Origin of the sequence: Methylobacterium sp. 13MFTsu3.1M2 (assembly GCF_900112625.1) — a bacterium.
Classification (GTDB): domain Bacteria; phylum Pseudomonadota; class Alphaproteobacteria; order Rhizobiales; family Beijerinckiaceae; genus Methylobacterium.
On record NZ_FOMM01000011.1, the window covers coordinates 1 to 56,940 of the forward strand.

Genomic DNA, 56,940 nt, shown 5'->3' on the forward strand with positions numbered 1-56,940 from the left:
GGCTTCTTGCCGACGATGATCGGGTCGCCGACCTTCAGGTGCTGCAGCTTCGAGGTCAGCGGGCCGTCCTGGACCTTGATCGAGAAGAACTCCAGCTCCTCCTCGTAGTTGGCCGAGACCACCGAGTAGGCGCGCAAGAGCGGCCGGCCCTCGACCTCCAGCCCGATCATGGTGAACTCGCCGTTGCGGAACCGGAACGCCGGATCCCGCGTCGTGCGGAACGAGAACAGGTTGTCGGTCCAGTGGTGGACCGACAGAACGCGCTCCTCGTAGAACTTGCTCATCGACGGATCAGTCCTCGAATCCTCTGACGCTCGGCACACGGCCCCGACGATTCGGGGCCCGTGGTGCGGGGGATCCCCGCCGCCCCGCTCGGGCGGGGGTGGATCCTCGGCAGGGAACCCGCCCGGATCCGGTTGCAAACACACGCGCGCCGCTTCTTTCGCAGTTGCAGCACGTCCGTCAAGGCGTGCCGGGATCACACTGGCGAAAGAAGTGAACGGCCTGGAATCGTTCGAAGATTTAGCGTCTTCGCGGACGCTCCGCAGCGCCGTTCCGGACATGGGAGGGTTGCCGCAGAGCCGGCCCCGCGCCGCCCTCAGACGGGGGCGGCGGGCCGGAGCGGCGCGAGCCCGGCCTCGATCTCGGCCCGGCGCGGCTCCAGGAACGGCGGCAGGGCCAGGCGCTCGCCCAGGGTCTCCAGGGGCTCGTCCGCGGTGAAACCCGGCCCGTCGGTGGCGATCTCGAACAGGATGCCGTTGGGCTCGCGGAAATAGAGGCTGCGGAAGTAGTAGCGGTCCACAGGCCCGCTGCTCGGCACCCGCGCCGCCCGGAGCCTGTCGGCCCAGGCCTCGTAATCCCCGTCCGGGATGCGGAAGGCGACGTGGTGGACCGCGCCCGCGCCCTGGCGGGCCGGCGCGGACCGGTCGGCCAGGAGCTGGAGCTCGGCGGCCGGGCCGCCGGGTCCCATCGCGTAGACCTCCACCGGGCCGTCGCCCGTCTCGAAGGCGCGGTCCCGGCGCAGGCCGAGCACCTCGGTCAGCACGGCGGCGGTGCGGGCCGGGTCCGGCACCGACAGCCGGATCGGGCCGAGGCCGCGGATCTGGTAGGCGCCCGGCACGGGCGAGCCGTCCCAGGGATGCTCCGGCCCGGTCCCGCCATCGTCCACCAGGGCGAGACGCTGGCCCTCCGGATCCTCGAAATCGAGGGTGAGGCGCCCGTCGCGCGCGGCGGGCTCGGCCTCGACGATCCCGGCCTCGCGCAGGCGCGCGTGCCACCACGCGACCGCGCCCTCGCCCGGGACGCGCAGGTGCGTGCGGGTGATGCTGCCGGAGCCCCGCCGCTCCCGGGGCGCCGGCCAGTCGAAGAAGGTGATGTCGGTGCCGGGGCTCGCCAGCCCGTCGGCGTAGAAGAGGTGGTAGGCCGAGACGTCGTCCTGGTTCACCGTCTTCTTCACGAGCCGCAGGCCGAGCGTGCCCGTGTAGAAGGCGACGTTCTCCGCCGCGCGCGCGGTCACCGCGGTGAGGTGGTGGATGCCGGTGAGCTGCATGTCGGTCCTGGGGTTCGCCGCGTCGCGCCTCAGGTGGGGGGCGGCGGCGGCTTCGCGAGCGGCTCGCGGATCGGGCGGCCGGCACCCGTTCCTCCGGGGCCGCGCCGCGGTCGGCCCGCAGCGATCGCCGCCCGAGAGGCGCCGCGCCCCGGACCGGCGGCGCGGCCGCTACGCGGCGATCGGTACCCGGGCGCGGCGGATTTCGCCGAACCGCGGTCCCGAGACCCGCTTCTCAGAGCCCCACGGGCCGGCCGGCGGCGACCACCAGCATCTTGCCGTCCGCGAAGGTGCGGGCGGCGGCCCGGCGGATATCCGCCTGGGTCACGGCCGAGACCATCGCGTTGCGCCGGGCGATGTAGTCCATGCCCAGCTCCTCGAAGGCGATCTGCACCAGCTGGTGGGCGATCTTGGTCGAGGTGTCGAAGCCGAGGGCGTAGGAGCCGGTCAGGTAATCCTTGGCCTTCTGCAGCTCGTCGTCGTCCGGGCCGTCCGTGATCAGCCGGCCGATCTCGTCGCCGATCACCGACAGGGCCTCGCCGACGCGCTCGTTCTTGGTGGCGGTGTAGCCCCAGGTCATCGCGGCCGACCGGTGGCTGACCAGCGAGGTCCCCACCGAGTAGGCCAGCCCGCGCTTCTCGCGCACCTCCTGGAACAGGCGGGACGTGAAGGCGCCGCCGCCGAGGATGTGGTTCAGCACGTAGGCCGGGATGAAGTCCGGGTCGCGCCACGGCACGCCGGCCATGCCGAACCGGATCACCGACTGGGGCACGTCGAGGTCGACGACGATGCGCTTGCCGAGATCGTGCACTTCGGTGCGCGGCACCGCCTTCAGCGCCCCGGCCTCCGGCAGGGTTCCGAAGGCGCGGTTCAGGCCCTCGGCGAGCTGCTCGGCGCCGATGGCGCCGACCGCCGCCACCTTCACCCGGCCGCGGCCGATGATGCGGGCGTGCATCGCCAGCAGGTCGTCCCGGGTGATCGCCGTCACGCTCTCCACGGTGCCGGAGGACGGGCGGGCATAGGGATGGCCGGCGAACGCCTCCTTGAAGAAGCGGCGGGAGGCCAGCACGCCCGGATCGTTCTGCTGGTAGCGCAGGCCGGCGATGATCTGGGCGCGGACGCGCTCGATCGCGTCGGGGTCGAGGCGGGGCTTGGCCAGCGCCAGGGCGAGGAGCGCGATGCCCTCGTCGGCGTGCTTGACCAGCATCTTCAGCGAGCCGCCGACCGCGTCGGCCCCCGCGTGGAACGACAGCTCGATTGCCCGGGCGGCGAGCCGCTCCTGGAACAGGTCGGAGGTCAGGTCGCCGGCGCCCTCGTCGAGGAGCCGCGCCAGCATCTGCGCGCAGCCGGCCTTGCCGGCCGGGTCCTGGGCGGCGCCGCCCTCGAAGGTGAAGGCCAGGGCGATCATCGGCACCACCGGCGACTCGACGTGCCACGCCTCGATGCCGGCGGCGGTCGTCACCGGCAGCGCCGTGGTGGGCGAGCTGACGGTTTGGGCGGTGGTCTCGACCAGAGTCTCGGCCAAGCTCATGGGAACCTCGTGTCTCTATCTCGGGCGACGGCGGAGCGGGCCAGGGCTCCCGTTCGGCAGAGCGCCCCGCCCGGACCCGTCACGGGCCCGGCGGGACGCACCCGGGGTTACTCGGCGGCCATCGCGACCGGGGCGTCGGGATCCTGCGCCTTGGTCAGGTAGCCGGTGACCGAGCGGGCCGGCGTCAGCCAGCGCTCGGCGGCGCCCTTGAGACGCGCCTGCGTCACCCCCTCGATGTCGGTCGGCCAGCGGCGGACCTCCTCGATGGTCTCGCCGATCGCCAGCGCCGAGCCGTAGATGCGTGCCAGCGACGACTGGCTGTCAGAGGAGTAGACGGTCTCGGCCACGAGGCGGGTCTTGGCGCGCTCGATCGCCTCGGCGTCCAGGGCCTCCGCGGGGGCGCGGCGCAGCACCCTGTCGACGGCCTCCTCCAGCTTCTCCAGGGGCACGCCCTCGGCGGGCACCGCGTAGACGGAGAAGCGGGTGTCGTCGATCGCCGAGCCCATGTACCAGGCGCCGGCATTCACCGCGAGGCCGGTCTCCATGACCAGCTTGCGGTAGAGGTAGGAGGTCGAGCCGCCGCCCAGCACCTCGGCCAGCAGCTCGAGGTCGTGGCAGCCGCCGTCCCGGGCGGTGATGCAGGAGGGGGTCAGGTAGAGGCGCTGCAGGGTCGGCTGCTCGACCTTCGGGTCGGCGACGGCGACGCGGCGCAGGGCCTTCGGCTCCGGCTCCCGCGCCCGCAGGCGCTCGGGCCGGGCGCCCTGGGGCGTCACGCGGCCGTAGGTGGTCTCGGCGAGGCGCCGGACCTCGTCGGGCGTGACGTCGCCGGCCACCACCAGGATGGCGTTCTCGGGGGTGTAGAAGCGCTTGTAGTAGGCCAGCGCGTGCTCGCGGTTCAGGCCCTCGATCTCGTGCATCCAGCCGATGATCGGGATGCCGTAGGGATGGTGCACGAACAGGCCGGCCGCCATCGCCTCGGAGAGCTGGGCGGAGGGGTCGGTCTCGACCCGCATGCGCCGCTCCTCCAGCACGACGTCGCGCTCGGGGGCGACGACGGCGTCGTCGAGGACGAGGCCGCTCATGCGGTCCGCCTCGAATTCCATCATGGTGCCGAGGTGATCCCGGGCGACCCGCTGGAAGTAGGCGGTGTAGTCGTAGCTGGTGAAGGCGTTCTCCTGGCCGCCCAGGCCCGACACCGCCTTGGAGAAGGCCCCGACCGGGTGCTTCTCGGTGCCCTTGAACATCAGGTGCTCGAGGAAGTGGGCGATGCCCGACTGGCCGAGCGGATCATCGGCCGAACCGTTGCGGTACCAGATCATGTGGGTGGCGACGGGGGCCCGGTGGTCGGGGACGACCACCACGTCGAGGCCGTTGTCGAGGGTGAAGGCCGTCACTTCCGGTCCGCCCGCCTCGGAACGCCCGAACGGCGCGGCCTCGCCCCGGCCGGCGCTGCCGCCGTAGGGCGAGCCCGGACGCAGCGGGAAGAGGGTGGGCGTCGCCTTCCTGAACAGGTGCATTCCGCTTTCCTTCTGCCGGCCCCGGATCGAAGCGTCCCGCGTCGGGATGCGCGCGCGGATCGGGGCCGTCCTGGTCACCGGGGCGCAAGAACCGCACCGGGACGATCATCTCATGTTGCCACGCCGCGGCGCCGTTGCAACGGCGACACGGCGCCCCCGTCACTGCTGCGCGCGCTGACGGAGATACGCGCGGGGATCCGACTCCTCGCGCTCGCGGCTGGCGTTGTTGATCGGGTCGCTCGACGGCGGCCGGGCCAGCTGCTTGGGCGACTGCCGGTACCCGGTCGGCGGGTCCGTGAGCGTGTCGCGGCTCGGCTCGATGTCGGAGGGCTCGGCGTTGGCGCTCTTGCCCTTGAGCAGCTCGAAGGGGCTGAGCAGGCTGTCGTCGCGGTTGTTGTCGCCGGGCTTGCGCTCGGCGGTGGTCGTCAGGCCCGCGCCGGCACGGCGGCCGCCGCGCATCTCCTCCACGGAGAGCGTCGCGTTGTTGTCGTCGTAGCGGCCCTGGGCCTGGGAGCCCTTGGGATTGCGCCGCTCCACGGCGGCGCGCTCGCGCTCCACGATCTCGGGATCCTTCGGCCAGGCGGTGCTGGTGGAGCGCGCCCGCGGCTGCGGCAGGGCCTTGCCGTCGATCTTGGGCGGCATCACCAGCGGCGGCCGCTCGTGATAGTCGATCGGATCCTGGCGCTTCTCCAGGAGGCCGATGCCCGACAGGGCGTCGCGCATGAACTCGCCGCGCTCCTGCGCGTGCGCGGCACCGACGACGCAGAGCGGAGCCAGGGCCACCGCGGCGGAGAGGAGGGGACGAAGCCTGCGATGCCCGGTCATGCTGCCTCACGGGTTCCGGACGGAGCGTCCGGCTCTGGGAAGGCCGCGGCGCGGCCCGATCCGACGGGTCCCGGCCTGAGACCGGTTTCCGGCGATCGTATGGCGCCTTGACTGCGTCGCGCCAGGAGGGGGACGCGGGAGGACCTGTGTGTTGCAGGGATCACAGGCGCGGCGCCGGGTCGCCCTGCGGCGGGGACGCCCGGCCCCTGCGGCCGTCCGGGGACAGGCTGTCGAGGATCAGGCCGATCACGCCGGCCACGATCGCCGCGTCGGCGACGTTGAACACGTACCAGGACCAGCCGCCGGCATGCAGGTGGACGAAGTCGAAGACGGCGCCGTAGGCGGCCCGGTCGATGGCGTTGCCGAGCGCCCCCCCGACGATCAGCCCGAGGGCGATCCCGAGGAGCCGCGACGTGGCCCGGCGCATCCAGATCCCGAGGCCGAGGGCGGCGGCCAGCGATAGGGCCACGAGGAGCCAGCGGCCGATCCCGCCCTCCTGCTGGAACAGCCCGTAGGAGACGCCCCGGTTCCAGACCACGACGAAGTCGGCGAAGGGCGCCAGCCGCCAGGGCTGCGTCAGCACGAGGTCGGTGCCGAAATAGAGGCCGAGCTTGCTGGCCTGATCGAGGACCAGGGTGAGGACGAGGGCCAGGAGACCGGCGCGGAACGGCGTCACGGGCGGCGCACTCGGCCCGGGCCGGCGTCCCCCTCTCCCCGCGGGCGGGGAGAGGGAGTGGCGCCGCCGACGACGCGGAACGCCCTCACGCCGCGCTCGCCTCCGGATGCGCCGCGTCCCACTCGCGCAGGGCCTGGGCGTCGCGGGGCGTCACGTCCGGGTAGTCCGGGTCGCTGCCCACCTCCGGGCTGACCCGCCAGGAGCGGGCACATTTGCGACCCGCGGCCGGGCTCGGCACCACCGCCACGTCGCGCACCTCGTCGAGGCGGAAGGCCTCGGCCGGGCCCTCGCCCGCCACAACGGCGATGTCCGAGGTGATGCAGGTATCGGCGAAGTCGCAGCCCTCGAGCGCCGCGAGCAGGTCCGGATCGGCCACGTAGACCGTCGGCGCCGCCTCCAGGCTCGCGCCGATGCGCTTGGCCGCGCGCTCGATCTCCAGGGCGCCGGTGACCACCCGCCGCACCCGCCGGATTTTTTGCCAGCGCTCCGCGAGGGTAGGGTCGAGCCATGCGGACGGGGTCTCCGGCAGGGTCTGGAGATGCACCGAGCCGTCCTCGGACGGGTAGCGGTCGAGCCACGCCTCCTCGGCGGTGAAGGCGAGCACCGGGGCGAGCCAGATCGTCACCCGGCGGAAGGCCTCGTCGATCACCTGCAGCGCCGCCCGCCGGCGGACCGAGGAGATCGGATCGCAGTACAGGGCGTCCTTGCGCACGTCGAAGTAGAAGGACGACAGGTCGCCGGTCATGAAGCCATTGAGCAGCGCCACCACCCGCTTGGTGTCGAACGCCGCGTAGGCCTCACGGATCTCGCCGTCGAGCTCGGCCAGCCGGTGCAGGATCAACCGCTCCAGCTCCGGCATGTCCTTGTACGCCACGTCGTCGCCCGGGACCCGGTGCGCCAGGGAGCCCAGCATCCAGCGCAGGGAATTCCTGAGCTTCCGGTAGGTCTCCGCGAAGGTCTTGATGATCTCCGGCCCGATGCGCAGGTCGTCGGTGTAGTCGGAGGCCGCGACCCAGAGGCGCAGGATGTCGGCGCCCGAATCCTTGATGACGCTCTGGGGCGCGACGACGTTGCCCTTCGACTTCGACATCTTCAGGCCCTTGCCGTCGAGCACGAAGCCGTGGGTCAGGACGATGTCGTAGGGCGCCCGGCCGCGGGTGCCGGCGGATTCGAGCAGCGAGGACTGGAACCAGCCGCGGTGCTGGTCGGAGCCCTCCAGGTACATGACCCGGTCCTGGCCGCCGTCGCGGACGCGCTTCACCCCGGCCAGCCCCGGGAAGGCCTCCGGATCGTCGAGCACGAAGGCGTGGGTCGATCCGGAATCGAACCAGACGTCGAGGACGTCGGTGACCTTCTCGTAGGCGGCCGGGTCGTGGTCGGGCGCCAGGAAGCGCTGCGCGGCATCGTCCCGGAACCACGCGTCGGCGCCCTCCGCGGCGAAGGCGTCGCGGATGCGGGCGTTGACGGCATCGTCCTTGAGGATCTCGGCGGTCTCCCGGTGGACGAAGACGGTGATCGGAACGCCCCAGGCGCGCTGGCGCGAGACCACCCAGTCCGGCCGGTTGGCGACCATGCCGGTGATGCGGTTCTTGCCCTGGGTCGGCACCCACTGGGTGTCGTCGATACCCTGGAGCGCCACCTCGCGCAGCGTCCGGTTGCCCAGCGAATCCACCGGCCGGTCCATGGCGATGAACCATTGCGGCGTGTTGCGGAAGATCACCGGCTTCTTGGACCGCCAGGAATGCGGGTACTGGTGGCGCAGCACCCCGCGGGCGATCAGCGCCCCGGCCTCCGTCAGCGCGGCGATGACCGCCTTGTTGGCGTCGCCCTTCTCGCCCTTGGCGGTGAGCACGCGGGTGCCGGTGAAGCCCGGAGCGGCCTCCGTGAGCACGCTGTCGGCGTCGACCGTGTAGGGGATGGTCGCGTCGATGCCGCGCTCGCGCAGCAGCCGGCCGCTCGCCATCCAGAGCTCGAAATCCTCGCGGCCGTGGCTCGGCGCCGTGTGGACGAAGCCCGTGCCGGACTCGTCGGTGACGTGGTCGCCGTCGAGCATCGGCACGGCGAAGCCGTAGCCGAGCTTGGCCAGCGGGTGGTCCAGGGTCAGGCCGGCGAGCGTCGACGGGCTTACGTCGGCGACGCGCGCGAACGCCTCGACCCGGGCGGCCTTGAACACCGTGGCGGCGAGGCTGTCGGCGAGCAGGTAGGTCTGGCCGGGCACCGCCCAGTTGTCGGCCGGCGCCTCCGTCACCCGGTACAGGCCGTAGGCAATTTTTTTGGAGAACGCGACGGCGCGGTTGCCCGGGATCGTCCAGGGCGTGGTCGTCCAGATCACCACCCGGGCCGCCGCGAGGTCGCCCTCGGCGCCGGAGCGGATCGGGAAGGCGACGAACACCGTGTCGCTGACGTGCTCCTCGTACTCGACCTCGGCTTCGGCCAGCGCGGTCTTCTCGACCACCGACCACATCACCGGCTTGGAGCCGCGATAGAGCTGGCCGCTCATCGAGAACTTCATCAGCTCGTCGGCGATCACGGCCTCGGCGGGGAACGCCATGGTGGCGTAGGGATGGTCCCAGTCGCCGGTGACGCCGAGCCGCTTGAACTCCTCGCGCTGCACGTCGAGCCACTGGGCCGCGAAGGTCCGGCATTCCTGCCGGAACTCGATCACCGGCACGTCGTCCTTGTTGCGGCCCTTGGCGCGGTACTGCTCCTCGATCTTCCACTCGATCGGCAGGCCGTGGCAGTCCCAGCCCGGGACGTAGTTGGCGTCGAAGCCGAGCGCGGTCTGCGAGCGGACCACCACGTCCTTGAGGATCTTGTTGAGCGCCGTGCCGATGTGGATGTTGCCGTTGGCGTAGGGCGGGCCGTCGTGGAGCACGAATTTCGGCCGGCCCTGGCCGCGGGCGCGCAGCTTGCCGTAGAGGTCCATCCGCTTCCAGCGCTCGATGAAGAGCGGCTCGCGCACCGGCAGGCCGGCGCGCATCGGGAACTCGGTCTGCGGCAGGAACAGGGTCTTGGAATAGTCGCGGGCGGGCGCGGTCTCGGGGGCGGTCATCGGATCTCGCATCGGCGGTCGGGCCGGCAGCGTCGGGCCGGCGGAATTGGGTCGGGCGGCAGGAGGATCCCGGACCTCCGCGCGGCCGCGCTGGAGCGGGCCCTCAGGCGGAGGCCGGGCCGGTAATTCGGATCGGGCGGCCGGGGCCGCGCAGGGCGCGCGAAGCGTGCATGACGGGTTCTCTACCAGCCGCCCCGGCCGGAGGCCAGCGGCAGCGCGGATCACGCGCCCGTGACCGCGGATGGGACCAATCGGCGTCTGAACCGTTGACCGACACACCCTCCGCCCGCCGCGGCGGCGCGGAGCCGATTCGGACAGACATCCGGGAGTAGCCCCATGAAGAAGCTTCTGATCGCGACCCTCGCCCTCGCGCCGCTGGCCTACGCGGGCGCCGCGGAGGCCCAGGGCACGGCGCGCGGCGCCCAGCGCGGCGTCGAGGACGGCACGGCCGCGGCCGGCCCCGTGGGCGGGGTCGTCGGCGGCGCGGTCGGCGCGGCGACCGGCACGGTCGGCGGCGTGCTCGGCACCGATCCCGACCCGGCCCGCCGGGCGCGCGAGAACCGCCGCGAGGAGCGGATGGAGCGCCAGGAGCGCCTCGGCCGCTGACAGGTTCCGGCCGGTCGCCTCAGGCGGCCGGTCGCGCCTCCCGGCGGATCGTCTCCTGCGCCAGGAGGTACAACCCTGAGCCGACGACGATCATGGCGCCCGCGACCGTCCAGCGGCTCGGGACGTCGCCGAACAGCAGGAAACCCAGCGTCACCGACCACAGCAGCTGCGTGTAGATGAACGGCGCCAGCACGTTGGCCGGGGCCCGGGCATGGGCCATCACCAGCAGCCAGTGGCCCAGCGTCCCGAACAGCGCGACCCCGAACAGCAGCGCCCAGTGGGTCAGGCTCGCCGGGCTCGTCCAGATCCACGGCAGGAGCGGGGCCATCAGCGCGAGTCCCGCGAGGCCCGTGTAGAACATGGTCGTGGCGGTCGAGTCGTAGGCCGCGAGCTTGCGCGTGATGATCGCGTAGAAGGCGTAGACCACGACGTTGGCGACGCAGAGCAGCGCGGCCGGATGCATCCCGCCGACACCGGGCCGCACGATCACCAGCACGCCCAGGAAGCCGACGCCGATCGCCGCCAGCCGCGCCCGCGACGACCACTCGCCGAGCAGCGGCCCGGCGAGCAGCGCCACGGTGAGCGGCGCGGCGAACTGGATCGAGATCGTCTCGGCGAGCTGCAGGTAGCGCAGGGCCAGGAAGTTGAGCGCCGTGGAGGCGAAGAGCAGCAGGGAGCGCGCGATCTGCAGCGGCAGGCGCCGGCTCTTCACGACGCCCGGCGTGCGTACCGGGTTGATGAACAGCGAGATCATGGCGACGCTCGCCGCGTAGCGCATGAAGGTGGTGACCAGGGGATCGACGCCGGCCCGGGCCAGGGTCTTGCCGCAGGCGTCGAGGCTCGCGAAGAAGGCGACGGCCCCGCACATCAGGGCGATGCCGACGATCCGCCGGCGGCCGGCGAGGTCGGCCTCCGGTGCGGCGCGCGGCGCGGCGCTGTCGTCGGGGACGGAGGTCGCGACCTGCGTGCTCATGCCTGACCAATCTCGGTAGAGGCTGAAACCCCTGCCACGCCCGGCGCCGCGCGGGTATTCGCCGGCGCGCAGGGGAACCATGCAGCCGGCACGGTCGCCCGCGCCGGCGGCGGCTCAGCGCTTCGCCGCGACCTTCTCGGCAACGGGGGCCTTCTCGGCGGAGGCCGTCTTGGTCGCGGCCTTGGCGAGCTTCGGCTTGGGCGGCGTCGCGCCGGCGATCAGGGCGGCGAGGTGCGACTGGTCGAGCCCCGCGGCGGCGCGCGCGGGCGCAGCGGGAACAGGCGCCGCCGCGGCGACCGGCGCGGGCGCCAGCGCGGCGGCCCGTTCGACCCGGCGCGGCTCGATGGAGCCGGTCGCGGTGGGCTCGGCGAGGCTCGCCGTCGCGACCGCGGGGGCGGCGGACTCGCGCTGGACCCGGAGGGTCCAGTGCGCGGCGGTGGAGAGCGCGGCGATGCCGAGGATCGCCTTGATGCCGCTGGTGAGCAGGGCTCGCATGGTCGTCAGGCCCGAGAGAACGCGGTTACGCGGAACCGGATCCCCGGCCCGGACGCATCATCGCGCGGGAGCGTGAACGAAGCCGCAACGGACCCGGACGACGCTGTCCCGGAACGGGGCAGGGACCCGCGCCCGCGACCCGTCTCGCGGGCGGAATCGGGTGGGAAATCATGTGGGCCATGCGCCGGACCCGCGGTTCCTGTTCCCCGCGCTCCCGACACTCCTGCAGCGACTCGGCCCACTGAGCCTCACAGGAACGGCCCAGAGAACTGGTCCGGACCGTCCCGTCACTGCCGACCCCGCCGCCATGCAGGCCCGAGCGGGCTCGCGAAACCTTCAGGCGCATCGGCCGCTGGGGACAGCCCGTGTAGAGGGTGACAGCCGAGCCGGCAACAGAGGCGGGGCCGTTTCCGGGACCCCGCGGCGATCAGTGCTCCGCCGCGGCCGCGGCGAAGCGCGTCAGCGCGGCGATCTCGTCCGCGCCATCCTCCGCGGCGAGGCGCCGGTAGAGCGCGGCGTAGCCGGAGAAGACCTGCCGCCCGGCCGCGTCGGGCCCGAGGAACCCGGCGATCTCCTCCATCTCGGGCGCCCAGCGATAGGCCTTCGGCACCATGTCGGGCAGCCCCCTGGCGAACCGGGCCAGCAGCGCCGGCTCGTTCTCGGCGAGCTCGGCCAGCAGCGCTTCCCCGGCGCCGGCGCGCTCGGCGGCGCCGATCACGAGCGCGGCGAGCGCCGTCAGGCCCTTGTTGAGGCCGGCATAGCTCATCTTGAGGCTGGAGGCGGCGCCGACCGCGCCGGGGCAGACGCGCAGGTCGAGGCCGAGGTCGCGCAGGACCAGGGCCGGGGCCGTCTCGGGACCCGAGACGTAGACGCGCGGCCCCTTGGCGCCGGGCTTCGGCGGCAGGCCCAGGATCGCGCCGTCGAGGAACGGCGCGCCGGTGGCCGCGACGATCCCGGCGACGCGCCCGACCGTCTTCGGGCTGACGGCGTTGGCGTCGATGTAGACCGGCTTGCGCGGGGCCGCCGCCAGGGCGGGCGCGAGCCGGCGGGCCAGCGCCTCCGCGTCGGCGGGCGGCACGATGGAGAGCAGGAGATCGGCGGCGGCGAGCTCGCCGTCCCCGGCATGCGCCATGCCGGCGGCCGCGGCCCGGGCGCGGCTCGCCGCCCCGCGCCCGTCCAGGGAGGTCAGTACCCGGGCGCCGTGCCCGGCGAGCCGGGCCCCGACGGCGCTGCCCATGGCGCCCGGGGCGATCACCGCGATCGTGGGCACGGGACCCTCCGGGACCTGGGGACCGCTACCGCAGCGAGCCGCAGAAGCGCTGGATGCGCCGGCAGGCCTCCTCCAGCACCGCGTTCGACGTCGCGTAGGAGATGCGCAGGTTCGGGCCCAGGCCGAAGGCCGAGCCGTGGACCGCCGCCACGCCCTCGGCCTGGAGCAGCTCCATGACGAAGTCCTCGTCGGTCTCGATGGTCTTGCCGGCCTCGGTCCGCTTGCCGATCAGCGCCGCGCAGGACGGGTAGACGTAGAACGCGCCCTCCGGCGTCGGGCAGGTCAGCCCGTTGGTCTGGTTGAGCATCGACACGACGAGGTCGCGCCGGCCCTGGAAGGCTGCCCGGAACGTGGCGAGGTGGTCCTGCGGCCCGTCGAGGGCGGCCACCGCCGCCCACTGCGCGATCGTGCTGGCGCCGGAGGTCTGCTGGCCCTGGACGAAGTCCATCGCCTTGATGAGCGCTTCCGGCCCGGCCGCGTAGCCGATGCGCCAGCCGGTCATGGCGTAGCCCTTCGAGACGCCGTTCATCGTCAGCGTCCGCTCGATCAGCTGCGGCTCGACCTGGGCCGGCGTGACGAACGCGAAGTCGCCGTAGGTGAGGTGCTCGTAGATGTCGTCGGTGAGGATGTGCACGTCCGGGTAGCGGAGCAGCACGTCGGTGAGCGCCTTCATCTCGGCGCGGGAATAGGCGGCGCCCGACGGGTTCGACGGCGAGTTGAGGACGATCCACTTGGTCTTCGGGGTCAGCACCCGGTCGAGCTCCTCGGCCTGGAGCTTGAAGCCGTTGGCCATGTCGGTGTCGGCGAAGACCGGCGTGCCGCCGCACAGCCCGACCATCTCCGGGTAGGACACCCAGTAGGGGCGGGGGATCACCACCTCGTCGCCGGGGTTCAGCGTGGCGAGGAACGCGTTGTACAGCACCTGCTTGCCGCCGGTGCCCACGATGGTCTGCGAGACCTTGTAGTCGAGCCCGTTCTCGCGCTTGAACTTGCGCACGATCGCCTCGCGCAGGGGCACGATCCCGGAGACCGGCGGGTAGCGGGTCTCGTTCCGGTGGATCGCCGCGATGGCGGCCTGCTTGATGTGCTCGGGCGTGTCGAAGTCGGGCTCACCCACCGACAGGCTGATGACGTCGACGCCGGAGGCCTTCAGGTCCCGGGCCTTCTGGGTCATCACGATGGTCGCGGACGGCTTCACCCGCGAGAGGACGTCGGCGAGGAGAGCCATGGCGTGCGATGCTCCGGATTTTTGCGGTCAGGCGCCGCTTCCCCGCGGCGCGGCGGACCCTAGGCCCGGGACGCTGAGCCGGCAAGCGTGAGACGCCGCGGCGGCGCGCGGGAGCGACGTTTCTGCTATGATCCTCGGAATCGGGACGGAACGAGAGGCCCTGCCGATGGGCGAGACGATCAGCATCACCCTGGCACCGGACACGCTCCGCGCCGTGCGGGAGAGCGTCGAGGCCGGTGAGTACGCTTCGGTGGACGCGCTGCTCGACGAGGCCGTGCACGCCCTGCAGCGCCAGCGACGCGAGGATGCCGAGCGTCTCGATGACATCCGCGCCCGCATCCAGCGTTCCCTGGACGATCCGCGGCCGGATCTGAGCATCGAAGAGGTTCAAGAGGATCTCGACAGGATGTTCGCTGAAGCGCGGCACGCCACCCGCCGTGCGTAGACTGCCTGTTGCGTTTCGCCCTCAAGCGCAGGCCGATCTGGCCGGCATCTTCCGAACGGTCTTGCAGCGGAGTCAGAACGTCGCGACGGCGCAGCGCTTCACGCAGCGGATCAAGGATCGGTGCGACCGAATCGGCCACGCACCGCATGCGGGCCGACCCCGTGACGATCTCTTGGAAGGCTTGCGAACGGTGGCGTTCGAGAGATCGGCTGTGATCGCCTATCGCGTGGAACGTGGATCCGTGAGGATCCTCAATATCTTCTATGGCGGCCGCGATTTCGAGGCGGTCTATCCAGGCGATACCACGGAAGAAGCTCAGGAGCCCCCGTCCTGACGAACTGCCCTCGCACCGGCCGGCCCAGACCCCCATCTCACCCGGCATGACCCCGCTCTCCGTCCTCGACCTCTCCTTCGTCAGCGCCGACTCGACCCCGGCGCGGGCGCTGCACGACACGCTGGCCCTCGCCCGCCACGTCGATAACCTCGGCTACCGGCGCTACTGGCTCGCCGAGCACCACGCGCTCCCCAACGTGGCGAGCCCGGCACCCGAGATCATGATCGGCCAGATCGCCGCCGCGACCCGCAACCTCCGGGTCGGCTCGGGCGGCATCATGCTGCCGAACCACGCGCCGCTGATGGTGGCCGAGCGCTTCCGGGTGCTGGAGGCCCTGTTCCCGGGCCGGATCGACCTCGGTCTGGGGCGCGCGCCCGGCACCGACGGCCTCACCGCGCGGGCGCTGCGCCGCCGGGAAGCGCCGGGGGAGGGCGGGGACGACTTCCTCGACCGCCTGCAGGAGCTGCTGTTCTGGGACGGCGGCTTCCCGGAGGGGCACCCGTTCGCGCGGATCGAGGCGAGCCCCGCGGGGGTGCCGCTGCCGCCGATCTTCCTGCTCGGCTCCTCCGACTACAGCGCCCGCCTCGCCGGCGAGATCGGCTGCGGCTTCGGCTTCGCGCAGCACTTCTCCGGGATGCCCGCGGAGCCGCCGATGCTGGACTACCGGACCCGGTTCCGGCCGACGCGGCTCGGCGCGAAGCCCCACGCGATCCTGGCGGTGGCGGCGATCTGCGCCGCCACGGACGCGGAGGCCGAGCGCCTCGCCTCCAGCGCGCGGCTCGCGACGCTGCGTCGGGAGCGCGGCGAGTACCGGCCTCTGCCGAGCCTCGCCGAGGCGCTGGACTACCCGTATTCCGACGGCGAGCGGGTGCAGATCGAGCGCGGCCGCGACCGCCTGCACGTGGGCGGCCCCGAGACCCTGCGGGCCCGGCTCGCCGAGATGGTCCGGCGCACGCAAGCCGACGAGCTGATGATCGTCTCGGCGATCCCCGACCAGGCGGCGCGCCACGACTCCTACGCGCTGCTGGCGCGGGCCTGGGGACTCGGCGTCGCCTCACAGGCGGCCTGAGCCGTCACCCGGCGCCCGCCCGGGTCCTGGCGGCGGCGGCGCCGGCCGTGCAGGCTCCCGCCCGGATCACGCCCGCGACCAGACGGGCCGACCGGAGGAGAGCCAGCATGGGCAACCGACGCGAATTCCTGACCGCCACGGCCGCGGGCCTCGCCGCCGCCGCCGCGGCGCCGGCCCGGGCCGCCGAGGAGCGCACGGCGGCTCCGAAATCCACGCCGACGGGGGCGCCGCCCTTCGGCATGCCCCGCGACATGGTCCTCCTCAACATGCGCCGCGGCGACGGCTACGCCCTGGGCGTGAAGACCAAGGACGGCGTTCTCGACGTCGAGGCCGCCGGCCGGGCGCTCGGGATGCCGGTCCCCGCAGACATGGACGACCTTCTCCAGAACGGGCGCGGCCCGGCCCTGCGCGCCCTGATCGACGCGGTCGAGGCCGCGCCCGACGGGCGCTTCGTGCTGGCGGAAGCCGGCGTCGCCTACGCGCCGGTGGTCACGCGGCCCGAGAAGATCATCATGATGGGCTTCAACTACCGCCACCACGCGGAGGAGACCGGCACGCCGATCCCCAAGGACCCGCCGCTGTTCAACAAGTACAACAACGCCCTGAACCACCACGGCGGCACGATCGCGCTGCCGACTCAGGCGGCGCGGGAATTCGACTACGAGACCGAGCTGGTGATGGTGTTCGGCCGCGAGTGCCGGAACGTGTCCGAGGCGGACGCCCTCGATTATCTCGCCGGCTACTGCACGGGCAACGATTTCAGCGCCCGGGACCTCCAGACGCTGACCTCGCAGTTCATGATCGGCAAGACCTCGGACGGGTTCGCGCCGCTCGGCCCCTACCTGGTGACCGCCGACCGGGTGAAGGACCCGAACAACCTCAAGCTCAAGACGCTGGTCAACGGCCGGGTGCGCCAGGACTGGAGCACCGACGACATGATCTTCAACTGCCGCCAGCTGATCAGCTTCGCGTCGAAGGTGATGACCCTGAAGCCGGGGGACATCTTCTACACCGGGACCCCGCAGGGGGTGATCTTCGGCGAGAAGATCCCGCGCAAGGACCGCGCGTGGCTGAAACCCGGCGACGAGGTCGTATCCGAGCTGGAAGGGCTCGGTGAGCTGCGCTTCAGGCTGGTCTGATCCGTCGTCCGATCGGCGCGTCCCGCACCGTCATCACGAGCGCAGCGAAGTGACCCAGGGTAGCGCGACGGCGGGAGTCGTCGCGCCGGCTGGATTGCTTCGCTCCGCTCGCAAGGACGGCCCTGTCGCGGCCATCACCTGAGACGGCCAGGGTGCTGGGACCGTCCTCAGCGCCCGAACAGGCGACCGAGACGGGCGAGGAAGCCGCCCCCGTCCGCGGGCTTCGCACCGGGCGTCGCCGCCTGCGCGGCCTCCGCCCTCGGCGCCAGGACCAGCCCGAGGGCCGCCGTGTCGGTGGTCTCGCGGTCGATCAGGATCAGGCTGCCGGTCTCGCGGTTCTCCGCGTACGGGTCCACCGCCACCGGCCGGTCGAAGCGCAGGCTCACGTCGGCGATGTCGTTCGCCGACAGGCGCTCGGCCGGGCCGGGCTGGCCGGTCTCCGGATCGATCCGCGAGGCGATCCGCTCCACTGTCGCGGTGACCGTGGCGGTGCCGATCTTGGCGAGCAGGCTCGCGCCCGGGCTGAGATCGGTCTCGGCCGCCCAGAACAGGCGCGCGTCGAGGGTCTCGGTGACCCGCATCGGCGCGTCGGTGGCCACGATCACCTGCCCGCGGGAGGCGTCGATCTGGTCGGCCAGCACCAGGGTCACCGACTCGTCCTCGCCGGCCTCGGGCAGGTCGCCGTCGGCGGTGTAGATCCGCGCCACCGTGGAGGTCCGGCCGGAGGGCTGCACCGTCACCGAATCGCCCGGCCGCACCCGGCCGCTGGCGATCCGGCCGCTGTAGCCGCGGAACTCGGAATTGGGCCGGTTGACCCACTGCACCGCCATCCGGAACGGCGCGTTCAGCGCCTCCGCGCGGACCGGCACGGTCTCGAGGTAATGGAGCAGGGTGCCGCCCGTGTACCAGGGTGCCGCGACGCCCGCGTCCACGACGTTGTCGCCGTTCTTGGCCGAGAGCGGGATCGCCTTGACCTCGGAGAAATTCAGCCCGCGGGCGAAGTCCGAGAACCCCGACACGATGCCGTCGAAGGTGCCCTGCGCCCAGCCGGCGAGGTCCATCTTGTTCACCGCCAGCACGACGCGGCGGATCCCGAGATTCGACACGAGCAGCGCGTGGCGCCGCGTCTGCCGGGTCAGGCCCTGGCGGGCGTCGACCAGGATCACCGCCACGTCGGCCGTCGAGGCGCCGGTGGCCATGTTGCGGGTGTACTGCTCGTGGCCGGGGGTGTCGGCCACGATGAAGGAGCGCTTGTCGGTGGAGAAGAACCGGTAGGCGACGTCGATGGTGATGCCCTGCTCGCGCTCGGCCTGGAGGCCGTCGACGAGCAGCGCGAGGTCCATCTCCTGCCCCTGCGTCCCGTGCTTGCGCGAGTCGCGCTGGAGCGCCGAGATCTGGTCGTCGAAGATCTGCTTGGTGTCGTGCAGGAGCCGCCCGATCAGGGTCGACTTGCCGTCATCCACCGAGCCGCAGGCGATGAAGCGCAGCACCGCCTTGTTGCGGTGGGCGGTCAGGAACGCCGCGTAGCCGGAGGCCCGGTCGGTGAAGGCCGTGGGAGCCTGGTGGAGCGTCATCAGAAATAGCCCTCCTGCTTCTTGCGCTCCATGGCGCCGGCCCCGTCCTTGTCGATCACCCGGCCCTGGCGCTCCGAGGTGCGCGCCGCCAGCGTCTCGCCGATGATCTCGGGGAGCGAGGCCGCGTCGCTCTCCACCGCGCCGGTGAGCGGGTAGCAGCCGAGGGTGCGGAAGCGGACGAGGCGCTGCTGCGGGGTCTCGCCGGGCGCGAGCGGCAGCCGCTCGTCATCGACCATGATGAGCTGGCCCTCGCGCTCGACCACCGGCCGCTCCTTGGCGAAGTAGAGCGGCACGATCGGAATATTTTCCTGCTCGATGTAGAGCCAGATGTCGAGCTCGGTCCAGTTCGACAGCGGGAAGACGCGCAGGGACTCGCCGCGCTTCTTCTTAAGATTGTAGAGGTGCCAGGGCTCGGCGCGCTGGCGCTTCGGGTCCCAGCGGTGCTGCGCGGTGCGCAGGGAGATGATCCGCTCCTTGGCGCGGCTCGCCTCCTCGTCGCGGCGGGCGCCGCCGAAGGCCGCGTCGAACTTGTGCTTGTCGAGCGCCTGCCGCAAAGCCTGCGTCTTCATCACGTCGGTGTGGACCTCGGAGCCGTGGCTCACCGGCCCGACACCGCGGGCGAGCCCGTCCGGGTTGGTGTGGACCAGGAGGTCGAGGCCGAGCTCCTTGGCGCGGGCGTCGCGGAAGGCGATCATCTCGCGGAACTTCCACGTCGTGTCGACGTGGAGCAGCGGGAACGGCAGCCGCCCGGGCGCGAAGGCCTTGAGGGCGAGGTGCAGCAGCACCGAAGAATCCTTGCCGATCGAGTAGAGCATCACCGGGTTCTCGGTCTCGGCGACCGTCTCCCGGAAGATGTGGATGCTCTCGGCCTCCAGCCGCTTGAGATGGCTGAGGCGGTCGGCGGCGGTCGGTGCGGGCGTGGGGGCGCTCGGCTGCACGGCGGCGGCGAGGGCGGCGCTCATCGGGCGAACTCCGGCTGGCGGGCTGTCTGATTCGGGGTGGTCTCGAAGGCGGCGGGCTCGAGGATCGCGGGCTCTTGGCCCGGCTGCACGGCCGCACCGGGGCGTCCGACGTGCAGGCCGCACTCCTTCTTGTCTTCCTGCTCCCACCACCACCGGCCGGCCCGCTCGGGCTCGCCGAGCTTCACGGCGCGGGTGCAGGGGGCGCAGCCGATCGACGGGAAGCCGCGATCGTGCAGGACGTTGTAGGGCACGAAATTGTCGCGCACGAAGCGGTCGACCTGCTCCCGCGACCAGTCGGCCAGCGGGTTCAGCTTGATCAGGCCGCGCTCCGCGTCGAAGGCGGCGAGCGGCGTCTCGGCGCGGTTGGCCGACTGGCCGGCCCGCAGCCCGGTGAGCCAGCCGCTCGCGCCGGCGAGCGCGCGGCCGAGCGGCTCGACCTTGCGGAAGCCGCAGCAGGCCTGACGGGCCGCCACCGAGCGCCGGAAGCCGTTGATGCCCTCGCTCCGCACGAAATCCTCGGCGGCCGCGCGTTCGGGGGCGTAGGCGGTGATTCGGATGCCGTAGGCCGACTCGGTCTCGGTCCACGTGTCGTAGGTCTCGGCGAAGAGGCGGCCGGTATCGAGGGTGACGATCTCGACGCGACCCTTCGCGAGGCCCGCCATGGCCAGCGCGTGGGTGAGCGCCTGGTCCTCGACGCCGAGGCTCGTCGTGAAGACGAGGCGGCCGGGGATCTCGGCGGCGATCAGGTGGAGGCGGCCTGGAAGGTCGAGCCCGGACAGCCGCTCCGCGAGGGAGTCGGCCGCCTGTCGGTCCGGACGGGTCATCGCGCCATGTCCCGGGGTTCGCGTGGTGGAAAGGCCACGGCCAGCGCCGTGCCTGTTGTCGAACGGTCGAAATGTTCGCTATACCGAACGAAGTCAAGGCGCCCCGGCGCGCTTGGCGGGGTCAGACCGGTGGTTCGGCGTGCGGTTGCGCACAGCTTCCGGCGCGGGCAGCATGGGCCCGAGGTAAAAGATTCTTCTCACTGGTCCCGGTAGACACGTATATGCGCTCGCGCCCCGCGCGCGGCGGAAGCCCACGGAGACAGCTTTGGACGCGATCGATCTGAAGATTCTCGCCCTGCTGCAGACGGACGCCACGCTCTCCATCGCGGCGATCGGCGAGCGCGTGGGCCTGTCGCAGACCCCGTGCTGGAAGCGCATCCAGAAGTTGGAGGCCGACGGGGTCATCGACCGGCGCGTGGCGGTGCTCGATCCGGTGAAGCTGGGCCTCGGGCTGACCGTGTTCGTCTCCATCGAGACCGCGGACCATTCCCAGGAGTGGCTGCAGCGCTTCGCCGCAACCGTCTCGGCCATGCCGGAGGTGCTGGAGTTCTACCGGATGGCCGGCGACGTGGACTACATGCTGCGGGTCGTCGTCGCCGACATGCAGGCCTATGACAGCTTCTACAAGCACCTCATCGCGGTGCTGCCGCTCAAGAACGTCACCTCCCGCTTCGCGATGGAGAAGGTGAAATCCACCACGGCCCTGCCGCTGCCGGCGCCTCCGAAGAACGGGCGGCACCTGCCGGGGACGGCCCCCGTCCTCGCCGTGGTTGGAGAATGATATTCTCTTTTTTCGCAGTGCAGCGAACGTGATGTCCTATACGCCGCCCGTTCTGCAAAACGAACGTTTCTCGATTGACACCGGCCGCGCCGGCCCCGACATGGTCCCGTGATGTCCCGCCAGAATCTCCTCCCGCGCACCGCCCCGTTCGGGGACGGCGAGCGCGCCAGCCTCGACGCGGTGCTCGGCACCGCGAGCCCCACGCAGCGCGCCTGGCTCGCCGGCTTCCTGGCGGGCCTCGACGCCGCGGGCGGCCAGCCGGCCGCGGTGCCGGCCGCCCCGCCCAAGGCCGCCGCGCCGCTGACGGTGATCTACGCCAGCGAATCGGGGAACTCCGAGGCGCTCGCCGGCAACGTCGCCAAGCTCGCACGCAAGCAGGGCTTCAAGCCGAAGGTGGTGGACTTCGCCGACCTCGACGTCGCGACCCTGCCCAAGGCCGGCAAGCTGATCGCCATCGCGGCCACCTGGGGCGAGGGCGAGCCGCCGGCCCGGGCCGTGCGGGCCTACGGCGAGCTGATGGGGGAGGGCGCCCCGCGCCTCGACGGCGTCGAGTTCGCGGTCCTGTCGCTCGGCGACACGTCCTACGCGGAGTTCTGCGCCATCGGGAAGGCGCTCGACGCGCGCTTCGAGGCGCTCGGCGCCAAGCGCGCCGCCGAGCGGGCCGACCTCGACCTCGATTTCGAGAAGCCCGCCGCCGACTGGATCAAGGGCGCGCTGAAGGCGCTCGCCCCGGCCGAGCAGCCCGACAACGTCGTGGCGGTGGACTTCGCCCGCGCCGGCGCCGGCGAGGACGACGACGCCGAGCCGAGCCGCGAGCCCGTCGTGGTCGAGGTCGTCGAGCACGTGAACCTCAACTCGTCGCGCTCCGACAAGGAGACGATCCACCTCGCGCTCGCCTTCGAGGACGGCGCGCCGGCCTACGAGCCCGGCGATTCGCTGGAGATCTATCCCGAGAACGACCCGCAGCTCGTGGACGAGATCCTGAACGCCGCCGGGCTCTCCGGCGACGAGGCCCTGCGCCGGGCGCTGCTCGCCGAGCGGGACATCACCACGCTGTCGGCCGCCACGATCGAGCGCTTCGTGAAGGCGACCGGCCACGCGGAGGCGCAGACGCTCATCGACAGCGGCGAGGCCAAGGCCTGGATCGAGGGCCGCCACCTGATCGACCTGCTGGAGACCTACCCGGCGAAGCTCACCGCCGAGCACGTGAATACGATCACCCGGCCGCTGCCGCCGCGGGCCTACTCGATCGCCTCCTCGCGCAAGGAAGTGGGCGACGAGGTCCACCTCGCGATCGCGGCGGTGCGCTACGAGACCCACGGCCGCGCCCGCTCGGGCGTCGCCTCGGTCCACGTCGCCGACCGCATCCGCGACGGCGCCAAGCTGCGGGTGCGGCTGAAGCCGAACCGCCACTTCCGCCTGCCGCAGGATCCGGCCACCGACATCATCATGGTCGGCCCGGGCACCGGCGTCGCGCCGTTCCGCGCCTTCGTGCAGGAGCGCCGGGCCGTGGAGGCCCCGGGGCGCTCGTGGCTGTTCTTCGGCGACCGGCACTTCACCCACGACTTCCTGTACCAGCTCGAGTGGCAGGACGCCCTGGAGGACGGGTCGCTCACGAAGATCGACGTGGCCTTCTCGCGGGACCAGCCGGAGAAGGTCTACGTTCAGGACCGGATCACCCAGCACGCGCAGGAGTTGGTCTCCTGGCTGGACGGGGGCGCGCATCTCTACGTCTGCGGCGATGCCAAGGCCATGGCCAAGGACGTGCGCGCCGCCGTGGTGGGCGCGTACCAGAGCGCGAAGGGCCTCAGCGCCGCCGACGCCGAGGCGCAGGTCGCGGCGCTGGAGCGCAGCCACCGCTACCAGCAGGACGTTTACTGAGGACACACCGCTCCCCGCACCGCGGGGGGCCTTCAACGAGATGCGGCAGAGACAGGCGGGACGCAGGTCCCCGCTCCCGGGCGGGAGAGGGACAGGGTGAGGGATCAGGTCTTTCCGGAGAGGGCGCACCCCTCACGCCGACCCGCTCCCGCACGGGAGAGGGGGCGGGTCGCGGATCCGGTTCCAGTCCTGCACCGGCTTCGCTCCGCTCGCCACCTCCCGATCGGGGAGGAAGACGCGTTCAGACAGACGGATTCACCCCATGGACGACCACAGCCCCCGCGACGCCGCCGAGACCCCGGCCCCCGGCCCGACCACCGCCCCGGCCAAGCGCGTCTACGAGACCCCGCCGACAACGCGCCCGATCACGGACGCCGAGGCCGCGCGCGCGGAGAAGCTCGCGGCGAACGAGCACATCAAGATCGCCAGCGGCTACCTCCGCGGCACCCTGGCGGACGGCCTCCTCAAGCACGCCACCGGGGCGATCTCGGAGGATGACGGGCAGCTCGTGAAGTTCCACGGGATGTACCTGCAGGACGACCGCGACCTGCGCCCCGAGCGGACCAAGAAGAAGCTCGACAAGGCCTACAGCTTCATGATCCGCCTGCGCATCGCCGGCGGCGTCATCACCCCGAAGCAGTGGCTGATCCTCGACGACATCGCCCGGACCTACGCGGGCGGGGCGCTGCGCGCGACCACGCGCCAGACCTTCCAGTACCACGGCGTGATCAAGTCGAACCTGAAGCGCACGATGGCCGCCATCGACGGCGCGCTGCTCGACACGATCGCGGCCTGCGGCGACGTCAACCGCAACGTCATGGCGGCGACGAACCCCGCTCAGACCGGCGCCCACAAGGCCGCCTACCAGCTCGCCAAGGACATCTCCGACTCGCTGCTGCCCAAGACCAGCGCGTGGCGGGAGATCTGGCTCGACGGCGAGCGCGTGGTCGGCGGCGAGGAGGAGGCCGAGGTCGAGCCGGTCTACGGCCGGACCTACCTGCCGCGGAAATTCAAGACCGTCGTGGCGGTGCCGCCCTCCAACGAGGTCGACATCTTCGCCCACGACCTCGGCTTCATCGCGATCCTCGACAAGAAGAACCAGGTCACCGGCTGGAACGTGACGGTGGGCGGCGGCATGGGCATGACCCACGGCGAGCCCGACACCTTCCCGCGCACCGCCGACGTGATGGGCTTCGTGAAGCCCGAGGACGCCCTGAAGGTCGCCGAGGCGGTGATGACCGTCCAGCGCGACTGGGGCAACCGTAAGAACCGCAAGAACGCCCGGCTCAAGTACACGATCGAGCGCTACGGCCTCGACGCCTTCCGGGCCGAGGTCGAGAAGCGCGCCGGCAAGAAGCTCGGCGCGCCCAAGCCCTTCACCTTCACGGGCAACGGCGACCGCTACGGCTGGGTCGAGGGCGACGACGGCCGCCACCACCTGACCCTCTACGTGCCCTCGGGCCGGATCAAGGACATCGCGGGCGGCGCGCAGTTCCTCTCGGGCCTGCGCCGCATCGCCGAGGTGCATCAGGGCGATTTCCGCCTCACCGGCAACCAGAACGTCATCATCGCCAACGTCCCGGCCGAGAAGCGCGCCGAGATCGACGCGCTGGTCGACGAGTACGGCCTGACCCGGGGCGCGAGCGCGCTGCGGCGCAGCTCGATCGCCTGCGTGGCCCTGCCGACCTGCGGCCTCGCGCTCGCCGAGAGCGAGCGCTACCTGCCGGACCTGATGACCGAGCTGGAGGAGAGCCTCGCGTCCCACGGGCTCGCCGAGGAGGAGATCACGATTCGCTCCACCGGCTGCCCGAACGGCTGCGCCCGGCCGTTCATCTCGGAGATCGGCCTCGTCGGCCGCGGCCCCGAGCGCTACCACCTCTACCTGGGCGCCGCCCACGACGGCTCGCGGCTCAGCAAGCTCTACCGGGAGGACGTGGCGGCCTCCGAGATCCGCGACACCCTCGACCCGCTCTTCGCCGACTACGCGAAGGGCCGGCAGCCGGGCGAGCATTTCGGCGACTACCTGATCCGCGCCGGCCACGTGGCGCGGACCACCAACGGCCCGGACTTCCACGAGCGGACCGGCGCCCTCAAGCCGGCCACGCTCGGCTGACGAAAGGCCGCGCGCGTCCGGGACGGCGCTTCCGGACGCGCCGGGACCGCGAGGCCGCGGCGGCAGGGTCGCGGGCAGGGTTGCGGAATGCGGGTCGCGGCCCAGCCCCGCCCTGACCGGAGCCGCGCGCCGATCCCGGGCGGCCGGGCCGCGGCGCGAGGGATCCGAGCCCCGGAGGAGCTCCCCGCCCATGCGTGGATCTGGACGGCCGTTCCGAGAAAGCCGGAGACCCGGCCGCGCTCGCGCCGGCACACCCGGTAGATCCCCGCCCTCGCATATCCCCGCCCCAGCGATGCGCTGCCGTCTCAACCCATCGCCCCCAATGAGAATGAACGTTCATTGACATGAGAATGAACGTTCATTATAAGGGTGGGGCAAACAGGAGCGCGCGATGGCTCTCACACTCGAAGGCCGCTGGTCCGATCTCGATGCCGAGCGTTTCGGCGCCCGCGGCCCGGGCGCCCTCGCCCTCGTCCGCGCCGTCTGCACCCCCGCCAACCTGACCTTCGGCGCCGTCCTGGCCCTCGCCTGGCTGGCCCTGATCAACTGGACGGGCGCCGGCCCGGACGGCTGGCAGGCCCGGATCTGCGCGGACCTGCATCAGGGACCGCAATCCTGCGCGGTCGCCAGCCTGGGCAAGGACCAGAGCCGCGTCGCCCCGGTCGCCGTCAAAGCGCAGCCGGGATCGTGACCGTCGCGGCGGACAGGAGGGCGGAGGCCCGCGGCGACCCGTCCGCCCGGCGCGCGCACATCCTCGACGCCGCCGAGGCCTGCTTCGCGCGCAACGGCTTCCATCGCACCACCATGCAGGACCTCGCCCGCGAGGCCGCGATGAGTCCGGGCAACTTCTACCGCTACTTCGAATCCAAGGAGGCCCTGGTCCTCGGGCTGGTGGAGCGCGAGCGCGAGCGCGGCACGCTCCTGGTCGCCGAGATGGAGGGCAGCGGCGACCCGCGCGGGACGTTGCTGGGCATCATCGCCCGCTACTTCGCGTCGATCACCCGCGAGGCCGCGACCCTGCGGGTGGAGATCTGGTCGGAATCGACCCGCAACCCGGACATCGCCGCCATGACGGCGCGGACCGAGGCGGAGAGCCGCGACTGGTTCGTGGCGACCCTGGCGGCGCTCGCCACCGCGCCGGGATGCGATCCGGCCGGGCTCTACGCCCTGCTCGCGCCGCTGATGAAGGGGATCGTCGTCGGCCGGGCCGCGCTGCCCGACTACGACGTCGCCGCGGCGATCGCCCAGCTCCACGCGCTCCTCGACGCCGGGCTCGACGGTCGCCTGCCAGCCCCGGCGCACGCGGGCCGACACGCCGGCCGCTGATCCCGGCACCGCGGCCGCCGCGCCCCCGGGACGCACCGGCGGCGCGCCGGTCGAACCGCCATCGACGATCGCGCGCCGGACACGGCGCGCGGTACGCCGGCCGGTCCGCGTTTCCCCCCTCGCGCGGGCCGGCCGGCCGTTCTCCCGGGCGATCCCGCGCGGTCACCTGACAGACGCGACGGCGTGAGTCGGCCCGCGGCCCGGGATTCAGCCGGTTGCGAAGGCCACGCATTACACACTCTGTAGTTGGCATCTTTGAATGATTTCAAAGCATTGCCCCTCAAAGCGTGCCTTCCGCGCCACATCCGGGCAGAGGATGCGCGCGTCACGCGCGGCTTTCGGGATCGGCGTTGAGAAAGGACGGCGTTTGCACTCTAGAAACACCGCACCGCGTCGATACGCCGCTCTTGAGAACGATTTTAAATCATGCACGCCGCCCGGATCGACGCCGTCGATCGCATCAAATACTGCCGGTCGCGCCTGAATATCTGCAGCACCGGACTCGCGACGTCGCTCCTCCTGCTCGCGCCGACGGAGATCCGCGCGCAATCCGACCCGGCCGCCGACGAGGTCGTGCTCTCCGAACTCAGCGTTGCGGGCACGGACCCGGCCAGCGAGCGGGCCGACGGTCCCGTCGTGGGCTACCGGGCGACGCGCTCGGCGACCGCCACGCGCACCGACACGCCGGTGCGCGACTCGCCGCAATCGATCAACGTCGTGTCCCGCTCGGTGATCACCGATCAGCAGGACCTGCGGCTGACCGATGCCGTGACCAACGTCAGCAACGTGGTTCTCGGCAGCACGGTGCAGGGCCGGTCGCAGAACTACCTGATCCGCGGCTTCTCCACGCAGGTCTTCGCCGTCGACGGCGTGCTGGTCGACCCGGCCATCAACTTCTACCCGGTGACGCGCGACCTCGTGGATGCCGAGCGCGTCGAGGTGATCAAGGGCCCGGCCTCCGTGCTGTTCGGCCGGGGCGATCCCGGCGGCGTCATCAACATCGTGACCCGCCGGCCGACCTTCGAGCCCACGGCCGACGCGAGCGTGCAGGGCGGCAGCTTCGGCTTCCGGCGCTTCCAGGGCTCCGTGTCGAGCGCGCTGCCCGCCGTCGAGGGCCTCGCCGCGCGTCTCAGCTTCGCCGCCCAGGAGGATCCGACCTTCCGCAATTACGGCGGCGACACGAACCGGCGCGTCTTCGTGGCGCCGGCCTTCAGCTGGACGCCGAGCGCCGACACCCGGGTCTACGTGAACTCCGCATTCACCAACCAGCGCACCCAGTACGACGAGGGGCTGGTGGCCTTCCGCGGCCGCGTCCCGCTCGACAACATCGGCCGGTTCTACGGTGAGCCGTCCTCGCGCTACTTCGGCGCGTTCAACACGATCACCATGCGGGCCGAGCACGACGTCAACGAGAACCTGACGCTCCGGCAGGTCATCGCCGGGCAATGGGGCACGTTCGACGTGTTCGCCGCCCGTGCCCTATCGGTCAACAATGCCGGCACGCTGCTGAGCCGGCGCGAAGCCACGGTCAATTCGCGCTTCGCCGCGGTCGACAGCCAGACCGAGGCCGTGATGAAGTTCGACACCTTCGGCTTCGCCCATACGGCGCTCCTCGGGTTCGAGTACTCGAACGGCTTCCGCCACGCCTTCTCCCAGCAGGGCAACCTCGCCCCGGTCAGCTTCCTCAACCCGATGTTCGGCGCGGCCTTCCAGCCGCTCCAGTTCCAGGCCGACCTGAAGCAGAAGCTGGAGGTGTTCGGGCTCTACGTCCAGGACCAGATCGTGCTGGCGCCGGGCTTGCAGCTCGTCGTCGGCGCCCGGTTCGATCTCGGCAGCCAGTACTATTTCAACCGCCAGCCGGCCTCGCGGACCCAGCCGCCCGAGCAGACCCTGTTCGGCGCCTCGCCGCGGGTCGGGCTGATCTACCGGCCGTTCGAGCCGCTGACCTTCTACGCGAGCTACGCCACGTCGTTCCTGCCGCAGACCGCCAGCGTGCTGAACGTGGCGAGCCCCCCGCCCAGCACGGGCGAGCAGGTCGAGGCCGGCACCCGGGTCGATCTCACGCCCGGCCTGACCCTGAGCGCGGCCGCCTTCCAGATCGTCCGGGACAACGTCGCGGCCACCGACCCGCGCAATCCCACCTTCTCGGTCATCACCGGCCAGCAGCGGTCGCGGGGTGTCGAGGCCGACCTGGCCGGCGAGATCCTGCCCGGCTGGAGCATCATCGGCAGTGTCGGCCTGATCGACGCGCGGATCACCAAGGACACGACCTTCGCGGTCGGCAACCGGCTCACCGGCGTGCCAGTGTTCAGCGGCAGCCTGTGGACGACCTACGCGTTCCAGGACGGCCCGCTGCGCGGGCTCGGGCTCGGCTTCGGCGTCACCCATGTCGGCCGACGCTACGGCGACCTCGACAACAGTTTCACCGTGGGCGCCTACAACCGGCTCGACGCGCTCGTGTACTACGATTTCGACGCCCACTGGCGCCTGTCGGTGAACATGCGCAACCTGACGAACGCGCGCTACATCGAGGCGCCGACCAACGCGACCAACAACACCCCCGGGGCGCCGTTCACGGTGCTGGCGACGATCACCGCCCGGCTCTGACGGGCGGTGATCGTCGCCCCGCCGGAGGCCGCCGTCAGGGGCTCGCCGTGCGGACCGCGCCCGCCGGCGCCCCGGCCGCGACGGTCCTGCGGCGGGCGCCGGCGCGGCGGCGCAGGACGTAGAGCGTCAGGCCGGTCGCCGCGAAGCCCGGCATGGCCAGCGCCGCGAGGCAGAACAGCAGCGCGACGAGGTCGCCGAAGAAGCGGCCGCGATGCACCTCCAGGACGTTGTCCAGGAGGCGCCGGCCCAGCGGCGCGTCGGCGGCCCGCTCGGAGGCCAGCAGCGCGCCCGTGGCGGGATCGTAGCGGATCTCGTTGCGGGCGCTCGGCGCGTCGACGCCCTTCGGCAGCCAGCGGATGCGGATCGCCTTCGTGTCGGCGCCCGGCAGGGTCAGGACCGCCGTCCCGGCCTCCGCGCCGGTCCGCGCCCGGAAATCCGCCCAGGCGCGGTCGACGGCCGCGCCGTCGGCGGCGGGATCGGCCGGTTTTCCGGCGGCCCTGCGGCCGGCCGGCTTCGCGGCGTCGGGGGCGCCCGCGAGCAGCCGCGTCGCGCCGTCCTTGAACCACGGGTAGGACCACGTCAGGCCGCTCAGCGCGATGACCAGGTAGACCGGCAGGAGCCAGGTTCCGACCACGGCGTGCAGCGACCACCAGCGCGGCCGGCCGGGCCGCGACAGGGCCGGCTTCAGCCAGATCCGCCAGCGGTGGATCCGGGGCCAGCGCAGGTAGAGGCCGGTCGCCAGGAAGGCCAGCAGCGCCAGGGTGCAGGCGCCCGTCACCGTGCGGCCCCAGCCCTTGGACCCGCCGGGCAGCAGCAGCCAGCGGTGCAGGTCCCGCACCGTCGTGAAGGCGCCCTCCAGCCGCACCGGGCCGAGCAGCGCGCCGTCGTAGGGGTCGGCGTAGGCGGCGGGCGGCCGCGCGCGGGTCTCGGGGTCGCGGGCGAAGCGGACGTGGACGCTCGCGCGCGGGTCGTCCGACAGGGTCAGCACGTTGGCGACGCGGCCGCCCGCCTGCGCGTCGATCCGCGCCGCCAGCGCCGCGGGGGGCAGCGCCGTCCGCCCGGCGGGCGCGACCTCCAGCCGGTCGCGGTTGGCGAAGGCGGTCACCGCCTCCTCGTAGCTCATCAGCGCCCCGGTCAGGCCCATCAGGGCGAGGACGAGGCCGGCGGTGAGGCCCAGCGCCCAGTGCAGGCGGAAGAGCAGGGTCCGGAGGGCGGGAATCGGCAGCGTCATGGCGGTGCCGGCTGCCTAGCAGAGTCCGGCCACGCTGACGACGCGGCGGGACGCATGCCCCGCCCGCCTGTCCGGCCGTCCCGCCGGCCTCAGGTGATCGGCGCGGGGTTGAACAGGGTCAGGTCGTTGAACAGCCCCCACCGGTCCGACCAGGGGCGCTTGCGCCCGCTCGCCACGTCGAGGATCAGGTGGAACAGCTCCCAGCCGACCTCCTCGATCGTGGCCGCGCCGGTGGCGATGCGGCCGGCATCCAGGTCGATCAGGTCGGACCAGCGCTCGGCCAGCTCCGTGCGGGTCGCGACCTTGATCACCGGCGCCTGGGCGAGACCGTACGGCGTGCCGCGGCCGGTGGAGAACACCTGCAGGGTGATCCCCGAGGCGAGCTGCAGCGTGCCGCAGACGAAGTCGCTCGCCGGCGTCGCGGCGAAGATCAGGCCCCTCTCGCGGACGCGCTCGCCCGGCGCCAGGACCCCCGAGATCGCGCTCGTGCCCGATTTGGCGACCGAGCCCAACGCCTTCTCGACGATGTTGTTGAGCCCGCCCTTCTTGTTGCCCGGCGACGGGTTGGCCCGGCGGTCGGCCTCGCCCTTGGCGAGGTAGGCGTCGTACCACGCCATCTCGCGGACCAGCGCCGCGGCGACCTCCGGGCTCTTCGCCCGGGGGGTGAGCAGGTGGATCGCGTCGCGCACCTCGGTCACCTCCGAGAACATCACGGTGGCGCCGCAGCGGACCAGCAGGTCGGCGGCGAAGCCGAGCGCCGGGTTGGCGGTCACCCCCGAGAAGGCGTCGCTGCCGCCGCATTGCAGGCCGACCACGAGGTCCGAGGCCGGGCAGGTCTCGCGGGTCCGGCGGTTCAGCACCTCCAGGCGGGCCTCCGCCATCGTCAGGATGCTCTCGATCATCGCCGAGAAGCCGTGATGGCGCTCGTCCTGCAGCCGCACCACCCCGTCGCCGGCCGCGCCGTTGTCGGGCAGGAGCCGCTCCGAGACGAGCTTCTCGCAGCCGAGGCCGACGACCATGACCTCGCCGCCGAAATTCGGGTTCTGCGCGAGGCTCTGGAGCGTCCGGATCGGCACCACCGCCTCGGGGGCGTTGATGGCGACGCCGCAGCCGTAGGCGTGGGTCAGGCCGACCACGTCGTCGACGTTGGGGTAGCGCGGCAGCAGCTCCTGCTTGATCCGCCGGATCGCCACGTCGAGGGTGCCGGCGACGCACTGGACGCTGATCGAGATCGCCAGGATGTTCTTGGTGCCCACCGACCCGTCCGGGTTGCGGTAGCCCGCGAAGGTGTAGCCCTCGAGCGGGGGCAGGGGGGCCGGCACGCGGGTGGCCATCTCCAGCGCGTCGAGGGCGGGGGCGACCGGCGTCGCGACGCGGGATTCCTCCACCCAGGCGCCCCGCGGGATCGGTTGCGTTGCGATGCCCACCACCTCGCCGTAGCGCCGGACCTCCCCGCCCTCCGGGATGTCGGCGAGCGCCACCTTGTGGCCCTGCGGCACGAACTCGACGAGTTCCAGCCCGTCCGGGAACACCGTGCCGGCCGGCAGCCCGAAGGCGTTGACCACGATCGCGACGTTGTCGCTGTCGCTCAGGCGGATCGTGCGCGGCACGTCTCCGCCCCCTCCGGCTCCCGCGGCGGCCGGGCGCGGGCGGGTCGGGACTTCGATCTCGGCCTGCATCGGGGGCTCCTTCCGTGACGCGCCCGTCCGGGCTTCCGTCGGGATCAGGCGGCGTCGCCGACCGCGTGGTTCGCCAGGGCCTCCAGGGCCCTCACCATGGCGGAATGGTCCCAGGCCGCGCCGCCCTGGGCCACGCAGGCCGAGAACAGCTGCTGCGCCAGCGCCGTGGCGGGCAGGCTGAGGCCCAGCGTCCGGGCGTTGTCCAGGGCGAGGTTCAGGTCCTTCTGGTGCAGGCCGATGCGGAAGCCCGGGTCGAAGGTCCGCTCGATCATCCGCGCGCCGTGCAGCTCCAGGATCCGCGAGGTGGCGAGGCCTCCGGTGATCGCCTGCCGCACCTTGGCGGGGTCGGCGCCGGCCTTCGAGGCGAAGAGCAGCCCCTCGGCCACCGCCTCGATGGTCAGGGCGACGATGATCTGGTTGGCGACCTTGGCCACCTGTCCGGACCCGACCGGGCCGACATGCGTGACCGTCTTGCCCATAGCCTCGAACAGGGGCCTGGCGCGCTCGAAAACCTCCGGCTCACCGCCGACCATGATCGACAGCGCGGCGTTCTTCGCCCCGACCTCGCCGCCCGAGACCGGCGCGTCGAGATAGGCGCCACCCCGCGCGGCGACCCGGACGGCGAAATCCTTGGTGGCGAGCGGCGCGATCGAGCTCATGTCGATCACGGTCTTGCCCGGCGACAGGCCCTCGGCGACGCCCCCGGGACCGAACAGGACCTGCTCGACGTCCGGCGTGTCGGGCAGCATCAGGACGATCGTGTCGGACCGCTTCGCGACCTCGGCGGCGGTGGTGCAGGCGGTGCCGCCCGCGGCCAGCAGCGCGTTTGGGACGCTGCGCCGGCTCTTGAGGAACAGGCTGTGGCCCGCCGCGATCAGGTGACCCGCCATGGGCGCGCCCATGATGCCGAGGCCGATGAATCCGATGTTCATGGGGATCGATCCCGGTTGCGGGTCAGGCGCGGAAGCGGGTGGCCAGCGCCTCGGCGTTGCGGGCGAGCAGCCCCATGTCGGAGCCCACCGCGGTGAAGCGGGTGCCGGCCGCGATGTAGCGGCGGGCCAGCTCCTCGCTCGGCGTGAGGATGCCGGCCTGCTTGCCGGCCCGGACGATCCGGGCGACCGCCGCCTCGATGGTGGCGACCACCTCCGGGTGGCCCTGCTGGCCGACGTAGCCGAGGCTGGTGGAGAGGTCGCCGGGCCCGATGAACACGCCGTCCACGCCCTCCACGGCGGCGATCGCGTCGAGATTGTCGAGGGCGCGGCGGGACTCGACCTGCACCGCCACGAAGATCTCGGCCTCGCAGCGGGTGTGGTAGTCCTTGATCCGGCCGAACCGGGCGGCGCGGGGCGCTTGCGAGAAGCCGCGGATGCCGCGGGGCGCGTAGCGCGTCGCCGCGACCACGCGGGCGGCCTGCGCGGCGTCGTCGATGTTGGGGATCATCAGCGACTGGGCGCCGGCGTCGAGGATCCGCTTGATGGTGATCGGGTCGTCGCTCGGCACCCGCACCATCGGGTGCGTGTCGCCCTCCATCATCGCCTGGAGCTGGGCGTAGATGTCCCGGAGGTCGTTGGCCGAGTGCTCCATGTCGAGGAGCAGCCAGTCGAACCCGGCCCCGGCGACCACCTCGGTGGAGAGGGGACTGGCGAGGCTGCACCACAGGCCGATCTGCTGGCGCCCCTCGGCGAGGGCCGCCTTGAAGCGGTTGGTGAGGCTGTCCATCACGATCCTCCCTGGGGGCGTCGCGGCGTCTGCGCGCCGTCCGCCCCATCACGCGCAGCCTTCCGCCGCGAGGTCAAAGCCAAACACTGGATCGATCGATGCGGATCGCGCATCGATCGATTGCGCAGGCTCACGCGGGCGGCATCTCGGCCACGATCGAGACCAGCTGGGCGATGAGCGGGTCGTCCGCGTCGCGCCGCCACGCGAGGAGCAGTTCCACGGGGCGCGGCGCCGGCAGGACGAGGGGGCGGAACACCACGCCCTCGAAGCGCAGGCGCTCGGCGGCGGCCGGCACCAGGGCGATGCCGAGCGCCGCCCGGACCAGGGCCAGGATCGAGTGGATCTGCGTGAGCTGCTGGACCGTCGGGGGCCGGATCTCGGCCTCGGCGAGCAGGGCGAGGACGAGGTCGTGGAAGTAGCGCGCCTCGTTGGGCGCGTAGCCGATGAGCGGCTCGCGCCCGAGATCGGCGGGGGTGAGCCCGTCGCGCAGGGCCAGGGGGTTCCCGGCCGGCAGGGCCACCACCAGGGGCTCGGCCAGCGCCCGGACGGCGATCAGGTCCGGGTGCGTCACGGGCGGGCGCACCAGCGCGGCGTCGATCCGGCCGGCGAGCAGCTCCTCGATCTGGTCCTTGCTGACCATCTCGCGCAGCGCCAGCGTCACGTCCGGCAGCGCCCGCCGGAACGCGGTGACGAGGCGCGGCAGGAAGTCGTAGGCCGAGGCCGCCGTGAAGCCGAACTTGAGGACGCCCGCGCGCCCCGCCGCGACCTGCCGGGTGACGTGGGTCGCGGTCTCGGCGAGCCGCAGGATGCGCTGCGCCTCGGGCAGGAAGCTGCGACCGGCGGCGGTCAGCCGGACCGTGCGGCTGGTGCGCTCCAGGAGCTGCACGTCGAGGACGCGCTCCAGGACCTGGATCTGCCGCGACAGCGGCGGCTGCGTCATGTTCAGCCGGGCGGCCGCACGCCCGAAATGCAGCTCCTCCGCCACGGCGGCGAAGCACCGGAGCTGGCTGAAGTCGAACATGAAGGCTCCCTCTCCCGGACCGCGGCGCAGTCGGGCGGGAGCATAAGGCCTTCGCGGCGGCCACGTTGAGATCGCCGCCCTCATCCAATTAGGTAAGGCGGCGGCCTCCGGGCCCGACCGGCCTACGGGGTCACCTCGTGCCCGGCATAGTCGATCCGGCCGTCCGGCCCCTTGGTCCACTCGTAGATGACGTAGTCGGGGCGGGTGAGGTCGCCCTTCCCGTCGTAGGCGATCGGGCCGACCACCGTGTCCACCGGCTTGCCCCGGTGCAGCCAGTCGGCGAGCGCCTTGCCGTCGCTGGAGCCGGTCTCGGCCATCGCCTTGGCCAGGACCTGCACGGCCGCGTAGGCGTAGAGCGTGTAGGCCTCGGGATCGATGCCCCGGGCGTTGAACGCCGCCACCACGCCCCTGGCGTTCGGGTTCTTGCGGGCGTCCGGCGCGAAGGTCATCAGGGTCCCGGCCGCGCCCGGGCCGGCGATCTGGACGAATTCCTTGTCGGGGATGGCGTCGCCGCTCATCATGCGGGCGGCGAGGCCCTGATCGCGCATCTGCCGGATGATCAGCCCGGCCTCGGTGTGCACGCCGCCGAAATAGACGACGTCGACGTTGGCGGACTTCATCTTGGAGACGAGCGCCGCGTAATCCTTCTCGCCCGGGTTGATGCCCTCGAACAGCACTTCCTTGCCGCCCTTGGCCTTGAAGGCCTTCAGCGTCTCGTCGGCCAGCCCCTTGCCGTAGGGGGTCTTGTCGTGGACGAAGGCGATCTTCCTGCCCGGGAAGTGCGCGGCCAGGTAGCTGCCCGCCACCGCGCCCTGCTGGTCGTCGCGGCTGCAGGTGCGGAACGTGTTCCACATGCCGCGCTCGGTGAACTTCACGCTCGTGGAGGCCGGCGTGACCTGGATGATGCCGGCGTCGAGATAGACGTCGGAGGCCGGGATCGTGACGCCGGAATTGTAGTCGCCGACGACCATCTTCACGCCGTCGCTGGCGAACTTGTTGGCCACCGAGACGCCCTGCTTCGGGTCGGAGGCGTCGTCGCCGACCGTCACGGTCAGCGTCCTGCCCTTCAGCGTGCCGGCCCTGTTGATGTCCTCGACCGCCTGGCTCACGCCGTTCCGGATCTGGGCGCCGAAAGCCGCGTTCGGCCCGGTCATGGGCGCGGCGACGCCGATCTTCACCGGCGCGCCGCCCTCCTGACCTTGCGCCGCGGTCATGAACAGCAGCCCGGCCAGGCCGGCCATCAGTAGTCGCGTCATCTTTCCCCCAAGATGTGGCCGTACAGATCGCCGACGAACGCTGAATTCGGATAGATCAACGCGGATCCCCGCGCGTCGAGTCGCAGATCACCCGGCGCGATCCTGTCGCTCACCTTCACCGGGGTCAAGGTTTGGGGGCGGGCCGAGACGGTCACCGGCGCGGGCGCGCGATCGGCCGGCGGGCGCTCACGGAGCCGTGCGGCGGCCCGAAGGCCCGACGGGTCGGGATGGCGCCGATGATGCATCGGGCCGGCGCATCCGCAGCGACCCGCCGTGACCGATGACCGCCTCCCGTCCCCGCCGCACCCCCAGCCCCGGCCGACCGGGCCCGCGTCCGGGACGCGGCTGATGGGGCCGCGCGCGGACGAGGATCGGGACGAGGATCGGGACAGGGATCGGGGCGAGGGTCGAGACGCGTCGGTGGACTGGGCCGAGCGCCGCCGGATCGCCGAGCAGGGCCGGGGCGACCGGGCGTGGTCGCTCTGAGGCCCCTACCTCAGCGAGCGGCAATGGGGGACCGTGCGGGAGGATTACAGCCCCTGCGGCAACGCCTGGGCCGCCCTGACGCACGAGGACGCCCGCTCGCGCGCCTATCGCTGGGGCGAGGACGGGCTGGCCGGCATCTGCGACGAGCGCGGCAACCTGTGCCTGGCCCTCGCCCTCTGGAACGGGCGCGACCGCATCCTCAAGGAGCGGCTGTTCGGCCTGACCAACCAGGAGGGCAACCACGGCGAGGACGTGAAGGAGGTCTACCACTACCTCGACGCGGTCCCGAGCCACGCCTACCTGAAGATGCTGTACCGCTACCCGCAGGCGGCTTTCCCCTACGCGGACCTCGTCGACGAGAACGGGCGGCGCGGGCGGGAGCAGCCCGAGTACGAGATCGAGGAGACGGGCGTCTTCGACGGAGACCGGTTCTTCGACGTCACCGTGGAGTACGCCAAGGCCGACGCCGACGACGTCCACGCGGTGATCACCGCGCTGAACCGGGGGCCCGAGCCCGCCGACCTCCACCTCGTCCCGCAGCTCTGGTTCCGCAACACGTGGTCGTGGGAGGCCGGGCAGGCGCGCCCGCGGATCGCCCGCGCGCCCGACGGTGGCGCCGTCTGCACCCACGAGCGGCTCGGGCCGTACCGGCTCGCCTTCGACGGGACGCCGGACCTGCTGTTCTGCGAGAACGACACCAACCTGCGGCTGCACGGCGGGCAGCCGGACGCCGCGGGGCCGTTCAAGGACGGTCTCCACGCGGCGATCGTCGACGGCGATCCCGCTTCGGTGCGCCGGGACGCGGGCACCAAGCTCGGCCTGCACTACGCGCTGCGGCTGGCGCCCGGGGAGACCGCCCGGATCCGCCTGCGGCTGTCGGCGGGCCTGCGCGCCCGGGCCGTCGACGACGGGTCCCTGGTCCGCCGCCGGGTGGCCGAGGCGGATGCCTTCTACGAGGAATTGCAGGACGGCATCGCGAGCGCGGAGTCCCGCGCGATCTTCCGCCAGGCCGCCGCCGGCCTGATCTGGTCGAAGCAGCTCTACAGCTACGACGTGCGGCGCTGGCTGGAGGGCGACCCGCTCCAGCCGCCGCCGCCCCGGGGGCGCGCGGGCGGCCGCAACGGCCAGTGGCGCCACTTCGCGGCGGCCGACGTGCTGTCGATGCCCGACACCTGGGAATATCCCTGGTTCGCCGCCTGGGACCTCGCCTTCCACTGCCTGCCGCTCGCCCTGCTGGACCCGGACTTCGCCAAGAAGCAGCTCCTGCTGCTCACCCGCGAATGGTACATGCACCCGAACGGCCAGCTCCCGGCCTACGAGTGGGAGTTCGGCGACGCCAACCCGCCGGTCCACGCCTGGGCAGCCTACCGGGTGTTCGAGATCGACCGGGACCGGCAGGGCGGGCGCGGCGACCTCGCCTTCCTGGAAGGCGTGTTCCACAAGCTACTGATCAACTTCTCCTGGTGGGTGAACCGCAAGGACGCGCAGGGCCGCAACGTATTCCAGGGGGGCTTCCTGGGGCTCGACAATGTCGGCGTGTTCGACCGCTCGCGCCCGCCCCCGGGCTTCGGGGTGGTGCACCAGGCCGACGGCACCGCCTGGATGGCGATGTACGCGCTCACCATGATGCGCATCGCCCTGGAGCTCGCCCTCCACAACGACGTCTACGAGAGCACCGCCTCCAAGTTCTTCGAGCACTTCCTGCTGATCGCCGAGGCCATGACCGACATGGGCGGGTCGGGCGGAGACGGGCAGGGCTACGGCCTGTGGGACGAGATCGACGAATTCTATTACGACGAGGTCGACATCCCCGGCGGCGGGATGCTGCCGCTGCGGGTCCGCTCGATGGTCGGGCTGGTCCCGCTCTTCGCCGTCGAGGTGATCGAGCCCTCCGTGCTCCACCGGCTGCCGGATTTCGCCCGGCGCCTGAACTGGGTGCTGGAGAACCGGCCCCACCTCGCCCGCCTGGTCTCCCGCTGGACCGAGGGGGGCGTGAAGGACCGCAAGCTGCTGTCGCTGCTGCGCGGCCACCGGATGAAGGCGCTGCTGCGCCGGATGCTCGACGAGGCCGAGTTCCTCTCGCCCTACGGCGTGCGCTCCCTGTCGAGGGTGCACCGCGACGCGCCCTACGTGCTCAACGAGCTCGGCGCCTCCTTCACGGTCCGGTACGACCCGGCCGATTCCACCTCGAACATGTTCGGCGGCAACTCGAACTGGCGCGGCCCGGTCTGGATGCCGATGAACTTCCTCATCGTCGAGGCGCTGCGGCGCTTCCACACCTATTACGGCGACGACTTCCTAGTGGAGTACCCGACGGGCTCGGGCGCGATGCTGACGCTCAGCGCCATCGCGGACGCCCTCGAGGACCGCCTGATCGCGCTGTTCGCCAAGGACGGGACCGGGCGCCGACCGGCCTTCGGGACCCGACCGCCGATCGCCCCGGCGCCGGGTGCCGAGGAGGCGCTGCTGTTCCACGAGTTCTTCGACGGGGATACGGGGCGGGGCCTCGGCGCCGCGCACCAGACCGGCTGGACGGCCCTCATCATCAACCTGCTGCGCGACCGGGCACGCCCGCGATAGGCGCGCCCGGCCGGGAGCCGGCCGATCCGGTCAGCAGCTCAGCCGCCGACCTTCGCGACGCCCGAACACTTTGTAGTGGGCGGCGCCCGATTCCATCTGGCCGTTGGCCACGGCGCGGCGGACATCCGGGTTGCAGCGCAGGTACTCGCGCTCGTCGAACCCGTAATTGGCGCGGCCGCGGTAATCGTCCCGGTCGCGGTAGCCGCGATCCCGGTAATCGTAGTCGCCGCGGTCGCGGTAGCCCCGGCCGCCGTAATCGTCGTAGTCGGGGCGCGGCTGCGCGGAGACCGGGCCGACCACGCCCAGAATGCCGAGGCTCACCGCGGCCGCTGCCAGAATCGCCTTCATCGTACCAATCCTCCCTTGTCGGTGGCCAGAAACGCGTCGGGGCGCGGATGGTTCGATCGCCTCGGACGTGGCACCCCCGGCCAGCCCGAGCCCAGCCCCCGCGATGCGAGAAGCCCGCCTCGCGGCTCTGCCCCGGCCCGCGCCGGGGCGGACGCAGCCCCGGCGCGGATGCGCGTCACATGCGGCGCATCATCTCGCGACGCATCTCGCGGTGGCGCATCTCGCGGCGCATCTCCCGATGCATCATGTGGCGCTCCATCCGGTGGCGCATCATCCGGCGCTCCATGCGACGGCGCATCATGTGGCGCTCGACGGGATCCATCTGGACCGTCGAGACCATGCCGGCGGGCGCCGACACGCCCGTGCCGGGGCCGATCGGCGCGGCGGAGGCCGGGATCGCGACGGCGGAACCGAGGGCCGCCAGCAGGGCGGCGGCAATGATCGTTGAACGCACGTGAGGTTTCCTCTCTCGCCGCCCGGGAAGACGGGCGGGCGTTTCCAGGGGACTCGCGGCCGGATCCGCCCGCAATCCCGCCCAGGAAGGCTCGGGCCGCCCGGATGGTTCCCCGGACCGGGCCGCCCCGCCAGGAACGCGCCGGAGCGGTATCGCGACGGGCATCGCGTCGGGCCGGCGGCCGGGCCCCGTGGCCGCCCTGGGTTGGACCGGGCAGGGCGCAGGTGATGCACGAACGCATCACCCGGCCGCAAAAGCGAACGGAACCAAGCCGCGGCACGACCGAAGATCAGAGCAACATCTCCGCCCACAATGACTCGAATACACCCTCAAAATACTCATTCTATAAAATCCGTGAGATCTATAAAATACCATTCTCGTCTCAACGATTGCGGAACCGGTCAAATTTGAGGAAACATCTGGAAAATCCACGCTTCAGAAATGAGACATCATGACCTAATCATAAGAACGCATCATGCGAACCGCGCGAGATCAGCAGAAGCTCCGCTTCGGCATCCGAAGCCTTACCGGCGAAGAGACCTTGACGCTCATGCCTTCGACGACGCGCGGCGGGGGACACTACATGTACCGCACCTCGAGTTCCGGACTTCTCCTGTGCCTGCTGTCGCAGACCGCGATGGCGGCGGACCTCCCGCGGCGGGCCCTTCCGCCGGCGGCGACGGCCGTGCCGATCTTCTCCTGGACCGGAGCGCATGCCGGCCTGTTCGCCGGTTACGGGACCCTCGATCGGGCCACGCAGTTCGTCTGCACAGGTCCGGACGGGCAGCCCGGAGCCCGGAACTGCCCGGTCATTCCATCGAAGCGGGCCTCGGACGGGAGCTTCGTCGGCGGCGCCGAGGTCGGCTACGATTGGCAGGTGAATTCCGGCTTCGTCGCCGGCGCCGCCGCGGATTACCAATTCACCCGGCTGTGGGGCTACGATCGCCGCGAGGGCGCCTTTCCGGCCGCGGGCGGCGGCTTCTATCGCCGCAGCGTCGCCCATTCCGGCCAGAGGCTGGACGAGCTCGCCACCCTGCGCGGCAGGATCGGCTTCGCCGTCGATCGCACCCTCGTCTACGCCACGGGCGGCCTCGCCGCGGGCACGGTCCGGACCGACAACAACCTGTCGTTGGCCGGTTTCCCGCTGTTCGACGGGCGCCAGGGCGCGGTGCGCCTGGGCTACGTGGCCGGCGCCGGCATCGAGCACGCCTTCAGCGAGCACCTCTCCGCCAAGGTCGAGGGTCTCTACTACGATCTCGGCTCCCGGGCGGTCCTCCCGGCTCCGTCGTACCCCGTGCTGACCGGCTACCACGCCGGCGCGCGGGTCGCGACGGACGGCTTCCTGGCCCGCGTCGGCCTCAACTACCGGTTCGGAGCTGGGCTTCCCACCCTGGCCCCGATCGCGTCGGCAGGCCCGGCCACCTGGGATTTCGAGGGCGGCCTGCGCTACGTCTTCAGCTCCGGGACACCGCGCGAGAAGCTCGGCGACCCCGACGTGCCCGGCCAGCTCAATTCGCGCCTGACCTACAACAACACCCAGGCGCATGCCGGCGAGAGCTTCGCACGGCTCGAGCACAACCCCACCGGCCTGTTCGCCAAGGGCTTCCTCGGCTCGGGCGGCGTCACCGGCGGCCGCCTCGCCGACGAGGACTTCCCGCCCGCCCTGCGCCGCTATTCGAAGACGCTGTCGCCGATCAAGGACGGCGACATCGGTTACGGCGTGATCGATCTCGGCTACGACGTGCTGCGCCGGGACGGGTACAAGCTCGGCGGCTTCCTCGGCTACCAGTTCGCGTCCGAACTGTATAACGGCTACGGCTGCCGTCAGGTGGCGGGCGGGGCTCCCTGCGCCAGACCCTACCCGACCAGCATGAAGACGCTGGGCGAGAGCATGCAGTGGAACGCGCTGCGCGTCGGCGTGATCGGCGAAGCGCGGTTCGACCGGGTCCGGCTGAGCCTGGAAGGCGCCTACCTGCCGGTCGTGAGCCTGAGCGGCGTCGACCGGCACTGGCTGCGGCCCGACATCAATCCGGGGCCGGAAGGCGGCCGCGGCGACGGCTACTTCCTGGAGGGGATCATCTCGTACGACCTGACGCCGTCCGTCAGCGTCGGCGTCGGCGGCCGCTACTGGCAGTTCCAGGCCGACAAGGCGCACACGACGGCTTTCCCGTTCTCGCCGCCCAGCCCGATGAAGTTCGAGACCGGTCGCTACGGCGGCTTCGCGCAGCTCTCCTACCGGCTGGCCGATTTCGGCTTCGGCGAGACAGGCGCTCCGGCGGCCCCGATCCGCAAGGACTGATCCAGCCGCCACGCCGCGCCCGAACGCGGGCGCGGCAGGCCAGGGGACGGGCCGCGCCGGCCGTTCGATTCCGGTGCCTCGATTCCGGCATCGGCCCCACCCGGCCCGCGGCAGCGACGCCGCGGGGCCGCTCAGCTTGGCCGCGCGGCCGCGTGAACCGGCCGCGACCGGTCGTCGGCGTCCCCGGCAGGTCCGGCCCGGACGGGAGTTCCGGCCCGGACGGGAGTTCCGGCCCGGACGGGAGCGCCGGCACGCTCGACGGAGTGCCGACGCGGCCGGACCGCTCCCCCACGCAGCACGCGCCCCGCGCGCGCGCGCCACTCACGGCCGCGGCCGGGCCGGGTTCCCCACCACGGTGGCGCCGGCCGGGACGTCGCGCGTCACCACGCTGCCCGCCCCGACGATCGCGTCGTCGCCGATCGTGACCCCGGGGAGGATGATCGCGCCGCTGCCGATCCAGACATTGGCGCCGATCACCACCGGGCGGGCGAATTCCAGCATCTGCCGGCGCTGGGCCGGGTCGCGCGGATGATCGGGGGTCAGGATCTGCACGGCGGTGCCGATCTGCGTCAGGTCGCCGATCGTGACCGACATCACGTCGAGGATGTTGCACCCGAAGTTCAGGAACACGCCGCGGCCCAGGCTGATGTTGTAGCCGTAGTCGCAGTGGAACGGCGGCCGGATGTTGCAGCCCGGGCCGACCCGCGCGAAGGCCTCCTCCAGGAGCGCCTGCCGCTCGGGCTGGCTCCGCGTCTGCGCGGCGTTATACCGGTCCATCCATTCCGAGATGCGCAGGTTGTCGGCGGCCAGTTCCGGGTCGTCGGCGCAGTACAGCTCGCCCGCCAGCATCCTCTGCTTCTGAGTCTTCACGATCTCTGTCTTCATGGTGGGGACCTCCCTCCGGCCGCGTCGGACCCTAGCTATGCGTACAGATGTACATATCAAGGCCGCGCGCGTCACGGCCCGGCTGCCCTGAACCGGATCCGAGGAGGTCCCCTTGCCCGCCGCCCAGCGCCGTTTCGACCCGGATCGCCGGGCGCGCATCATCCGGGCGACCCTCGACGTCGTCGCCGAGCACGGCGTCGCCGGCACGACCCACCGCCGGGTCGCGGCGGCGGCCGACGTGCCGCTGGGCTCCATGACCTACCATTTCGACAGCCTCGACGCGCTTCTGACCGAGGCGTTCACCGGGCTCGCCGACACGGTCTCGGCGCGGTTCGCCGACCGGCTCGCCGCGGCCGCGACCGTCGACGAGGCCTGCGAGGCCGTGGTCGACCTGATCGTGAGCGACCTCTGGGCGAGCCCGCGCACGATGCTGCTGAGCTACGAACTCTACGCCTTCGCGGCCCGGAACCCGCCGCTGCGCCGGGTCATGCAGGACTGGATGGCCAAGAGCCGGGCCGCCCTGGAACGGCACTTCGCGCCGGAGACCGCCAAGGCCCTCGACGCCATGATCGAGGGCCTGACGATCCACCGCTCGGTCGACCCGCAGCCGGCGGATCGGGCGCAGGTGCGGGCGATCGTGGAGCGGCTGGTGCGGTAGGGCCGCACCCGTCCCCGCACCGGGCCGGGGACGCCGCGTTCCGGCCCCTCAAGCGATCGTGATCGCCGGCCGGACAGGTGCCGAATGCCGCACGGTGCCGGCAAGGAATCAGCAACCGTCGCGCGAGCAGGTTCGCCCCGATGCGTGCCGAGGGCGCGCCCGGGCGCGGTCCGCGCCGGTGGTGGGGAACCCTGGGGCCGATGCAGATTGACGCGACCCGCCCGGCCGCGCCGCCGGATCCCGCTCCGCGCCGGGCCGCGGGCGAGCCTGCACCCTGGGACGGGGGCCCCGGCTTCGGGCAGTGGCGTCTCGATCCGCGGACCCGCCGGGTGACCCGATCGGCGAGTCTCGCGCGACTGCTCGGGACGCCCGGCGCGTGCGACCTGCCGCTCGCCGAGCACGTCGCGTGCTATCATCCGGACGACCGCGCCGCCCTGGTCGCGCGGCTCGAGGGGATCCTGGGAGGAAGCCGGCCGGCAATCCCCTACCAGGCGCGGGCCCGCATCGTCCGCCCGGACGGGACCGTGCTGGACGCGATCATCCAGGGGCTGCCCGAGTTCGGGCCCGAGGGCGCGCTCGTCGCCCTGCACGGCCTCATCCTCGACGTGACCGACCTCGTCCGGTCGGAGCGGCGGGCGCGCGAGACCGACATGATCCTGCGCGGCACGCTGGACAGCTTGGACCAGGGCCTCGTCGTCCTCGACGCCGACCAGCGGGTGCGCGCGTTCAACCGGAGCGCCGCGGACCTGCTCGACCTGCCGGACGACGTCCTGCGGGCGGGCGTCGCCCTCCCGGACATCCGCGCCTACCAGCGGGCCCGCGGCGACTGCGCGGCGGCCGGGTCCGATCCGGGCCTCGGAACGGGCGCGCGCGCCGGGCTGCCGCCGCTGTTCGACTGGCGCCTGCCCGGCGGCCCGATCCTGGAGGTCCGGTGCGCGGCCCTGCCGGACGGCGGCACGGTCCTGACCTTCGGCGACGTGACCCAGAACCGGATCGCCGAGCGGGACCTGGAGGAGAGCGAGCGCCGCTACCGGCTGCTGGCCGAGAACGCCACCGACATCATCATCTGGTCCGACCTGACCGCCCGCCGCCGCTACGTCTCGCCGGCGGTGCGCGCCGTCCTGGGCTACGATCCGCAGGAGCTGATCGGCACCCATCCCCTCGACTTCGTCCATCCCGACGAGGTCGGCGCGTACCGCCGCGTCCTCGACGACCTCACCGGCGGCCGCGCGTCCCGCGCCCTGACCTCCCAGCGCTACCGGCACCGGGACGGGCACTGGGTCTGGGTGGAGATCTCGTTCAGCCTGACCCACGATCGGGCGACCGGCGCCCCGGACGGCTACGTGGCGACCCTGCGCGACGTGAGCGCCCGCAAGGCCGCGGAGGACGCCCTGCGGTTGAGCGAGGCCCGCTACCGCGCCCTGGCCGACGCGCTGCCGCAGCTCGTCTGGATCGCCAGCACGGAGACCGGCGACGCCTCCTACGTCAACCGGCGCTTCGAGGATTACTACGGCCCGATCGGCCCGACGCGCGCCGCCCGGATCGCCCGGACGCATCCCGACGACACGGAGCGGATGGAGCGGCTGTGGTCGGAGGCGCCCGCCCGCCGCGCGCCCTACGAGGTCGAGGGCCGCCTGCAGCGGCACGACGGCGCCTACCGCTGGCACAAGATCGTGCTCCTCCCGATCTGGCAGGGCGAGAGCATGGTGGGCATGCTCGGCACCGCCCTCGACATCGACGAGATTGTCACCGCCCGGCGCGCCGTGGAGGATGCCAGCAGCCTGCTGCACCTCGCCCAGCAGGCCGCCCATGCCGGGACGTGGCACCTCGACCTCGACAGCGGCCGGATCGAGTGGTCCCCCGAGAGCGCGCGGCTCCACGGCATCGAGACCGACCGGAACCACGCCCTCGACACCCGGGACTGGCTCGCCCTGATCGACCGCGCCGACGGCGAGCGGGCGCTGCGGATCGCGGCCGGGGCCGCGGCCGCCGGGCAGACCTTCTCGATCGAGTTCCGGGTCCCCACCGCGGACGGCGGCGTGCGCTGGATCAACGGCGTCGGGCGCGGCGCGCCCGGGCAGGCGCGGCGGATGATCGGCCTCAACATCGACGTCACCGCCCGCAAGGCCGCCGAGGCGGCGCTCCTCGCCGCCAAGGCGGCGGCCGACGCCGCGCGCCTGGAGGCGGAGCGGGCGAGCGCGGCCAAGAGCGAGTTCCTCGCCGCCATGAGCCACGAGATCCGCACGCCGCTCAACGGGGTGATCGGCTACGCCGACCTGCTCCTCGACGGGACGGATCTCGGACCGTCGGCGCGCCGGAACGCCGACCGCATCCGCACCGCCGGGGCCGCGCTCCTGACCGTGGTCAACGACGTCCTCGACTTCTCGAAGGTCGAGGCCGGGCAGATCGAGATCGTGCCCCGGCCCTTCGCCCTGGAAGCGCTGATCGACAACGCGGTGTCGATCGTGCGCCCCTCCGCGGAGCGCAAGGGGCTCGCCCTCACGCTCGCCCAAGGCCCGGGCCTGCCCGACTGGGTCGAGGGCGACGAGGACCGCCTCCGGCAGATCCTGCTCAACCTGCTCAACAACGCCGTGAAGTTCACCGCGTCGGGCGGCATCGACCTGTCGGTCCGGGTCAGCCCGGACGCGATCGGCGGGACGCGGCTGCGCTTCGCGGTCCGAGACACCGGCATCGGGATCCCGACCGACAAGTGCGACCGCCTGTTCCGGCGCTTCTCGCAGGTCGACGGCTCGATCAGCCGCGAGTACGGCGGCACCGGGCTGGGGCTCGCCATCTCGAAATCCCTCGTCACGCTGATGGGCGGGACGATCGGCGTCGCGAGCACGGTCGGGCACGGCTCGACCTTCTGGTTCGAGGCCGACCTGCCCGCGGCGGTCCCGCCGGCCCGCGCGACCGCGCCGGCCTCGGCGATCGCCCGCGCGACCGGCCGCCGCCTGCTCCTGGCCGAGGACGTGCCGCTCAACCAGGACCTCGCCCGGATGATCCTGGAGCGCGCCGGGCACGCGGTGGACGTGGTGGCCGACGGGGTCGCCGCGGTGGCGGCCGTCCAGGCGCGGTCCTACGACGTCGTCCTGATGGACGTGCAGATGCCCGTGATGGACGGCATCGCGGCGACCCGGCGGATCCGCGCCCTGGGCGGCGGCGCCGGCCGCCTGCCGATCCTCGCGATGACGGCGAACGTCCTGCCGCAGCAGGTGGCCGAGCTGCGCGCCGCCGGGCTCGACGACCATATCGGCAAGCCGTTCCGCGCGGACGCGCTGCTCGGCGCGATCGACCGGTGGGCGGCCCCTCGCGCCGAGCCGCCGCGCCGCGCGGGGACGATCGACCGGGCCACCCTGGACGAGATGACCGCGATGGTCGGCCAGGCGCGCATGGGCGACCTCCTGGCGATGCTGGCGAAGGAGCTCGCCGAGCGGTTCGGGCCGGCGGCGACCGACGGCGACCGGACGCGGCTGATGGGGGACGCGCACGCCATGGTGTCGGCGGCCAGCATGATCGGCTTCCTGGATCTGGCCGCGACCTGCCGGGCCTTCGAGACGGCCTGCCGCGCGGGCGAGGACGTCACCGCGCTGCTGGCCGCGCTCCGGGCCCAGGCGGCCGCCACGATCGACGAGATCGCCGCGCTGCGCGCGGCCTGAGCGGGGGCGCCGCCGGAGCCGGCCCGCGGGTTTTGCACGCCCAAATTCTCGTCTCCCAGCCACGCGGCGGCGAGGAACGATCTTCCAGCCCGGCGGTCCGCCCAGCTCCCCGGCCCGCCGGGCCGCGAGCCGCGCCCCGGCCCGCCGGGCCGCGACGCCGGGACGACGATGGCGGGTGCCTCCGGCGAGGGCGGTTCGGAGAACGGCACCGGGTATCGCGCGCGTCCGGGGAGATGGATATTCCGGCGCGCGCGGTCCGCGCACCGCCGCGGCCGGCTGCCTGCGACCCGCGCACCGCCGCGGGGGCCGCGGCGCGAGGCGGATCCCGGGCGCGACCCGGGCAGGGCGCGGGCCCTTGCCTTCGTGGCCGAGCTCGGTCGACCCTGCGCCCCGGCCGCCCGAGTCGCCTCCGCGCCGGGCCGGCCGGAATGGGGGACATCTCATGACATCTGCCGGTCCGCACCGCCGCGCCGTCGCGCTGGCCGCCCTGGCCGCCCTGGTTCTCGGCGCGCCGTTCCCCGGCACCGCCCGCGCGGCCGACCGGGAGGTCACCTTCGCCCACCAGGACATGGTGGTGCCGTTCCGCGCCCTGATGGCCTCCGGGGCGATCGAGAAGGCGACCGGCTACACGATCCACTGGCGCAAGTTCGGCGGCGGCGGCGACGTGATCCGCGCCATGGCCTCGGGCAGCGTCCAGATCGGCGAGGCGGGGTCGAGCCCGATCGCGGCGGCCGCCTCGCAGGGGCTCGACATCCAGCTGTTCTGGATCCTCGACGAGATCGCCGACGCCGAGCAGCTCGTGGCCCGCGCCGGCAGCGGCGTGACGGGCGTGGCCGACCTGCGCGGCAAGACGGTCGCGGTGCCGTTCGTATCGACCGCGCATTACCAGCTGATCGCCGCCCTGGCGGAGGCCGGGCTGACGCAGGCCGATGTCCGGATCCTCAACATGCGGCCGCCCGAGATCGCCGCCGCCTGGGAGCGGGGCGACATCGACGCGACCTTCATCTGGGACCCGGTGCTCGCCCGGGTGAAGAAGTCCGGCACCGTGGTGGTCTCGGCCGGCGACCTCGCCCGCCGGGGCAAGGCGACCTTCGACGGCCTCGTGGTCGACCGGGCCTGGGCGGCGCGGAACCGGGACTTCCTGGTGACGCTCGTCCGGCTGATCGCCGCCCAGGACGCGGCCTACGCCGCCAGGCCCTGGGGCGCCGACGCACCGGAGGTGGCGGCGGTGGCCCGGATCAGCGGCTCGGCGCCCGCCGAGGTGCCCGCGAGCCTCGCGGCCTACCGGTTCCCGACCCTGGAGGCGCAGGCCTCCCCGGCCTGGCTCGGCGGCGGCGCCGCCAAGGCCCTGACCGAGACCGCCGCCTTCCTGAAGGCGCAGGGGCGCGTGCAGGCGCTGGCGCCCGACTACGCCCGGTTCGTCACGATGGAGGTCGTGGACGCGGCCCGGAAATAGCCTGTCCCCGGACCGGAGGGCCCATGATCGAGATCCGCAACCTGAGCGTCCGCTACGGGCAGGGCGCCGACGCGGTCGCCGCGCTGTCGGGGATCGACCTGACCATCGGTCCCGGGGAGTTCGTGGTGGCGCTCGGCGCCTCGGGCTGCGGCAAGACCACCCTGCTCTCGGCGATCGCGGGATTCCTGGCGCCCACCGAGGGCCGCATCCTCCTCGACGGCGCGCCGGTCCGGGGTCCGGGAGCCGAGCGGGGCGTGGTGTTCCAGCGCCACGCCCTGATGCCCTGGCTGGACGTCGCCGAGAACGTGGCCTTCGGACCGAAGATGCGGGGCGTGCCCCGGGCGGAGCGGCGGCGGATCGCCCTGGCGACGCTCGACCTCGTCGGCCTGCCCGACTGCGCCGACCGGAAGGTCTACGAGCTCTCGGGCGGGATGCAGCAGCGGGTCGGCCTCGCCCGGGCGCTCGCCGGAGACCCGCGCGCCCTGCTGATGGACGAGCCGCTCGGCGCGCTGGACGCCTTCACCCGCGAGCAGATCCAGGAGCTGATCCTCCGGATCTGGCACCGGACCGGCAAGATGGCCTTCTTCATCACCCACGACGTCGAGGAAGCGGTGTTCCTCGCCACCCGGCTGGTGATCATGAGCCCGCGGCCCGGCCGCATCGTCGAGACGCTGGACCTGCCCTTCTCCCGGGCGTTCGTCGAGGGCCGCGACGCGCGGGCCGTGAAGTCGGACCCCGCCTTCATCGCCGTGCGCGAGCGCGTGCTCGCGCGCATCCGCGGCGGCGCCGGCGCGGCGTCCGAGGCCGTCCGATGAGCGGTCTGCCCCGCGCCGCGCCGGACGCGGTCCCGGACGTGATCCCGGACGTGATCCCGGACACGGCCCCGGCCTCGGCTCCGGCGACGGCCCCGCTGGCGCGCACCGGAATCCGCCGCCGCCGCGGGATCCTGGTGCCGGCGGTCAGCGCTGCCACGGTGCTGGCAGCCCTCGGCCTCTGGCTGGTCGCCACCCGTGCCGGCTGGGTGAAGCCGCTGTTCCTGCCGCCGCCGGAGGCGGTCCTGGCGGCCTTCGGTCAGGCCTGGCGCGGGGAGATCGACGGCGCCCCGCTCGGGCTCCACGTCGGCGACAGCCTCCTGCGCGTCCTCGGCGCCTTCGCGCTCGCCGCCCTGGTGGGCATCCCGGCCGGGCTCGCCATGGGCACGAGCCGGATCGCCCGGGGCATCCTCGACCCGCCGATCGAGTTCTACCGGCCGCTGCCGCCGCTCGCCTACCTGCCCCTGATGATCATCTGGTTCGGGATCGGCGAGCTGTCGAAGGTGCTGCTGATCTTCCTCGCCTGCCTCGCCCCGGTGGCGCTCGCCGCGCGGGCGGGGGTGCGCTCCGCCTCGGTCGACCAGATCAACGCCGCGCGCGCCCTCGGGGCGAGCCGCTGGCAGGTCCTGCGCTACGTGGTCTTCCCGGCGGCGCTGCCGGAGATCCTGATCGGCCTGCGGATCGGCATGGGCGTGGGCTGGACCACCCTGGTGGCCGCCGAGATGGTGGCGGCCCAGGCCGGGCTCGGCCAGCTCGTCCTCAACGCCTCCAATTTCCTGCGCACCGACGTGGTGGTGATGGGCATCCTGCTGATCGGCCTGTTCGCGGGCCTGTTCGAGCTCGGGATGCGGGGCCTGGAGCGCGTGCTGGTGCCCTGGAAGGGCCGACACTAGCGCCGCCGCAGCACCCGCTTGAGCCGGCTGCCCGCGTGCGGATCGACGTAGTGCAGCAGGGCCGTGGCCCGGATCGCGTCGGACGCGCAGGGCTCGTTCGTGTGCAGCGAGCGGTAGCCCCAGAAGAAGTACAGGCTTCCCGGCTTCAGCGACAGGCGGATCACGCGGTCGCTGCCGCGGTCGTAGGCGCGGGTCAGGAGCTTCTGCGCGAGCGGATTGTCGACCAGCGCCTTGTCGACGAGGTTGCGGAGGTAGCTCCGACGCAGTGCGCGGGTGTTCGGGTGGATGATCAGGCGCCCCGGAGTACCGTGGTCCGGCATCGTGACGGGGACGAGGGCCGTGAGCACGTACGAGTCGAAGTGGAAGCGCATCGAGTGCGTCCTGGCGCCATGTCCCGCCAGACAGCGCAGGATCTGGTAGTAGCCGACATCCGGCGCGGGCCGTCCCACGGCGCTCTCGTAGATGCCGCGGCACAGGGCGTTGAAGGTCGGGTCGTCCGGCAGGGCGGCCAGGAACGTGCCGCCGAGATCCTTCGTCCCGGTGAAACCCGCGTACTCACCGCCCTTCGCGGCGACCGCCCGCGCGACGAAAGCCTGCGCGACGCGCAGGTCCTCCGGGCTCACGTAGTCCTCGAGAACCGCGTAGCCCTGTGACGTGATCTGCTGCGCGATCGCCCCCGCCACGGCGCCGGAGGGGACCTTGAACATGTAGCTCATGGGACCGAACCTTGCCGACCCGAGCCAGACGACACCTGAGAGCCGGTCCGAACGCCATCAGGCGCATTATCTGAGCCGATAGAGTCGGATTCGTCAATCATTCATCTGGATAAATAGCTGCACAAGATGGCGCAAGTTGCGCCATTACTGCACAGGCCGCCGGGACGAAGGGGGCCATGGGTTCACGGCGCGGCGGCGGATGGGTCCGCGCGGAGATTCTGCGGATCGGAGGAACGGGCCGGCCCGCGCGCGGCTCTGCATCCACGTCCGCGTCCCGACAAGATGTGGGGCCCACCAGGCAGCGGACGTGGAGGTCGGCAGAACCAACCCGTCCTTGATCGCGTCGGCCCGCTCGCCGGTCGCCCTCATTTGATGCGCTCGCTGCGCTGACGAACCGCGTCCAGCGCCCGCGCGGACGCGCAGGGCGCGCAAGCTCCGGCCCGGACCGGGACGTCCCGGGCCCCTCGGCCACGACGCTGGGCCTGGACGCGGGGCCTCGCCCCGTCCCCGCCGGCGGAGTCAGGTGTCGGCCAGTGGAGGGACGGCACGTCGCGGCGGTCAGCAGAAGAAAATTCCCTTCGAGTCCGCCGCTCAACTCTGACAGAAGCCTAGGGCGGGCGAACCGGGCACGGCGAGACAACACATATATTTGAATACAAGATCTTTACGGGAATTTGTATTAGGCTATAACGGATTTTGCAGGATCACAATCGTCGCGCAGCGTCGCCTCTGGTTGCGGTGAGATCGGGGAGGTCTCGGATGGACCACGCGGACGACGTCGTATCCGAGGCGGCGCTCGTCGCGGCGCTCGAAGCCTCGGGCGGCGTCGGCTTCTGGATGTGGGACATCCTCCGGGACGAGGCGCGAGCCGATCCGGTGAGCGCCCTGCTGTTCAACATCAGCCCGGCCCGGTCGCGGGTCGGGGTCAGCCTCGCGGAGCTCCTGAAGGCCGTCCATCCGGACGATCAGCCCCACATCTCGCAGGTCATTCTGGACTGCGTCCGGACCGGCGGCTCCTACACGGCGGAGTACCGCGTCTGCTCGCCGGAGGGGCGGCTGCGGTGGCTGTTCACCCGCGGGCACTTCTACCTGGACCAGGACGGGCGACCGACCACCGGACGGGGCGTGATCGTCGAGATCTCGGACAGCAAGGCGGCCGGCGCGGCTTTCGCGGAGCGCGACGGGGACACGATCGACGACGCCCTCAGCCGCACCGCCGACCTCTGCCTGTCGCTGCACAACACGGTCTCGGTCGTCGGCGACACCGCCCTCGTGGCGCTGACCGAGACGCTGCTCCTCGAGATCGGCAAGCGCCTCGCGGAGCGCCAGCGCGCCGAGCGCAGCGGCGGCCTGCACTGAGCGGGGCAGCCTGCCGGAGGTCGCGGATCGTCCGCTCGATGCGCGCCGCCCCGGCTTCGTCGACCGGCACCGGCTGTCCGGTCTCGTCCGGCCCGTCCGGCCCGTCCGGGACCGGCGCCCCCCCGCGCCTGCGACCTTCCGACCGGAACTTGGCCGTGCGGCACCCGTGTTTGCCGGTTGAATGAGCCCCGCGCTCACAACTGCTGAGAGGTGAACGCCATGACCATGGACGCCCGCGAGATCTACGTCACGGCCCTGAAGAACACCCATGCTGTGGAGATGCAGGCGCTGCAGATCATGGAGCGGCAGGTCGAGCGCCTGGAGCGCTATCCCGAGATGGAGCAGGCCCTGCGCCGCCACATCGAGGAGACGCACGGGCAGCGCCACCGGCTGGAGGAGGCGCTCCAGAGCCTGGGCGACAGCCCCTCGACCCTCAAGGAGGGCTTCCTGGGCTTCGTCGGCAACATGATGGCCCTGGGTCACACGCCGGCCCAGGACGAGATCCTGAAGAACACCTACGCCAACCACGCCTTCGAGAATTTCGAGATCGCCGCCTACGAGTCGCTGCTCACCATCGGCGACGCCGCCGGCCAGCAGGGCCACCGGACAGCGTTCGAGCAGTCCCTCAAGGAGGAGCAGGCCATGGCGGAGGCGGTGCGCAAGCTGATCCGCCCGACCACCGAGCGCTACCTCTCGCTGACGGTATCCGGCGCCAAGGCCGACCGCTGAGGTCCCGCCGTCCCCGCCCCGAGACCGGGCGGGGACGGCCTCCCGTACCACTTTCGCCCGCTACCCGAGCCACGCTGACCCGGTCTGATCGCGCGCCCATGGACATCGGAAGCCGCCCATCGACGGACAGTCCCCGGCCGGAGCCGGAAACCGCCGGCGGGGCCCTGGGGAGGGGGTGCGTCCACCTCTGCGTGGACATGCAGCGCATGTTCGCCGAGCCCACCGACTGGCAGACCCCGTGGATGAACCGCGTCCTGCCCCATGTCTGCCGCCTCGCGGCGGCGCATCCGGAGCGGACCGTCTTCACCCGCTTCATCCCGGCCACCCGGCCGGGCGAGGGCCGCGGGACCTGGGCGACCTACTCGCGGCGCTGGGCCGGCATGACCCGGGAGCGCCTCGACCCGGGCCTGATCGACCTCGTCCCGGACCTCGCCCGACTGGCTCCGCCCGCCGAGATCGTCGACAAGACCGTCTACTCGCCCTGGCTGGAGACGGGTCTCGACGCGCGCCTGCGCGCGCGGGGGGTCGACACGCTGATCGTCACAGGCGCCGAGACCGACGTCTGCGTGTTGGCCGCCGTGCTCGGCGGGGTCGATCTCGGCTACCGGATCGTGCTGGCCACCGACGGCCTGTGCAGTTCCTGCGACGAGGCGCACGACGCCCTCCTGCTGATGTACCGGATGCGCTACGGCCACCAGGTCGAGACGATGACGACCGCCGAGATCCTCGACCGCTGGCACTGAGCCGGCCGCGCGCCCTCCCGCCGGGCCCGAGCATCCGATCTGTAATGGCCAAGCTCAAGGCGAGTTCTCGGCCCGGCTCCGCCGGCCACCCCGGATCACGAACACTCGATCCGTGCGGCCGCGCACGCGAAAAACAGTCGCGGCGCATGAACCGGTGGCCGGTGAGACCGTTATGTTCCTGAACAGGGTTCCGGAGGAAAGGTTATGGCCAAGCACGAGATCCTCGGCTACTTCGAGCACCGCCGCGACGGGGCCTGGGTCTGCGTCCGTCCCTTCACTCTGACCACGCGGGATGCGAGCGTCGACATCCGCCAGGGCATGCGCTTCGACTACGGCAAGCGCGTCGGAGGCGTCGATCTGGCCGAGTACCTCGAGCGCCTGGGTTCGCAGTTCGGTTCCTGAGGCGCGGTCACGCGCGAGCCGCATATCGCAGATCCTTCGATGCGGCGCCGGGCGTGACCCCTGCGCCGCGCTTCGTCGTTCCGAGCGCCGCTCAGGCGCCGCCCCACTGCATCGTCAGGCCGCCATCGACCACCAGGGTGTGGCCGGTGATGTAGGCGGCGTCCTCCGAGGCGAGGTAGAGGATCGCCCGGGCGATCTCCTCGGGCTGGCCGGCCCGGTGCCACGGGATCCGCTCCAGGGACTCGTCGAGAACCTCCGGCTTCTCGAACCGGTCGGCGGTCATCGGCGTCTCGATCAGGCCCGGGGCGACGCTGTTGACGTTGATCCGATCCTCCGCGAGTTCGCGCGACAGGGACCGGCAGAGGGAGCCGAGCCCGGCCTTCGACATGCCGTAGGGGGCGCTCTCCGGCGTGGGCAGGTGCTGGGCCACGGAGGAGACGAACACGATCTTTCCGTTGCCGCCCTGGGCCCGGCGCATCCGGATGAAGGGGCGGGCGCAGAACAGCGGCCCCATGAGGTTCACCCGCAGGATCCGCTCCAGCACCGCGTCGTCCATCTCGGCGACCGGCATCCCGCTCATGGCCTGCCCGGCATTGGCCACGAGGATGTCGAGGGTGCCGAACTCGCTGCCGATGCGGTCGAAGGCCGCGGTGACCGCCGCCGGGTCGCCGACGTCGAGCTGGAGCACCAGCGCCCGCCGGCCCGCGGCCTCGACCCGCGCGGCGGTCTCGCGGATGCCCTCCGCGTCGCTGTGATAGGTGATGGCCACGTCGGCGCCCGCGCGGGCGAGCAGTTCCGCGGTCGCCTGCCCGATGCCGGAATCGGCCCCGGTGACCAGGGCGCGGGTGTCGGTGAAGCGCATCGCGGATCTCTCGCTGACGCCGCCGTCGCGGCGGGGTGCCTGGGCAATGGGCGCCGCCCGGGCCGGTTCCGGGCGCGCGCAGCCGCCGCAGGGGAACCCGATCCGGGTTCGCGTCTTTGACGCCCCGCCGCCGCATGGCCTAGTGAGGTCGCATGTCCCTCGAAGATACGACCCGCTCGCTCGCGGAGGAGTGCGCGCCCGACACGCGGAGCCGCATCCTCGCGACGGCGGGCACGTATTTCCGCGAGATCGGCTACCAGAAGACGACCGTGGCCGACATCGCCCGGACGCTGAAGATGAGCCCGGCCAACGTCTACCGCTTCTTCGAGTCGAAGAAGGCGATCAACGAGGCGGTGCTGGAGCGGCTGATCGGCGAGAGCGAGGCGGTGATCCTCGGCATCGCCGACCGGCCGGGCCTCGACGCCACCGCGCGCCTCGCGGCGGCGATCGAGGCCCTGCATCGCGACTCCACCCGGCGCTGCGAGACGTTTCCCCGCCTGCACGAGATGATCGAGGCGGCGATGGCGGAGAGCTGGGACGTCTGTCGCCACCACGTCGCCCGGATCACCGCCGGGTTCGAGCGGATCATCCGCGACGGGGTGGCGCGGGGCGAGTTCGAGGCGGCCGATCCCGCCGAGGCGGCCGCCTGCGTCCACGTCGCCATCGCCCGCTACACCCACCCGCTGCTGGTGGGCTGCTCCACCCTCCAGCCGGTGCCGCCCATGGCGGCGATGACGGCGTTCCTGCTGCGGAGCCTCGCGCCGCGCGGGTCGCTCCCGTAGCGCGCCGCCTACTCGGAGGCCGGTCCCGCCTCCGGCGCCGGCTCGGAGGCGCTGGGCTGCGGCCCGTCATAGCCCTCGATCACTAGGATCTCGGCCTCGACGCCGCCGCGCTGCTTGGCCTTGGCGGCCTGGTAGAGGTCGGAGTTCCAGCAGGCGAGGGCGTCGGCGTAGCTCGGGAACTCGATCACCACGTTGCGGGACCGGGCCGGGCCCATCACCGCCTCGTGGGCGCCGCCGCGCACGAGGAACCGGCCGCCGAACTTGGCGAAGGCCGCGCCGTTGGCCGCCACGTAGTCCTTGTAGGCCTCCGCGTCGCGGACATCGACCCGCGCGATCCAGTAGCCCTTGGTCATGCTGCGTCTCCTGCCCTGCGGAGCGAAGTGGGACCGCTCCGCCCGAAGGCAATCCCGCTCGGATCAGGCGAGGTCCGCCACGATCGCCCGCGCCACCGCGCGGGGGTCGGCGGCGCCGGTGATCGGGCGGCCGACCACCACGTGGTCGATCCCGGCCCGGCGGGCGTCGCCCGGCGTCATGACCCGCTTCTGGTCGCCGGCCGCGGCGCCCGCCGGGCGGATGCCCGGGGTGACGATCAGCCGGTCCGGACCGACGACGCGCCGGACCGCGCCCGCCTCGGCGGCCGAGCAGACGAGGCCGTCGATGCCGATCTCGGCCGCCTGCGCGGCGCGCTTGGCGACGAGCTCCGCCACCGGCAGGCCGTAGCCGGCCTCCGCGGCGTCGGCGTCGTCGTAGGAGGTGAGCACCGTCACGGCGAGGATCCTGAGTCCCGCGCCCCGGCCGCGGACCGCCGCCCGCATGGTCTGCGGGTAGGCGTGGACGGTGAGGAAGGTGGCGCCGGAGCCCGAGGCCGAGCGCACGCCCTCCTCGACGGTGTTGCCGATGTCGTGGAGCTTCAGGTCGAGGAAGACCTTGAGCCCGCGGGCCGCCAGCCGCTCGGCCAGGGCGAGGCCGCCCGCGTAGCCGAGCTGGTAGCCGATCTTGTAGAAGGTCGCGGCGTCGCCGATCCGGTCGATCAGCGCCTCGGCGGCCTGCACGCTCGGCAGGTCGAGGGCCACGATCAGGCGGTCGCGGGGGTCGGCAATCTCGGTCATCGGCGCGTCCTTCGGGGGTCGCGGCACG

At 72.3% G+C, this 56,940-nt stretch carries 49 protein-coding genes and 1 pseudogene; 23 read left to right on the forward strand and 27 right to left on the reverse strand.

The window, feature by feature from the left end; all coding sequences use genetic code 11:
• The 7 genes from BM314_RS11715 to ileS all read right to left on the reverse strand — a co-directional run.
• On the reverse strand, positions 1-284 hold a 284-nt coding region (locus BM314_RS11715; RefSeq protein WP_244539920.1), incomplete at its 3' end, for an FAD-binding oxidoreductase.
• 314 nt (positions 285-598) lie between these two features.
• Positions 599-1,549: a ring-cleaving dioxygenase gene (locus BM314_RS11720; protein ID WP_091978237.1), complete on the reverse strand. Its 951-nt coding sequence runs from the start codon at positions 1,547-1,549 to the stop codon at positions 599-601.
• Positions 1,550-1,781: 232 nt separating this feature from the next.
• A complete protein-coding gene (locus tag BM314_RS11725; protein ID WP_020093173.1) occupies positions 1,782-3,077 on the reverse strand; it encodes a M16 family metallopeptidase in 1,296 nt (431 codons plus the stop codon).
• 107 nt (positions 3,078-3,184) lie between these two features.
• Positions 3,185-4,594, reverse strand: coding sequence for a M16 family metallopeptidase (locus tag BM314_RS11730; protein WP_020093174.1), 1,410 nt, complete (start codon positions 4,592-4,594; stop codon positions 3,185-3,187).
• Positions 4,595-4,753: 159 nt separating this feature from the next.
• Positions 4,754-5,419, reverse strand: a complete 666-nt coding sequence (locus BM314_RS11735; protein WP_020093175.1) for a hypothetical protein — start codon at positions 5,417-5,419, stop codon at positions 4,754-4,756.
• A 160-nt stretch (positions 5,420-5,579) separates the two neighbouring features.
• Complete coding sequence (lspA, locus tag BM314_RS11740; protein WP_020093176.1) at positions 5,580-6,095, reverse strand: signal peptidase II; 516 nt, start codon at positions 6,093-6,095, stop codon at positions 5,580-5,582.
• 85 nt (positions 6,096-6,180) lie between these two features.
• Positions 6,181-9,147, reverse strand: coding sequence for an isoleucine--tRNA ligase (gene ileS, locus BM314_RS11745; RefSeq protein WP_091978238.1), 2,967 nt, complete (start codon positions 9,145-9,147; stop codon positions 6,181-6,183).
• Positions 9,148-9,483: 336 nt separating this feature from the next.
• On the opposite strand from ileS, the gene BM314_RS11750 reads away from it, so the two are divergent.
• Positions 9,484-9,753, forward strand: coding sequence for a hypothetical protein (locus BM314_RS11750; RefSeq protein ID WP_012318778.1), 270 nt, complete (start codon positions 9,484-9,486; stop codon positions 9,751-9,753).
• A gap of 19 nt (positions 9,754-9,772) precedes the next feature.
• Here BM314_RS11750 and BM314_RS11755 read toward each other — a convergent pair whose 3' ends face one another.
• From BM314_RS11755 to BM314_RS11770, 4 genes are all read right to left on the reverse strand, one after another.
• On the reverse strand, positions 9,773-10,726 hold the full coding sequence (locus BM314_RS11755) for a DMT family transporter (RefSeq protein ID WP_056523381.1): 954 nt from the start codon (positions 10,724-10,726) through the stop codon (positions 9,773-9,775).
• Between the two features lie 114 nt (positions 10,727-10,840).
• Positions 10,841-11,221, reverse strand: coding sequence for a hypothetical protein (locus BM314_RS11760; protein WP_091978239.1), 381 nt, complete (start codon positions 11,219-11,221; stop codon positions 10,841-10,843).
• Between the two features lie 427 nt (positions 11,222-11,648).
• Positions 11,649-12,491, reverse strand: a complete 843-nt coding sequence (locus BM314_RS11765; protein WP_091978240.1) for an NAD(P)-dependent oxidoreductase — start codon at positions 12,489-12,491, stop codon at positions 11,649-11,651.
• A gap of 25 nt (positions 12,492-12,516) precedes the next feature.
• Positions 12,517-13,719 carry a pyridoxal phosphate-dependent aminotransferase gene (locus BM314_RS11770; protein ID WP_020093181.1) on the reverse strand — a complete coding sequence of 401 codons (1,203 nt, stop codon included), beginning with the start codon at positions 13,717-13,719 and terminating at the stop codon, positions 12,517-12,519.
• A gap of 160 nt (positions 13,720-13,879) precedes the next feature.
• Here BM314_RS11770 and BM314_RS11775 point away from each other — a divergent pair, with 160 nt between their 5' ends.
• The 4 genes from BM314_RS11775 to BM314_RS11790 all read left to right on the forward strand — a co-directional run bounded on the left by BM314_RS11775 (position 13,880) and on the right by BM314_RS11790 (position 16,706).
• Positions 13,880-14,164, forward strand: a complete 285-nt coding sequence (locus BM314_RS11775; protein WP_091978330.1) for a ribbon-helix-helix domain-containing protein — start codon at positions 13,880-13,882, stop codon at positions 14,162-14,164.
• The gene (locus tag BM314_RS11780; RefSeq protein ID WP_026604932.1) at positions 14,157-14,498 is read left to right on the forward strand and encodes a type II toxin-antitoxin system RelE/ParE family toxin; all 342 of its coding nucleotides are present in this window, start codon (positions 14,157-14,159) and stop codon (positions 14,496-14,498) included. Before BM314_RS11775 ends, BM314_RS11780 begins: the two co-directional genes overlap by 8 nt.
• A gap of 46 nt (positions 14,499-14,544) precedes the next feature.
• The gene (locus BM314_RS11785) at positions 14,545-15,567 is read left to right on the forward strand and encodes an LLM class flavin-dependent oxidoreductase (protein WP_091978241.1); all 1,023 of its coding nucleotides are present in this window, start codon (positions 14,545-14,547) and stop codon (positions 15,565-15,567) included.
• A gap of 107 nt (positions 15,568-15,674) precedes the next feature.
• The gene (locus BM314_RS11790; RefSeq protein ID WP_091978242.1) at positions 15,675-16,706 is read left to right on the forward strand and encodes a fumarylacetoacetate hydrolase family protein; all 1,032 of its coding nucleotides are present in this window, start codon (positions 15,675-15,677) and stop codon (positions 16,704-16,706) included.
• 167 nt (positions 16,707-16,873) lie between these two features.
• On the opposite strand, the gene cysN is transcribed toward BM314_RS11790, so the two are convergent.
• Genes cysN through BM314_RS11805 form a run of 3 tightly spaced genes read right to left on the reverse strand, consistent with a single transcriptional unit; the run spans position 16,874 to position 20,066 of the window.
• A complete protein-coding gene (cysN, locus tag BM314_RS11795) occupies positions 16,874-18,280 on the reverse strand; it encodes a sulfate adenylyltransferase subunit CysN (protein WP_091978243.1) in 1,407 nt (468 codons plus the stop codon).
• Positions 18,280-19,242 carry a sulfate adenylyltransferase subunit CysD gene (gene cysD / locus BM314_RS11800; protein WP_091926378.1) on the reverse strand — a complete coding sequence of 321 codons (963 nt, stop codon included), beginning with the start codon at positions 19,240-19,242 and terminating at the stop codon, positions 18,280-18,282. Before cysD ends, cysN begins: the two co-directional genes overlap by 1 nt.
• On the reverse strand, positions 19,239-20,066 hold the full coding sequence (locus BM314_RS11805; RefSeq protein ID WP_020093186.1) for a phosphoadenylyl-sulfate reductase: 828 nt from the start codon (positions 20,064-20,066) through the stop codon (positions 19,239-19,241). The genes cysD and BM314_RS11805 overlap by 4 nt, the downstream gene beginning before the upstream one ends.
• Positions 20,067-20,331: 265 nt before the next feature.
• Here BM314_RS11805 and BM314_RS11810 point away from each other — a divergent pair, with 265 nt between their 5' ends.
• The 6 genes from BM314_RS11810 (at position 20,332) to BM314_RS11840 (ending at position 28,774) form a co-directional block, all read left to right on the forward strand.
• Positions 20,332-20,847 (forward strand): Lrp/AsnC family transcriptional regulator, encoded by a 516-nt coding sequence (locus BM314_RS11810; RefSeq protein WP_010686224.1) that lies wholly within the window; start codon positions 20,332-20,334, stop codon positions 20,845-20,847.
• Positions 20,848-20,958: 111 nt separating this feature from the next.
• On the forward strand, positions 20,959-22,728 hold the full coding sequence (locus tag BM314_RS11815) for a diflavin oxidoreductase (RefSeq protein WP_091978244.1): 1,770 nt from the start codon (positions 20,959-20,961) through the stop codon (positions 22,726-22,728).
• A 262-nt stretch (positions 22,729-22,990) separates the two neighbouring features.
• Positions 22,991-24,841, forward strand: coding sequence for an NADPH-dependent assimilatory sulfite reductase hemoprotein subunit (locus BM314_RS11825; RefSeq protein WP_091978246.1), 1,851 nt, complete (start codon positions 22,991-22,993; stop codon positions 24,839-24,841).
• Positions 24,842-25,232: 391 nt separating this feature from the next.
• The gene (locus BM314_RS11830; RefSeq protein WP_091978247.1) at positions 25,233-25,532 is read left to right on the forward strand and encodes a hypothetical protein; all 300 of its coding nucleotides are present in this window, start codon (positions 25,233-25,235) and stop codon (positions 25,530-25,532) included.
• Positions 25,529-26,167 (forward strand): TetR/AcrR family transcriptional regulator, encoded by a 639-nt coding sequence (locus tag BM314_RS11835; protein WP_091978248.1) that lies wholly within the window; start codon positions 25,529-25,531, stop codon positions 26,165-26,167. Before BM314_RS11830 ends, BM314_RS11835 begins: the two co-directional genes overlap by 4 nt.
• 426 nt (positions 26,168-26,593) lie before the next feature.
• Positions 26,594-28,774: a TonB-dependent siderophore receptor gene (locus tag BM314_RS11840; protein WP_091978249.1), complete on the forward strand. Its 2,181-nt coding sequence runs from the start codon at positions 26,594-26,596 to the stop codon at positions 28,772-28,774.
• A 34-nt stretch (positions 28,775-28,808) separates the two neighbouring features.
• Here BM314_RS11840 and BM314_RS11845 read toward each other — a convergent pair whose 3' ends face one another.
• From BM314_RS11845 to BM314_RS11870, 6 genes are all read right to left on the reverse strand, one after another.
• Complete coding sequence (locus BM314_RS11845) at positions 28,809-30,005, reverse strand: PepSY-associated TM helix domain-containing protein (RefSeq protein WP_091978250.1); 1,197 nt, start codon at positions 30,003-30,005, stop codon at positions 28,809-28,811.
• 89 nt (positions 30,006-30,094) lie between these two features.
• Positions 30,095-31,684 carry a galactarate dehydratase gene (garD, locus tag BM314_RS11850; protein ID WP_091978251.1) on the reverse strand — a complete coding sequence of 530 codons (1,590 nt, stop codon included), beginning with the start codon at positions 31,682-31,684 and terminating at the stop codon, positions 30,095-30,097.
• 44 nt (positions 31,685-31,728) lie between these two features.
• Positions 31,729-32,616, reverse strand: a complete 888-nt coding sequence (locus tag BM314_RS11855; protein ID WP_091978252.1) for a 2-hydroxy-3-oxopropionate reductase — start codon at positions 32,614-32,616, stop codon at positions 31,729-31,731.
• A 22-nt stretch (positions 32,617-32,638) separates the two neighbouring features.
• Positions 32,639-33,403, reverse strand: a complete 765-nt coding sequence (locus tag BM314_RS11860; protein WP_091978253.1) for an HpcH/HpaI aldolase family protein — start codon at positions 33,401-33,403, stop codon at positions 32,639-32,641.
• A 130-nt stretch (positions 33,404-33,533) separates the two neighbouring features.
• Positions 33,534-34,424, reverse strand: a complete 891-nt coding sequence (locus BM314_RS11865) for a LysR family transcriptional regulator (protein ID WP_091978254.1) — start codon at positions 34,422-34,424, stop codon at positions 33,534-33,536.
• 122 nt (positions 34,425-34,546) lie between these two features.
• The gene (locus BM314_RS11870) at positions 34,547-35,680 is read right to left on the reverse strand and encodes a branched-chain amino acid ABC transporter substrate-binding protein (protein WP_091978255.1); all 1,134 of its coding nucleotides are present in this window, start codon (positions 35,678-35,680) and stop codon (positions 34,547-34,549) included.
• A gap of 348 nt (positions 35,681-36,028) precedes the next feature.
• Here BM314_RS11870 and BM314_RS11875 point away from each other — a divergent pair.
• Positions 36,029-38,746: pseudogene (locus BM314_RS11875) on the forward strand (glucosidase).
• Positions 38,747-38,776: 30 nt separating this feature from the next.
• Here BM314_RS11875 and BM314_RS11880 read toward each other — a convergent pair.
• Both BM314_RS11880 and BM314_RS11885 read right to left on the reverse strand, forming a co-directional pair.
• Entirely contained in the window at positions 38,777-39,094 is a 318-nt protein-coding gene (locus BM314_RS11880; RefSeq protein ID WP_020093199.1) for a hypothetical protein, read from the reverse strand.
• Between the two features lie 175 nt (positions 39,095-39,269).
• Positions 39,270-39,548: a hypothetical protein gene (locus BM314_RS11885; protein WP_012318753.1), complete on the reverse strand. Its 279-nt coding sequence runs from the start codon at positions 39,546-39,548 to the stop codon at positions 39,270-39,272.
• A 550-nt stretch (positions 39,549-40,098) separates the two neighbouring features.
• Between BM314_RS11885 and BM314_RS11890 the strand changes: the two genes are divergently transcribed.
• Positions 40,099-41,847: an outer membrane beta-barrel protein gene (locus tag BM314_RS11890; RefSeq protein WP_244539921.1), complete on the forward strand. Its 1,749-nt coding sequence runs from the start codon at positions 40,099-40,101 to the stop codon at positions 41,845-41,847.
• A gap of 321 nt (positions 41,848-42,168) precedes the next feature.
• Here the strand turns inward: BM314_RS11890 and BM314_RS11895 are convergent, their stop codons facing one another.
• Entirely contained in the window at positions 42,169-42,732 is a 564-nt protein-coding gene (locus BM314_RS11895; protein WP_091978257.1) for a sugar O-acetyltransferase, read from the reverse strand.
• A gap of 112 nt (positions 42,733-42,844) precedes the next feature.
• On the opposite strand from BM314_RS11895, the gene BM314_RS11900 reads away from it, so the two are divergent.
• The 5 genes from BM314_RS11900 to BM314_RS11920 all read left to right on the forward strand — a co-directional run bounded on the left by BM314_RS11900 (position 42,845) and on the right by BM314_RS11920 (position 50,210).
• Positions 42,845-43,390 carry a TetR/AcrR family transcriptional regulator gene (locus tag BM314_RS11900; protein ID WP_020093203.1) on the forward strand — a complete coding sequence of 182 codons (546 nt, stop codon included), beginning with the start codon at positions 42,845-42,847 and terminating at the stop codon, positions 43,388-43,390.
• A 200-nt stretch (positions 43,391-43,590) separates the two neighbouring features.
• Positions 43,591-47,049, forward strand: coding sequence for a PAS domain S-box protein (locus BM314_RS11905; protein WP_091978258.1), 3,459 nt, complete (start codon positions 43,591-43,593; stop codon positions 47,047-47,049).
• A 442-nt stretch (positions 47,050-47,491) separates the two neighbouring features.
• On the forward strand, positions 47,492-48,505 hold the full coding sequence (tauA, locus tag BM314_RS11910; RefSeq protein WP_091978259.1) for a taurine ABC transporter substrate-binding protein: 1,014 nt from the start codon (positions 47,492-47,494) through the stop codon (positions 48,503-48,505).
• A gap of 23 nt (positions 48,506-48,528) precedes the next feature.
• Entirely contained in the window at positions 48,529-49,320 is a 792-nt protein-coding gene (locus tag BM314_RS11915; RefSeq protein WP_091926361.1) for a taurine ABC transporter ATP-binding protein, read from the forward strand.
• Entirely contained in the window at positions 49,317-50,210 is an 894-nt protein-coding gene (locus BM314_RS11920) for an ABC transporter permease subunit (protein WP_091978260.1), read from the forward strand. The genes BM314_RS11915 and BM314_RS11920 overlap by 4 nt, the downstream gene beginning before the upstream one ends.
• Here the strand turns inward: BM314_RS11920 and BM314_RS11925 are convergent.
• Complete coding sequence (locus BM314_RS11925) at positions 50,207-50,926, reverse strand: phytanoyl-CoA dioxygenase family protein (RefSeq protein WP_020093208.1); 720 nt, start codon at positions 50,924-50,926, stop codon at positions 50,207-50,209. The two genes, BM314_RS11920 and BM314_RS11925, sit on opposite strands and share 4 nt — an antisense overlap.
• Before the next feature lie 759 nt (positions 50,927-51,685).
• Between BM314_RS11925 and BM314_RS11930 the strand changes: the two genes are divergently transcribed.
• From BM314_RS11930 to BM314_RS11945, 4 genes are all read left to right on the forward strand, one after another.
• Positions 51,686-52,285 carry a PAS domain-containing protein gene (locus tag BM314_RS11930; protein ID WP_020093209.1) on the forward strand — a complete coding sequence of 200 codons (600 nt, stop codon included), beginning with the start codon at positions 51,686-51,688 and terminating at the stop codon, positions 52,283-52,285.
• Between the two features lie 219 nt (positions 52,286-52,504).
• Entirely contained in the window at positions 52,505-53,014 is a 510-nt protein-coding gene (locus tag BM314_RS11935; protein WP_091677612.1) for a ferritin-like domain-containing protein, read from the forward strand.
• Between the two features lie 98 nt (positions 53,015-53,112).
• On the forward strand, positions 53,113-53,757 hold the full coding sequence (locus tag BM314_RS11940; protein WP_091926359.1) for a cysteine hydrolase family protein: 645 nt from the start codon (positions 53,113-53,115) through the stop codon (positions 53,755-53,757).
• A gap of 204 nt (positions 53,758-53,961) precedes the next feature.
• Positions 53,962-54,159 carry a hypothetical protein gene (locus BM314_RS11945; RefSeq protein ID WP_012318739.1) on the forward strand — a complete coding sequence of 66 codons (198 nt, stop codon included), beginning with the start codon at positions 53,962-53,964 and terminating at the stop codon, positions 54,157-54,159.
• A 91-nt stretch (positions 54,160-54,250) separates the two neighbouring features.
• Here the strand turns inward: BM314_RS11945 and BM314_RS11950 are convergent, their stop codons facing one another.
• The gene (locus tag BM314_RS11950) at positions 54,251-55,021 is read right to left on the reverse strand and encodes an SDR family NAD(P)-dependent oxidoreductase (RefSeq protein WP_091926358.1); all 771 of its coding nucleotides are present in this window, start codon (positions 55,019-55,021) and stop codon (positions 54,251-54,253) included.
• A gap of 152 nt (positions 55,022-55,173) precedes the next feature.
• On the opposite strand from BM314_RS11950, the gene BM314_RS11955 reads away from it, so the two are divergent.
• Positions 55,174-55,803: a TetR/AcrR family transcriptional regulator gene (locus tag BM314_RS11955; protein WP_020093213.1), complete on the forward strand. Its 630-nt coding sequence runs from the start codon at positions 55,174-55,176 to the stop codon at positions 55,801-55,803.
• Between the two features lie 8 nt (positions 55,804-55,811).
• Here the strand turns inward: BM314_RS11955 and BM314_RS11960 are convergent, their stop codons facing one another.
• Positions 55,812-56,156: a DUF1330 domain-containing protein gene (locus BM314_RS11960; RefSeq protein WP_020093214.1), complete on the reverse strand. Its 345-nt coding sequence runs from the start codon at positions 56,154-56,156 to the stop codon at positions 55,812-55,814.
• Between the two features lie 63 nt (positions 56,157-56,219).
• Positions 56,220-56,912, reverse strand: coding sequence for an orotidine-5'-phosphate decarboxylase (gene pyrF, locus BM314_RS11965; RefSeq protein ID WP_056523322.1), 693 nt, complete (start codon positions 56,910-56,912; stop codon positions 56,220-56,222).
• Positions 56,913-56,940 lie beyond the last annotated feature (28 nt).

Excerpts from the sequence above, each read along its gene's own strand:
- BM314_RS11750 (WP_012318778.1), top strand. The coding sequence starts at position 9,484 with ATGAAGAAGCTTCTGATCGCGACCCTCGCCCTCGCGCCGCTGGCCTAC.
- BM314_RS11905 (WP_091978258.1), top strand. The coding sequence starts at position 43,591 with ATGCAGATTGACGCGACCCGCCCGGCCGCGCCGCCGGATCCCGCTCCG.
- ileS (WP_091978238.1), bottom strand. The coding sequence starts at position 9,147 with ATGACCGCCCCCGAGACCGCGCCCGCCCGCGACTATTCCAAGACCCTG.
- BM314_RS11955 (WP_020093213.1), top strand. The coding sequence starts at position 55,174 with ATGTCCCTCGAAGATACGACCCGCTCGCTCGCGGAGGAGTGCGCGCCC.
- BM314_RS11720 (WP_091978237.1), bottom strand. The coding sequence starts at position 1,549 with ATGCAGCTCACCGGCATCCACCACCTCACCGCGGTGACCGCGCGCGCG.
- BM314_RS11915 (WP_091926361.1), top strand. The coding sequence starts at position 48,529 with ATGATCGAGATCCGCAACCTGAGCGTCCGCTACGGGCAGGGCGCCGAC.
- tauA (WP_091978259.1), top strand. The coding sequence starts at position 47,492 with ATGACATCTGCCGGTCCGCACCGCCGCGCCGTCGCGCTGGCCGCCCTG.
- BM314_RS11945 (WP_012318739.1), top strand. The coding sequence starts at position 53,962 with ATGGCCAAGCACGAGATCCTCGGCTACTTCGAGCACCGCCGCGACGGG.
- BM314_RS11880 (WP_020093199.1), bottom strand. The coding sequence starts at position 39,094 with ATGAAGGCGATTCTGGCAGCGGCCGCGGTGAGCCTCGGCATTCTGGGC.
- BM314_RS11755 (WP_056523381.1), bottom strand. The coding sequence starts at position 10,726 with ATGAGCACGCAGGTCGCGACCTCCGTCCCCGACGACAGCGCCGCGCCG.
- BM314_RS11940 (WP_091926359.1), top strand. The coding sequence starts at position 53,113 with ATGGACATCGGAAGCCGCCCATCGACGGACAGTCCCCGGCCGGAGCCG.
- cysN (WP_091978243.1), bottom strand. The coding sequence starts at position 18,280 with ATGACGCTCCACCAGGCTCCCACGGCCTTCACCGACCGGGCCTCCGGC.
- BM314_RS11730 (WP_020093174.1), bottom strand. The coding sequence starts at position 4,594 with ATGCACCTGTTCAGGAAGGCGACGCCCACCCTCTTCCCGCTGCGTCCG.
- BM314_RS11950 (WP_091926358.1), bottom strand. The coding sequence starts at position 55,021 with ATGCGCTTCACCGACACCCGCGCCCTGGTCACCGGGGCCGATTCCGGC.
- BM314_RS11725 (WP_020093173.1), bottom strand. The coding sequence starts at position 3,077 with ATGAGCTTGGCCGAGACTCTGGTCGAGACCACCGCCCAAACCGTCAGC.
- BM314_RS11830 (WP_091978247.1), top strand. The coding sequence starts at position 25,233 with ATGGCTCTCACACTCGAAGGCCGCTGGTCCGATCTCGATGCCGAGCGT.
- BM314_RS11865 (WP_091978254.1), bottom strand. The coding sequence starts at position 34,424 with ATGTTCGACTTCAGCCAGCTCCGGTGCTTCGCCGCCGTGGCGGAGGAG.
- BM314_RS11930 (WP_020093209.1), top strand. The coding sequence starts at position 51,686 with ATGGACCACGCGGACGACGTCGTATCCGAGGCGGCGCTCGTCGCGGCG.
- BM314_RS11960 (WP_020093214.1), bottom strand. The coding sequence starts at position 56,156 with ATGACCAAGGGCTACTGGATCGCGCGGGTCGATGTCCGCGACGCGGAG.
- cysD (WP_091926378.1), bottom strand. The coding sequence starts at position 19,242 with ATGAGCGCCGCCCTCGCCGCCGCCGTGCAGCCGAGCGCCCCCACGCCC.
- BM314_RS11925 (WP_020093208.1), bottom strand. The coding sequence starts at position 50,926 with ATGAGCTACATGTTCAAGGTCCCCTCCGGCGCCGTGGCGGGGGCGATC.
- BM314_RS11840 (WP_091978249.1), top strand. The coding sequence starts at position 26,594 with ATGCACGCCGCCCGGATCGACGCCGTCGATCGCATCAAATACTGCCGG.
- BM314_RS11790 (WP_091978242.1), top strand. The coding sequence starts at position 15,675 with ATGGGCAACCGACGCGAATTCCTGACCGCCACGGCCGCGGGCCTCGCC.
- BM314_RS11735 (WP_020093175.1), bottom strand. The coding sequence starts at position 5,419 with ATGACCGGGCATCGCAGGCTTCGTCCCCTCCTCTCCGCCGCGGTGGCC.
- BM314_RS11935 (WP_091677612.1), top strand. The coding sequence starts at position 52,505 with ATGACCATGGACGCCCGCGAGATCTACGTCACGGCCCTGAAGAACACC.
- BM314_RS11785 (WP_091978241.1), top strand. The coding sequence starts at position 14,545 with ATGACCCCGCTCTCCGTCCTCGACCTCTCCTTCGTCAGCGCCGACTCG.
- BM314_RS11855 (WP_091978252.1), bottom strand. The coding sequence starts at position 32,616 with ATGAACATCGGATTCATCGGCCTCGGCATCATGGGCGCGCCCATGGCG.
- BM314_RS11860 (WP_091978253.1), bottom strand. The coding sequence starts at position 33,403 with ATGGACAGCCTCACCAACCGCTTCAAGGCGGCCCTCGCCGAGGGGCGC.
- BM314_RS11805 (WP_020093186.1), bottom strand. The coding sequence starts at position 20,066 with ATGACCCGTCCGGACCGACAGGCGGCCGACTCCCTCGCGGAGCGGCTG.
- garD (WP_091978251.1), bottom strand. The coding sequence starts at position 31,684 with ATGCAGGCCGAGATCGAAGTCCCGACCCGCCCGCGCCCGGCCGCCGCG.
- pyrF (WP_056523322.1), bottom strand. The coding sequence starts at position 56,912 with ATGACCGAGATTGCCGACCCCCGCGACCGCCTGATCGTGGCCCTCGAC.
- BM314_RS11895 (WP_091978257.1), bottom strand. The coding sequence starts at position 42,732 with ATGAAGACAGAGATCGTGAAGACTCAGAAGCAGAGGATGCTGGCGGGC.
- BM314_RS11890 (WP_244539921.1), top strand. The coding sequence starts at position 40,099 with ATGCCTTCGACGACGCGCGGCGGGGGACACTACATGTACCGCACCTCG.
- BM314_RS11920 (WP_091978260.1), top strand. The coding sequence starts at position 49,317 with ATGAGCGGTCTGCCCCGCGCCGCGCCGGACGCGGTCCCGGACGTGATC.
- BM314_RS11815 (WP_091978244.1), top strand. The coding sequence starts at position 20,959 with ATGTCCCGCCAGAATCTCCTCCCGCGCACCGCCCCGTTCGGGGACGGC.
- BM314_RS11760 (WP_091978239.1), bottom strand. The coding sequence starts at position 11,221 with ATGCGAGCCCTGCTCACCAGCGGCATCAAGGCGATCCTCGGCATCGCC.
- BM314_RS11845 (WP_091978250.1), bottom strand. The coding sequence starts at position 30,005 with ATGACGCTGCCGATTCCCGCCCTCCGGACCCTGCTCTTCCGCCTGCAC.
- BM314_RS11825 (WP_091978246.1), top strand. The coding sequence starts at position 22,991 with ATGGACGACCACAGCCCCCGCGACGCCGCCGAGACCCCGGCCCCCGGC.
- BM314_RS11770 (WP_020093181.1), bottom strand. The coding sequence starts at position 13,719 with ATGGCTCTCCTCGCCGACGTCCTCTCGCGGGTGAAGCCGTCCGCGACC.
- BM314_RS11870 (WP_091978255.1), bottom strand. The coding sequence starts at position 35,680 with ATGACGCGACTACTGATGGCCGGCCTGGCCGGGCTGCTGTTCATGACC.